We start from the raw sequence: 57,671 nt of genomic DNA, 5'->3' as shown, positions 1-57,671 counted from the left end.
TGTCTATATGCATTTACAATAGTTCCTACATAATCTGCAGATTTCATACGCCCTTCTAATTTAAGTGAAAAGACTCCTGCCTTTTCTATTTTGTCCAGACCTTTATTAACTGCTAGATCATGAGTTGATAATAAAAATCCATTCCCTACATTGTAGTTTTTATATTTTAATTTGTATTGCTTACGACAAGGCTGTGCACATGCTCCTCTGTTTCCGCTACGTCCGCTGTTATATGATGATATATAACAATTTCCACTAAAGGAGTAACAAAGAGCACCATGTCCAAATACTTCAAATTCTATATTTATATTGGATTCTTTTAATTTTGAAGAGATTTCAGAGATTTTATCCACACTTAGCTCACGTGGGAAAACTATTCTAGAGATTCCATTTTCAACAGCCCATAAAATACAATCATAATCACTTAATGTCATTTGTGTAGAGGCATGAACTTCAAGTTTAGGTATAAGGCTTTTAATTAATTCAATTATTCCTAAATCCTGTACAATAACTGCATCAACACCTATTTTATATAAATTAAATAAGTATTTTACAATGTCTACAACTTCAAAGTTGTTTATTAAAGTGTTTACAGTTACATGTATTTTCACTCCATTTAAATGAGCATACTCTACACTTTTTTCTATTTCTTCAAGAGAAAAGTTTTTAGCAAATGCTCTTGCTCCAAATCTTTCTCCAGATATATAAACAGCATCTGCTCCAGCATTCACTGCTGTAACTAGTATGTCATAGTCTCCAGCAGGTGCTAATAATTCAGCTAATGTCATTAATTAATCTCCTATAATTTTAACTGTATTTTTATGATAAATTTGTTTTATTCTTAAATATTTTGTTTTTTATTTTTAAATTTTTTATTTTTAAATATTTTAATTTAATAATTTAACTATCAATAATTATGTTAATTTTATTATATACATATTTTTAATATTATATGGAATTGTTATATTGTTCTTTATAAGGGTTTATGAAAACTTTTTAAAAATTCTTAAAATTACATAAAATTATATATTTTAAAAATAAATTTTTATTTATGTATATTGTATTAGAAGGAATAGATGGTGCTGGAAAATCAACTCAAATTAATCTCTTAAAAGAATGGTTAGAGAGTAATGGTTTAAATGTTGAAACAATTGTTGAGCCAACTGACTTAGAAGTAGGGAAACTTATTCGTAAACTCTTAACTCGTTCTGATGCTACAACTGACACTATGCAAAAAACATTAGGACTTTTATTTGCTGCAGATAGGTTAATCTTGATGGATAAAATTGAAAAATTAGAAAGTGAAAATAGGGTTGTTATTAGTGATAGATCTTTTTATTCAAGTTTAGTTTATCAAAAGCCACAAAATTGGATTAAAGAGATAAATAAATATGCTAAAATTCCAGATTTAGTCCTGCTTTTAGATTTAGATGTTAAAAAATCTGTTGAAAGATGTGAAGGAACTGATGAATTTGAAAATGAAGAGTTTTTAACTGGAGTAAAACAGAATTACTTAGACTTAGCAAGATCTAATGAAAATTTTAAAATAATTGATGCAAATAATGGTCCAAATAAGGTATCTTCCGATATTAAAAAAACAGTAGCTCCATTATTTGATATCTGTAAAGACTGTATTTCATAGTATTGAAATAGAAAAGTATTTAGATATTTTTTTAGAAAAATAGAAAGAATTTAAAGAATAATTAAAATAAAAAGATAGTTAATAATAATTATCTATCTAGTTCATCTAATCTTTCTTTCATTACTTGAACGATGTATTCTTGTACTTTTTCAAGTTCTTCCTTTGTTCCTTGAAGTTTAGGCCCATATTCAGTTTGCTTAAGTTCAACATCAAACTTTTCAAAAACATGAGCAAGCATTTGTTCTCCAATTCCATTGCTAAGTTTCATTTCATATACCTGTTCTTCTTCCATTCTATCCCTCTTTTTAATATTTATTTTAAAATTAAATAATTCTCATTAATTTTATATTATTACTATAATATTTGTCACGATATTGTTATGATATTATTATAACATTATTGGCTATTATATTACAATTGTTTTTATTGGTCTGAATTCATAAAGTCTCTTACTGGTTTTAAGAATTCAATTAAGAATTTAGTTATTGCATTTTTCAAATCCATTGGATGTAAGTTACCTTCACCATAGATTTCGTATAATTCATCTTTAGTTAATTCTAAGTTTCCACCAAATTTTTCAGGTCTTTCTATAACTAAAGTATCTTGTTGTGTGAAAACGAAATAATCTGCAATTTCTAAAATAGGATTTCCTTCTAGCTCTCCTTGTGGACAGTAGCTTTTTCTAATTTTTTCTTTAATAGTTTTTTCATCATCATCAACAGCGATGTAATTTCCTTTACTAGAGGACATTTTTTCATCACCATCAAGTCCATGAATTAAAGGAGTGTGAATACAAACAGGTGATTCTTTTCCTATTCTTGGCAAGTTTTCTCTTGCTAACATTTGTATTTTTCTCTGCTCCATACCACCTAAAGCAACATCAACCTCTAAGGCAGACATATCTACAGTTTGCATAAGTGGGTAAACTACACTAGCTACTTTTGGGTTATCATCATGTCTACTAACTTGATCCATACTTCTTTTTGCTCTTTTTAAGGTAGTCAATGTAGCTAATTGGTAAACATCATTAGTGTAATCACTTCCAGTTTGAAAAGAGGAACCTAGAATATATTCGGTGTCTTCAGCTAATCCTAATCCTTGGAAGCACTTTTTATTGTATTTAGCAGTTTCAGCTATTTCTTCTACAGTTCCTTTTCCATTTAAGAAAGCATGATAATCTGCAAGTAAAATTTTGATTTTAAATCCTAAATTCTGTAATTGTTTAAGTTTCATTATTGTTACTGCATGACCTAAATGAATTTTTCCAGAAGGTTCATATCCAGTATAAGCTATAGGATTTTCTTTATTGAGCTTTTCTTTTAATTCATCTATATCAATGATTTCTAAAGTTCCTTCTTGAATTAATTCAATTTTTTCTTCTATGTTCATATAATCACACTTTTACTTTTGTAATTAATTTTGATGATTTTTAATAATCGCACTTTTACTTTTGTAATTAATTTTGATGATTTTAAAATTATGATAGTTTCTTATTATATTTTTCTAATTAGCATTTGAAAATATTTTAGTCATATTTTAAATATTTTAGCCTTATTTTTAATATTTTTTAACTATTTAAAATATTTTAGGCCTATTTTAAATATTTTTTAACTATTTAAAATATTTTAAACAATAAAAATTTTACCTTCAATTTTTATTACATCGATTTCTTCACCAATATTATAGTTTTCTAGTTTTTTATTCATTTCTAAATCTATTGGGCTATAATCATCGGGATCAAGAATTTGAATGGACTTTGGAGATTTAGCTGTAATAATGGCCTTTTGAAGGCCGTTTAAATCTTCCATTTTTTCAATAGAATCATATTCTCTCCATTTTAAAGCTATTTCATCTCCAGTATCTAAATTAATAACTTGTATTCTATTTCCATCGATATCATTAATTTGATATATCTTTTCATTATATTTTACAAAATCTCCCTTTAAGAATTTAGGAAGTCTTATAGATATCCAGATTCTATATAATCCTTTTCCGGTTGATTTATCTTCACTAATGAGTCTTGGAGATTCTTTAGTAGTTCCTCCAAATTCCCCTTTAAGATGTTCTACAATTTTTTTAGAAGATTTTAATGAACCGATATAATAATCATTTCCTTCTTTAAGTTTAGAAACTTGTGGAATATAAGCTAATTTATCTTTTTTAAATTGTTTTTCAAGGGTTCTATGAATTATTTCCTCTGACTTTTCAATTTCTTCTTCTTTAAGTTCCCTATCATCTGCACGTAATTGAATTACTGCTTCGTAGTATCCTGCATTTCTTTTGCTACAATCAGGACAAACGGAATAATTAATTTTTACATTTGGGCTGTGTGTTTCAATAACATCTTCACCTAAAACACTTGCAACTGCTTCAACATAACATTCTGCAATTGTTCCTCTCATTTGCTCAATTTCAAGTTCAATCTCTTCATTTTCTGCTAAATCAGCAATAGTTATATTTCGCTCTAATGCTCTATAGATGATTTCGTCTTCTATGAGGTATTCATCTTTCCATTTTCCCTCTTCTAATTTAGCATTACAGTGTTTACAGATAGTTACAGTGATATTTTCTGGGATTTCTATAAGTTGAAATTTTTTTAAAAAACAGTTTTTGCAGATTCCATCTATCATTTCAACATCTGTTGCACCACATTCTGGACAAAACATTTAAAACACTCTAAGTTAAAATAAAAAAATATTTATAGTAATATATACTTGAAAGCAAGAATTTTAAAAAATTTAAAAAAATAAAGAAAAGAGAGATTATAATGGTTTAAGGGGAGCTTTTGCACCGCATGCTGCACATTTTAAGATAAATATTCTATCTTCTCTTATGATACTAGTATCCGGTCTGTTACATTCCTGACAGATAACATATTTTTCGATATATTCATCAATTCTTTCATTGATTAAAAAATGATTAAATTTACCTTGTAAAATTGCTCTTACTCCTTCTAAGTTACCTGCAGTACCTAATTCTCTTAATAAGTATTTTAATACATGTTGAGGGTCTCTATTTAAGGAGTCTGCTACATCTTTGAAATTTTGAATAAATGTTCTGTTTCCTTGAATAACAGAGTATGCCTTTACAGGTTCAAATCTTTTTGTCTCAAATACCTCAGGTGGTAATTGATCGATAGCTCTGTTTAATAAATTTTCATAATCTTCCATTTTTTCACCTCTTGGAGTAATAAAATTAATTTGTAATAATGTATAATCAAATAAAATTTATGAATAGTTTTTGTTAAAAAATAGTATTTGAATTATATTAATATAAATTATATTTTTTATCATTTATTAATGTATTTATTAATATAATCCGCAAACTAAAAAATATAATTAGCAAACTAAAAAACTTAATGTATTTATTAATAGGATTAGTAAACTAAAAAAAATTTAATGTATTTATCAATATTAAACTAAAAAATAAACTAAAGTCCTTTAAAGTATTTTAAAAATAAAAAGGAATGCTTGAAATTAATCAAACTAAAATTTATTTGATTTAATTAATTTTCAAGTCTTTTTACAAGGCCATTACGTGGCTCGTATATAAGTCCTTTGCTTTTAAGTTGCTTTAAAATAGAATCAACTTTCTCTTCACTCATATCATAGTTTTCAGCAAGGTGTTCTTTTAAAACATTAATCGGAACTTTATCAAATTCTTCTTCTAATGCTCCGATTTCTAACATAACTTTATTAATTCTATCTCTGTCTGATGTTGGAGTTCTTCCTTCTACTTTATCGATGTCTATTTTACCGGTTTCTGGATCTAATCCAACTTTTTCTAAACATTTTCTTTGTAAAGTAATAGCTCTATGTGCATCAGAAGCTTCTACTTTATCTTTTAATTGAAGCTTTGCACTAGCTTCAGCTAAACGAATAATTGCTTCTAATTGTCTTGCTGTAATTGGTACAGGGGTATCTTCTTCTACTCCACCACTTCTTACAGAAACATAAAACTCTTCTAAAACCTTAGTAGCTTCATCAGTTAGAACAGGATTAATATTCTTACGTGCATAAGCAATATATTTTCTAAGTAATTCTGGTTCTATTTCATAATCTACATTTGAAGATTGGTGTATTCTAAGAATATGCTGAGCTAAAGCCCTATCTTTTTCTACATTTGGCCTATCTTCAATTACAAATGTTAAATCAAAACGAGAAAGTATAGGTGAAGGTAAGTCAATTTGGTCTGCTACAGTTTTATATCTGTCAAATCTACCAAATTTAGGGTTTGCTGCTGCAAGAACAGAACATCTGGTATTTAATGTTGCCATAATTCCAGCTTTAGCAATACTTACAGTTTGCTGTTCTAAAGCTTCGTGAAGTGCAGATCTATCTTCTGAGCGCATTTTATCCAATTCATCAACACATACATTACCTTGGTCCCCAAGTACTAATGCACCTGCTTCAAGAGACCAACCTCCAAGTTCATCCCTAACTGCCGCTGCAGTTAAACCTGCACCAGATGTACCTTTACCACTGGTGTAAACACTTCTTGGAGCTAATTTAGAAACATATTTAAGTATTTGGGATTTACCAATACCTGGGTCTCCAACAATTAGGATATGAATATCTCCTCTTAAACGAGTTTGATCTTCTAGTTCCTTAACTGCTCCTCCGAAAAGTTGTAGTGCAATAGCTTCCTTTACTTCCCTATAACCTTTAATTGATGGTGCAGTTGAATTGATAATTTTATCGTGTATATGAGGGTCTTTAGATAATTCTAAGATTTTTGCCTCATCTTCTTCACTAAGCTGCAATTCTTCAAATTCTTGTTCAAGAGCTTCAATGTGATTTACATAGATGTAATTTTTGAATTTTCCACTTCTTTCTTCTCTAAATGTTTTTAATGTTCCTGTGATTCTAACCTTATCACCAGGATTTAATTCATCTACTAAATCATCTTCTAAAACCATAAGCATTTGTTTTGGTTCAGTTCCTCCAGATAAATTTTCTAAAGGTTCTTGCATTCTTGCACTTTGTGTATCAATATATTTAGATTCCTCTTGAAGTAATCTAAAAGACCTTCCTCCACATTCACTACATAGTGAAGGTTCCATAATATGATTTCCAGAGGTTTGTTCTACTTCATGTAATCTCATACAACCTCTACATTCAAATACTCCAGTTTCAATCCTTGGGCGAATCTCATCAGTTTTTCTCACAATTCCATCAGCAGATACAAAGTTACCTATGTATTTACTTAATAAATCACTTAATGGGACATTGTTTGTGAGATTTTCAAATCTGATGTTTAATTCAGCATCTTTCATTAATGGGTCAATGTTTTTAATAGCCTTTTGTGAAGCTGCAATAACCTCATCTGGTTTTTCGATTAATAAATCTGCCAAATCAGGATCAAACATCTCTAAGTCTTCATAATTGACTTTAAGCGACCTTTCATCAGGATATTTTTCTAGAATTTCAAATACATCATCTTTGTAAATTGTTGAGAAGAATTCTTCAAATTTAGCAAGTGATGTTTTTGTTTTGTTAGTGGAATTCATTGTATTATATTTTGTAATCTAATATTATAAAAGTTTAATTAATTTTTGAATTTCTCAATATAATCCTTTTGAAAAATTGTTTTTATATTGTTATGATTTTTCAATTCAATAAATTTTTTAAATTGCTTATTTTTTTATATTTAATTTATTTTTTACTATTTAATTGAAAATTTTAAATATATGTAATTTTAAAAGTAATAACTAGAGTTTATTTTTTTAAATAATGTTATGGTGAATTTATGAGAAAATCAAGATTGAATCTATTTAAATCAACTTCTATGTTAATTTCTGTTTTAGGAGTTATAATGATTGTCGCTACTGTTGCTGCAGTTGCTTATGTTGGTTTTAGCTTAGTTTCTTCTAATTTAACTGGAGGAATATCTTCCGGTACTCAATATGATCAATTAGCTGAATTAAAATCTAATTATTCTAATTTAGAAGCTCAATTTAATAATACAGGTAATAAAATTTATGCTATGGACAATATTACTTTAGAAAGAGAATTTGTCAATGCCCAAGTAGAACTTATAAGGTTTCAAAATGATTTAAGTGATGTAGATAGTGCATTATCGATGGGAAAACCTGCTAAGGAAGTTGATAAAAGATTAAAACAAGCAAGAGAAGATTTAAAAATAGCTCAAGAAGCTTATAACAGTTTATCAGTTAAATAATACTTTTTATTTAACTTACTTTTTTTATTTTTATACATTATTTTTCTACTTATTGCTTTTTTAAATCAATTTTATTTATTATACAGTTTTGAATCAGTTTTATATATTAATTTTTTTAAAAATTAACTATTTTTTCTTTTTTGGACCTTTCCTATAACCTAAACCTACAATATACATTTCTTTACTTTTTTGTCTTGATGATGGTGGTTTAGTAGATTTTACTTTTCTAAAATCATATTTTATACTATCTAAAAGATTTTTGTATTCAGACCCTTGAAAGGCTTTAATTACTAAATTTCCTTCAGTTTCAAGAAGATTATCTGCAATTTTAAAGACGGTTTCAACAAGATCAACAGATCTTAACTGGTCCAAGTCTTTAACTCCAGTTAATGAAGGTGCAGCATCTGAGATTAAAACTTTAACCTTACCATTAGTTAATTCCATAATTTTCTCTTGAACAATTTCTTTTGTAAAGTCTCCTCTAATACCATAATAGTTAGCTTCATGGAAGGGCTTGATTCTGTTTAAATCTACCCCTACAACTATTCCCTCTTCACCTACTTTTTCTAAAGCAACTTGAGACCATCCGCCTGGAGCAGCACCTAAATCTAGTACAGTATCTCCTTCTTTAATGATTTTATATTTTTTATCAAGTTGTTTAAGTTTATATGATGCTCTTGAACGATATTCTTCACTTTTAGCTCTTTTATAATAGGGATCCTTTTTCTTTTCTACCTGCCATTTACTTCCCATTTTAACCCTCCAAAAATTTGTTTAAATGACTTATTATTTAAATAATTAGATTTAAATTTAATTAATTGTCTTTTTCATTCACTTTAATTATCTTTTTTAGCTTTTTTCGAGAAATTTAATGCAGAACAAACTGGCCTTCCAGTTTGAACAAATTCTATACTAATATCATCACCATTTATTTCCATTAATGCAACAGATGGATCAGATAATCGTGGATTTGTCGGGCTTCCTGGATTTACTAAAATAACATCTTTAATCTTTTCAAGTTGTGCTATATGTGAATGTCCACTTACGAGAATGTCTACTCCTAATTCTAATGCAGAGTAATATAAATTTTGTGTATCTCCCCTTGGATAAACTTCTCCATGAATAATCCCAATTTTATGCCCTTCTACCTCAATAATCTTAGAGGCAGGTAAATCCATCTCACCAACAACCCTATCCATATTTCCTTCAACTGCAACTACTGGAGCTATAGATTCTAATTCATCAATAACACTTTTACTTGTTATATCTCCTGCATGAAGAATTAAATCTACATCTTTAAAAGTTTCTAAAACTTTTTGGGGAAGCTTGACTCTTCTATCTGGAATATGGGTATCTGATATTAATCCAATTAACATATTTTCACGTTGTTTTTAATAAATTAATTTTTTTTAAATTTTTTAATATTATTTATCACTTTTAATATAACAATAATATTTCTGTTTTATATGAACTATATAGTTTATTAGAAAATTAATCAATTTTCTTATTTTTCTGGTTTTTTTTAAAAAATTTATTTTTAGATTTTTAAAAAAGCCCATTATTTTTCTGGTTTTTTTTTTTAAAAAAATTTTTTAGATTTTTAAAAAAGCCTCATTTTTCATAATTTGAAAATATATTTTTTGTTTTTAATATGCTATATATGAAAGTTAATAATAAAACTTTATAAGTTTATAAGAATATAATATATTTATTGATAAAATTATTTTTAGTTTTATGATTTTGTTTCAACATTATTTTTAGTTTTATGATTTTGTTTTGACAAATTATTTCATTCAGGAGATTAAAAATGGGAAAAGTTAGTAAAAATAAAATATTGGAGATTTTAGAAGGGTATGATAAAGAAAATATTACTATTGCTACCTTAGGTAGCCACACTTCTTTACATATTCTTAATGGTGCTAAAAAAGAAGGATTTAGAACTGCTATTGTCTGTGAAAAAGGTAGAGAAATACCTTATGAACGTTTTAAAGTTGCAGATGAATTCATTATGGTTGATGAATTTAAAGATATTGTAAATGAAGATGTTCAGCAAAAGCTAAGAGACATGAATGCAATTGTTATTCCTCATGGGTCTTTTGTTGCATATGCAGGTTTGGATAATGTTGAAGATAAATTCAATGTTCCTATGTTTGGTAACAGAGACATCTTAAGATGGGAAGCTGAAAGAGACTTAGAAAGACAATTACTTGTAAATGGTAAAATTAGAATCCCCGTGAAATATGATGATCCATCAAAAATTGACCGTGCTGTAATGGTTAAATTCCCTGGAGCAAGAGGTGGAAGAGGATACTTTGTAGCTTCATCTCCTGAAGAATTTAATGATAAAATTGATGCAATGAAAGAACGTGGATGGATTGAAGATGAAGATGTAGCACAAGCTCACATAGAAGAATATGTATCTGGTTGTAATTACTGTATCCACTACTTCTACTCTGCATTAAATGATGAAGTGGAACTTATGGGTATGGATAGTAGGTATGAATCTAGTATTGATGGATTTGTAAGAATGCCTGCTAAAGACCAATTATCTATTGATATTAGTCCATCTTATGTTGTAACTGGTAACCATCCAGTTGTTATGAGGGAATCATTACTTCCACAGGCATTTGAAATTGGTGATAAATTAGTTAAAAGTGCTGCAGAACTTGTAAAACCAGGTTTAAATGGTCCATTCTGTATCCAAACTCTTGTAAATGATAACCTTGAAGTTGTTGTATTTGAAACAAGTGCAAGAACTGATGGCGGTACTAACACTTTCATGGAAGGTTCTTCTTACAGCTACCTTAAATATGGTGAAGGTATGAGTATGGGAAGAAGAGTTGCACGTGAAATTAAAATGGCATTAGAAAATGGTGGATTTGAAAAGATTATTACATAAATTTAATATTTCTTCTCTTTTAATTTTTTTAGTTTTTATACTTTTATTATTTCTTCTCTTTTAATTTTTTTAGTTTTTATACTTTTATTATTTCTTTTCTTTTAATTTTTTTAGTTTTTATACTTTTATTATTTCTTTTCTTTTAATTTTTTTTAGTTTTTATACTTTTTTTATTAATTGTATTGGGATTAGTTTGGTATTGTTGAAACTAATTATTTATTTAAAAATAGTTCTAATAGTTTAATAAATTTAATTAAAGATCTTAAAAAAGAGAAAAGTATTAGAATTCCTTTGAATTCTAATTAAAATTTGTTTTATTTGTTCTATTTCTTTTTTCTACTTGGTAAGAAAAGGTTGCGGATATTAGTTTTAACACTGCCGCTGTCTTCGAATTTTTTCCTTTTTGCTTTGTTTATAGGAATATTTTTAGTTCCTTTAACATTACTTGCCTCTTCGTATTCTTCTTTAGTTTTTGCTCTATCTTTATAGAGGTAAGATCCAAAGAATGCCATTATTCCACCAAGACTGAGTATGGTGATTGTGATGATTAAATCCCCCATTTCTGATGCTCCATAAGGGCCTAAAAGCCCTCCAAATGCTAAATAAAGCAATGGTGTTGCACCAACAATACCTAAAAGGATGGCTTTAACTTTGGTTTTTGCACTATAACCTATATAAATAGGTCCAATTGCTGCAAATGCCATTAAAATGTCTATATTATGTTGATATGCCATAAGTGGGAAAAATGCATATGCTGCTGCACCAAATATCAATGATTTTAAATCTATATATGGTAAATTAGTATTTTTATTCTTAGTTACTTTAGCTCTTTTTCCTTTCTCTGCATCTACCATTAAATCACCTAAAACTTTAAAATTATATTTCTTATCTCAAAATTATTTTATTAAATTTTATCTTATTAAATTTTTATTTTTCATATAATTTAAAGTTTAATATTTTTTAATTAAATAATATTTTGAATTATATTTTGATAAAATAATTTAAAAAAACTAAAAATAGGAAAAAATAAATTTTTAGTTTTTTTGTTTAGTTAAAGCTCCACCTACAGCACCAGTTATTCCCATAACAATCATATATTTAATTATTTCATAAATAACTGCAAATAAACTTGTAATTCCTGATATGGTAAATCCACTAAGTCCTCCAAGTACGCCCATTAAAGCAGTTCCACTGATGGTAATGAGTATTATGAATAAAATTGCTGATACTATTGTTCCAAATGCTCCTGCAAGTGCTGCATTCCACATTCCTCCAACTATTCCTTCTTGGGAAATATATCCTACTATAAATCCAACTATCAAAAGACCATAGAATTCATAGCGTCCGAAGAATAGATAAACAACTAATGTTAATAAAAATCCTAAGAAAACTGAACTCATTTTAGCCATAATATCACCTAAAATTATTTATTCAGTTTTTTCATTAGATTCATCAATTTGCATTTCTTTACTAGAGCCTTCTAAAATTCTAACCCCTTTAGAGTCTTCTTTAAACAACTCAGCAATTCCTCCAACAGATCCTAAAATTCCAGAAACTTCGGTTGGTAGGAATATCTTAGTAGCATTTCCGTCAGCTACTTTTTCAAGAGCCTCTAAATATTTAATAGCAATTAAATCATTAGTTGGATTTCCAGTATGGATTGCATTATAAGTTATTTCAGTAGCCTTTGCTTTACCTTCAGCAACAGCTATTTCTTTATATTTATCTGCATTTGCAACTTGTTTAATGGCTTCTGCTTCTGCTTCTGCTGCAAGAATTGTAGACTGTTTATCTCCCTCAGCTTTTTTAATTTTAGATTCTTTATAACCTTCAGATTCTAAAATGGTAGCTCTTTTAAATCTTTCAGCTTTCATTTGTTTACTCATTGCTTCAACAATATCCTTTGGAGGTTCAATTCTTTGAATTTCTACTCTAACTACTTTTGTTCCCCATTTATCTGTTGCTACATCAAGAACTTCACGTAATTCTGCATTGATCATTTCTCTTGAAGTTAAAGTTTGGTCTAATTCTAAATCACCAATTATATTTCTTAAATTGGTTTGAGCAAGTTTAGTGATTGCTTGATAGAAGTTTACAACATTATAAACAGCATTAAATGCATCTATAACTTCATAAAAGATTACACAATCCACAATTACAACGGTATTGTCTTTTGTAATTACTTCTTGAGGAGGAACATCAACTACCTGTTCCCTTAAATCTACTTTTCTTAAAGTTTCTATAAATGGAATAATTATGTTTAAACCACTTTCAACAGTTCTATTATATTTTCCTAACCTTTCTACAACCCCTTTTTCATAAGGTCTTAATATTTGCAAGGTTTTTAATGCAATTATTATAAGGATTATTATGATTAAAATTAATAAAATAATGTTCATTTTTTCACCTTCTAAATGGATTTAACTATTTAATCATCTTATTTAATAGTATTTCTATTAAATTTAGTTTTATTGGATATTTTTATTTTATTGTTCTGCTTTTTAGATTTTTATTGATTTTATTTAATTATTTGACTTTTTAACTTTTAACTTAACCCCCTCTATTTCTAGAATTTCAACTTCTTCTTTAGATATTTTTTCATCGGATATAGCTTTCCAAACTTCTCCATTTACAATAATAGTTCCAATTTTATGTGAATCAATATCTTCTGTTACTTTAGCTTTTAATCCAACTAATCTTTCTGTATTTGATTTTTTATCAATAGTATTTTTATTTAATTCTTTGTATAATGGCCTTGAGATTAAGATAAAAATTAATGTGATTAAAATAAATGCGATAATTTGGACTGTTATGCTAAATTGAAGATAATTTAATATTGCAGCAACTATTGATCCTATTCCTATTGATAATAAATAGAATCCTCCAGTTAATAATTCTCCAATTAACAATATAATTGCTAATATTATCCAAAATTCAAAATACATTTATTACCCTCCTTAATATTTTTTATTACTAAGGAAATAAAGATATATTTTTATAGTATTTAAAACTTTTTCTTTTTTTAAAATTCACTATATTAAACTATAGATATTTTTAATTTATTTTAAATACTTTATAATCTTTTTTAACTTTTAAAACTTATTTTTCATTTTTTAATCTGATAATAACTGTTTTCACTAGTGCCTGATTTAAAGAATTTTTTATTAATAACTGTTTTCACTAGTGCCTGATTTAAAGAGTTTTTTTAATAATAATCATTTTCCATTTGCTCCTTTATTTTTTCTATAACTGCCCTGTGCATTCTTTTAGTGAATTCTCTTTTATCGTTTTGTTTTAAAACTTCAAGATATCCTTGTGATACGAGATTAAATGCAAAAGGACTTGGAATTATTGTATTTATGGTTTTTATCTCCATTTCTCCACTATGGATCCATGAGATAACTCTTTTAGCATTTTCAATATCCATATAATCTTCTGTAGCTTCTCTTCTAGATTCTTTAAGTATTGGGAAACTATCATCCATTTCTTGAATGTATTTAAGTAATATTTTACCTCTGACTTGTTGGCGACCTACAGACTTTTCATGACCTTTGTATCTTCTTAAAGTCATAAGGGACCTTCCGGCACAATGCCTGAATCTACTTGCTAAAGTTTCTGTTTTATCAAGTGACTTAATTAAAATCTTCTCAAAGTTAGTTGGATTTAATCTTTTCAATGCTTCTAATGATCCTATTTTTCCATCAGAGCTTAAATAAAAACCATTATCTGTAATTGAAATCGTTATATTTTTTTTATTTCTATCGCTTGCTAGATAAGCTAGAGCTCTTGCAATTGCATCATTTGTTTTTCTTCCAAATAAACTATGGAATACAACGAATTTTCTTCCTCCAAATCCTGTATAATATTCAACAAGCAACTTTTGTTTATGGGGGATTTGAGCATATAAAAATTGTTCATTAAAGTATTCATAAATGGAATTTGCTGCAAATTCATCTATATAAAGGTATTCATGTAAAAATTCCATAATTTCCTCTTTTGATCTTCTATATTGGAATTTGCTTTCTAAGATATACCTAAACCTTTGAATATCAACTGCAAGGTCGAATGCAAGGGGCAATTGCTCTGAATACCAGGATGGAATGGATGGAGGTCCAGATGCTGGTGAGACATTTATTGTCATTCCCTTTCCATAATTAAATTTATAGGTTCTTCCACCAAGAACAAAACTATCCCCTTTTTTCAGCTTTTCCATAAATTCTTCTTCAACTTTACCAATAACTTCCCCATCACACTTTACAATAACTGCAGAATGGTCAGGAATTGTTCCAATATTTGTTGAATAGAGCATTCTTGCTAACTTGCCTCTTTTTCCAAATGTATTTTCTTTATAATCAATCCAGATTTTAGCATAAACATAACGTTCTTCAAGTTCCGCATATTCTCCTGCTAAATAGCTTAATACATCTTCGTAGTCATCTCTACTTAAGTCTTTATAGCAATAACTTTTTCTAATTACATCATAGGCATAATCAATATCCCATGGATTTTCAATTCCCATTCCATAGATATGCTGTGATAGTACATCTAAACAGTCTTTAGGTATTCTTATATTGTCAATTTTACCTTCTTTTGCGTTTTTAAGCAGTACTGAACATTCAACAAGTTCATCTCTATCAGTAACGATTATCCTGCCTTTTGATTTTTCATGTAACCTATGTCCGCTTCTACCAATTCTCTGTAAGGCTCTTGAAACAGATTTAGGGGAATTAATCAAAATAACAAGGTCAATATAACCGATATCTATACCTAGCTCAAGTGAAGTAGATGATACAACAGCCTTTAACTGGCCATTTTTTAATTTTTGTTCTGTTTCTAACCTAGATTCTTTTGATAAAGATGAATGGTGAGCCATAATATTTGTGTTGTTAAAATGCTCTCCATAAAGTTTTTTTAGATTATAAACATATTGCTCAGTTGCACTACGTGTATTTGTAAATATTAAGCTTGTTTTATGTTCCATTACCAAATCATCAATTAATGCATAAGTAGCCATTCTTGTATCCTCATCATCAGCTATTACAATATCATCAACTGGAGATATAACTTCAATATCTAATTCTTTTAAATAATTTATATCAACAAGAGTACAATCTCTTTCAATCCCATATTCATAGCCTACAAGAAACCTCGCCACCTCTTCAAGAGGACTAACGGTAGCAGATAATCCTATTCTAACATATCCTCCAATTAAATGCTGCAATCGTTCTAAAGATAAACTTAAATGGACTCCCCTTTTATTTTCAGCTAATGAGTGGATTTCATCAACTATTAAGTATTTTACATGTGATAACTTTTCTCTAAACTTGGGAGCAACAAGTAAAATTGATAATGTTTCAGGAGTTGTAATTAGGATATGGGGTGGATTTTTTAGCATTTTTGTTTTTTGATACTGGCTTGTATCTCCAGTTCTAACTGCTTTTCTAATACCTAATGGTTTTTTAGCTATTTTTTCTATTTCTCTAAGAGGTTGATCTAGATTTCTTTCAATATCATTATCCAATGCCTTAAGTGGAGATATGTAGATACAATATACTTTATCTTCAAGTTCTCCTCTATCTGCTAAAGCTGTTAATTCGTTTATAATTGATAAAAATGCTGTCAGAGTCTTACCAGAGCCTGTGGGTGATGAAACAAGTATATTATTTCCTTTTTGTATTTCTAGAATAGCTTGTTTTTGTGCAGGTGTAAAGTCATCAAAGTTATTCTCAAACCATTCTTTAACAAAGGGGTGGAGATTTTTGTAAATTTCCTTTTTTGAATAACTTTTAGTTTGTTTTTTTATCATAATATCAAATTTCTAGATTATTTGGTGATTTTATTTTTATATTTTACAATTGTTTTACTTAATTATTTATGTAATTTATTTATTTTATAGTTTAGTTTTATTTTATTCAAATTAATTTAAATATTAGTTTTAACTTAAATATTATTAAATTAAAGATTATATTAATAGCTTTAAATTTAGAGTTTAATAAAAATTTAATTTTTTTAATAAAAATTTAGGATTATTTGGATTTTTATATTTTATTTAATGAGGATTTAGTATGGTTGAAAAATTATCAATTGAAGAAGCTGTTGAAGCATTGAAAGATGAAGATGCATCTAATAGGAAATTAGCTATTAAAAGTTTAGAAAGAGTAAATGATGAGAGGATTGTTGAACCTTTAATTGAAGCTACTAAAGATGATAATGCTCAAGTAAGATTTGGAGCTGCAGAGATACTTGGTGATATTGGTGATTCTGCAGTAGACAAATTAATTGAAGAATTCAATAAAGAATCCGGATCTAATAAACGTTTTTTAACAGTTGCACTTCAAAAAACTGGCAGTGAAAAAGCTATTGATTCATTTGCTGAGGCATTATCAGATGAGGACTTTGGTGTTCGTAAAGTAGCTGTTAGAGCTCTTGGAGAACTTAGAGCAAAAGATAAAATTGATGCTATTGCAGAATGTATTAATGATGAAGATGGTGGAGTTAGAACTGCAGCTATTTTTGCACTGGGAGATATTGCTAGTGAAGAATCTATTAAAATAATTAAAGATGCAAGGCGTAGAGAAAAAGATAAGGACTTTAAAAAGTACTGTAATAAAGCTATTAAAAAAGCTGAAAAGATTATTAAGTCAGGTGGAAAAATAAAGATTTCTAAAGGGCAACCAATGAGCACTATTAAAGAAATGGAAAAAACTGATATTGAAGCAGCTATTAAAGCTTATGAAGTTCATGTAAAAGAGGGCAGTACTAGTGATGCTCCTTATAAACGTTTAGCAACCTTATATCGCAAAACAAATGATTATGATAATGAAGTAAGAATTTTAAAAATAGCTATTGAGACATTATCTAAAGAAAAACCAGAAAAAGAAGCTTGGTTCAAGAAGAGATTAGATAAAATGATTTAATTTTATCTGATTTATTTTTTATTTTTCTTTTATTCTATTTTATTTTATTTTATTTTATTTTAAATAATTGAATTTGCTTATTTTTTATCTAATTTATTTTTTATTTTAGTTTACTTGTAATAGTTGAATTTGTTTATTCATTATCTTATTTTTTATAATTTTCATGAAATTGTATATTATTACATGAACTAATTTTTATTTTTTATTTTTCTTTTATTTCGTATAAATCAGTTCGTCTATTTTTTAAAACTGGAATTTCTTCTCTAATTTTTTCTATTTCATCTAAATCTACTTTAACAATTCTTAAATCTTCATCATAATCTAGTTCTTCGATTACATTTCCCCATGGGTTAACAGCTATTGAATGTCCGAAAGAATTATAATTTGCATCTTTATCTAAAGCAGGAGCTACTCCAATTGTATATACTTGATTATCTAATGCTCTTGATTTGAATAATGTTTCCCAATGTGCAGGACCTGTTGTTAAATTAAATGCTCCTGGGAAAATTAATATCTCTGCACCATTAAGTGCCATTATTCTAGATAATTCTAGAAAACGTATGTCATAGCAAATTCCAATTCCAATTCTAGCAAAATCTGTTTTTATTATTGTAAATTCGCATCCTGCACTTAAAGTATCAGACTCTTTAAAATAAATTTTATCTTTAACATCAATATCAAATAGATGCATTTTTCTATGTTTTCCTAAGAACTTTCCATTATTGTCTATAAACACTGATGTATTGTAAATAGCTTTGCTGTTATTGAGATTATTTATTTCAAGTTCAGGTATAGATCCTGCTAAAACATGAATACTTTCTTCTTTTGCAAGTTTAGCTATTTCTTTTAATGATTCACTATTTTCTATTTCTTCAGCATATTCAATGAATTTTTCATTTTCATAAGGACAGTTAAACATCTCTGGAAGAACAGCTAAATCTGCTCCTTGTTTTTTAGATTCTTTAATCATTTGAATTGCTTTTTTTATATTTTTTTCTTTATTATCAACTACATTCATTTGACAAAGAGCAATCTTAATTATATTCATATTTTTATACCTCTATAGTTAATTTAGAGTTTTAATTTAAAAAAAGTTTTTATTTAGATATAAGATTAAACATCTTAAAAATAGAATAAAAAAGATATGGGAAAATTAGTGTTTTAGTATAAAGTTAAAAAAAGATAGAAGGAAATTATTATTTTAATATAAAGTTAAAAAAAAGAAAATAATAGTTTGGTATAAATTTAAAAAAATAAATTAATAGATTAGTTTAAGCTATTTCAGCACCATCTACTCCTTCACGGTTAGTTGTTGGGAAACTAATACTATTAATCATGTTTTGAATTTCAGTTGTATTTAAAGCAGTTATATTGCTATTAGATGATTTTCCATTGTTAATAACAAAGCTATAGTATACACCATCACGTAAAGTACAGATATATCTTGAATATCCTTGATCTGCAGTACTTATTGTCATTTCTAAAGATGGAACACCACCGACATCAACGTTTTTATACTCTACAAGTTCTCCATTTAATGAGTGTGCAGTTGTATTAACATCACTTAATATTTTTTCATATGTGATATCGTCGCTTTGAATTGTAGTAAATCCAATTAATGTATTGTCTTTAGTTTTAAATGCAATATCGCTGGAATTACTATTTTGATTAGTATTATTATACATAGACCAATTTCCAGAATAATCAAAACTAATTATGCCATCAGTATAATTTTTTACCTCATCTGTTGTTTGGTTTTGGATTCCATTAAGTCCAATTCCTGCGATTAAAAGAATAATTATTATGATTATTGCAGCAATTCCAATTTTTCTAAGATTTAAGCTTGAACCACTTGTTTTTTCTGATTTTTTAATTATTTTTGGCTTAACTTTATCTTTTTTAGGAACTTCTTGCTTTTTACTATCTTTTTTAGGAGTTTCTTTTTTAATTTTCTTAGTTTTTTCTTCAGTTTTTTGAGTGCTGAATTTTTTAGCAGGATCTTTTATTCCAGTATCCTTATGTTTAAAACCTTCAGTTGCAGTTCTACTAAAAGAAAGCTTTGAAGTTTTTTGAGTTTCTATAGCACTTTCTTTTGCTTTTTTCTCTTTAGTAGTATTGCTAAATTTAGTTAAATCGAAGCTACCTAATTTTTTAGATAATCTTTTACCAAAGCTACTTGATTTACCAGAGAAAATTGATTCTTCTCTATCTTTCACTACTGCTTTTTGTTTAGTTATTCCATCTAATTTAGGGGGTCTAGAGTTTGCTTCGGATTTTGGAGGCAGTTTAGCACCACAGTTTCCACAAATTGGTGCACTGTCATAACTTGAATTTCCACACTCTTGACAATATTTTACCAAATTTTAACCTCCTACTTTTACAATATTTCATAATTAATTTTAATAATTACTTTTAAAAATTAATTCATTAATATTAATCTTTTTATTTAATCTTATATTTAAATACTTTTAAATTTTATTAACTATTTTCTTTTTTCTAATCTTTTCATTTGGTTTTTTATTTTTAACCTTATTTTTAAAATTTTAGATATTTATCAAAATAGTTAAAGTAAACTATTTTATTAAGTAAAAAGAAAATATTATTTGTTGAAAAAGATTATTTTAAAAATATTTTATTAGATTATTCTTAGTAATATTATTCTAGTATTATTTTTCAAGTATATTGTTTTGGTAATTTTTAAAAAGATTTTAAGTGATAAAATGGTTGAAGAAAAAGAAATAAAATGTGATAATATTAATTATGCAGTTTATAAAATAGGTGAATGGGAAAATAATTATGAAATAAATATTTTAGGGACTGCTAGTGAAATTCCAGTTACTAAACCAACTTTAAATCATATGATTAAACAGATGGATAATATTAGGGCATCAGTTTTTGAGATTGGTGGGAAAGAACTTAATGGAATGATTGGTTTAGCTATGCAATTCAATCCAAGTTTTGCTTCAAGAGAGCTTGATGAGCTTATTGAATTAGAAGAGAAAGAATATAAAAATATCTTAAATGAATTGAATAGTGTTGAATTAAAAGAAACTGAGGATACAATAAACTTAGACACTGATGAGTTTGTTATTTATAAATTAGAATATGATGGACACAGCCTATCTCCAAAGCCATATAATGATTATGCAGTTAAACATCAAATGGAGGAGATAAAACGTTTAAAAGAATTAAGTGGAGAAAGATTCACTTTAGAGCTTTAATTAATTAAAGTTCTTATGGTTTTTTTATTTTCTATTTTTTATCTGGTTATTTTTTTTCTATTGGTGCTGTTTCTATTTTTTTCTTTTTTTCTTTTTGTCATGTTTCTATTTTTTAATTTTTTTACTATTTCTATTTTAATACTTTATAAAACTAAAATCCCTAGCCCTTCTAAAAGGATTTTTACTCCAAGCAAAATTAAAATTGATCCTCCAAGTATTTCAAACTTATCTCCAAAGTAATTTCCTATTTTTTTACCTAAATAAAGTCCAATTATTGTAAATATAAATGCTACAATTCCAATCATTGTTATTGGAATTAGAATATCTGTTTTTAATACTGCATAAGTTATTCCAACTGCAAATGCATCGATACTTGTAGCTATTGCAAGTAAAGTCAATTCTTTAAATGAAAACTTATCGGAATTTTCTTCTGATTCTTCCTCATTAGAGAAACTTTCTCTAATCATATTTGAACCAATAAGTAAAAGTAAAATAAATGCAATCCATGGAGCAAAGGTTGTGATAAGCCATTCTAATTGGATTCCCCCTAGCCATCCAAGAATGGGCATTAATGATTGGAATCCTCCAAAGAATATTGCATACCATAATGCTTGGATTTTAGTTATCTTCTTTAACATGAATCCTTTTGTTAGTGAAACACTAAATGCATCCATTGCCAATGCAATTGCAATTAATAAAGTTGATAGAATATCCATAATAATCAGTTTAGCTTAATTCAATTTTTAAATCAGTTCAATAATCTATTTTTTTAATTTTTATTTTATCCAAAAGAGTCTAAAGTTACTCTTTTATCTTTTTTAAGTTCTCTTGGAGGTTCTACAGATACAAATTCTATCCCCTCCTCTTCTAAAAGTTCAAGTGCATCATCACCAATTGAAGGTGCTACAAGTAAACCTCTGATTTTTTGTTTTTGCCCATTTTTAGCTTTAATTTCTGAATTTTCTTTATTTTCAAAGTCAGTTAAATATCTTCTAATTTGTTTAACTGCGGTGATTCCTGCTTTACGTGATTTTAATTCTAAAACCATTAAGTTTCCTTTGGAGTCTTTACCAAGTATATCTATAAAACCATGTTCGGTTGCATATTCTCTTACAGTTGGTCTGAATCCTTCTTCAATTATATGGGGTTTATCCCAAATCATATCTCCCATATCTTTTTCATACCCTGCTCTTTCAAGCTCTTCATAATCTTCAATTAAATTATAATTAGCATAATGGACTTTTTTAATTTCAACCTCTATTCGTTCAGGAGGGCTACGTCTATGACTTTCTAAAAATAGTATTTCATCTTTAATATAAGCTCTTGGCCTTGATTTAGGAGGTTGCCAATTAACTGGATCTACTTTATTATCTTGATGGATTAAAAAGCATCCATCAGGTTTCATCATTATTATTCTCTCTCCATAATCAAGTTCGCTTAATGAACGACCTTCATAGCTAACTCTACAACATGCAAAAAGTAATATGGTTGCTTTCTTTTTAAGGCCTTCTTCGATTAAGTCATAAGTTTCTTCATAATTAGGATTTTCTAAAATTTTATATTTCATTTTATCAATTCAGTTTTTAGTAGTAAAAGTTTATTAAAGCCTTTTAGTAGTAAAGGTTTATTAAACCTTTAATTAAATTATTATTCCACTAGTTAATATTGGATTTTATTTTTTATAAATTTAATCAATTTATTAAAAATTTATATAATCTTAATATGATAATTAACTTTATTAAAAATTTATATAATCTTAATATGATAATTAACTTTATTAAAAATTTATATGCAGGGATATGATTTTTCACTGATTTTTTCTAGGCCTATTATTTTTTAATTTTTATTTTAATCCTTTATTACTTAATTTAGTTATATAAACTTTTTTAAATGATTTAATACAAATTAATTAATAGAAAAAATATTTTATAATTTTATTAGGCGGTTAATGTAATATGCAAAAAGTAATTAATTCACATTGTCATATTTATCCTCAAAAGATTGTGGCAAGAGCTGTTGAGGGAATTGGTGATTTTTATAACCTTCCTATGTCTTTAAATGGAACTGTGGATGATTTAATCAAAGATGGTAGCAAAGTAGGAGTTGTACATTATCTTGTTCACTCAGTTGCAACAACTCATAAACAAGTTAAATCTATTAATGAATTTATTGGTGATGAGATTAAGGCTCATCCAGATATTTTCACTGGTTTTGGAACGCTTCATCCTGATAGTGAAGATATTGAAGGAGATTTAGATTATCTGATTGAATTAGGCTTAAAAGGTGTTAAAGTTCACCCAGATTTCCAACGATTTGCTTTAAACGAAGAAAGAGCATTTAAAATGGGAGAGGCTATAAGTGAAAGAGAATTGCCTATAATGGTTCATTGTGGTGATTTCAGATATAATTATTCTAACCCTAAACAATTGAAACCCTTCCTTGATGAGTTTCCAGATCTTTTAGTTATTGGGGCTCATTTTGCAGGTTGGAGTGTATGGGAGGAAGCCAGAAAAAAATTAGCAGGAACTCCTAATTTAATTGTAGATTTAAGTTCAAGTTTGTATGCTTTATCTCCAGAGGCTGCAAAGGATTTAATTCATGCATATGGTGTAGATAAAGTATTATGGGCTACTGATTTTCCGATGTGGGAATCTGAAAGTGAGATGGAAATGTTTAATAAAATTGATTTAAGTGATGAAGAGAGAAATTTAATTCTTTATAAAAATGCCTCAAAGCTTTTAGGTTTAAAAGAATAATTTATTTTCTGACTGTTTAATTTAAAAATTATTTATGGCCATTTATTTTTAAGGATGTTTAAAATGTTTGATGTAGAAAGTATTGAAGCAGAGTATTTTACTTTAGATGAATTTAAATTTAAAAACGGTGAAGTTTTAAAAGATGCTGAAGTGGAGTATATAAGTTTTGGAACTCCCCACTATGATGATAATGGACTAATTTCTAATGCATTAATTTATTTCCATGGTTCTAGTGGTAATTGTTATTCTGTTAGGCGTATATCTGAAGATATGGGGCCTGGAGAAATATTTGACACAGATAAATTCTTTTTTATTTCAGTAAGTGCTCTTGGTTGTCCAAATTCATCAAGTCCCTCTACAAGTGGGCTAATGAATAAGTTTCCAGAATATCTTGTAGAAGATATGGTAAACTTTCAAAAACAGTTTTTAGAAGAAAAGTTTGGAATCACCTATGTGAAAGGCCTTATTGGAAACTCTATGGGGGGATTTGAAGTATTAACTTGGGGATGCATATATCCTGATTCTGTTGACTTTATCATTTCTCTTGTAAGTAGTTTTAAAGTAGGTGGGCATAATTATGCTTTATCTAAAATAATGAACAATATTTTAGAGTCAGATCCAGATTATAATGGTGGAGCTTATGATTTGCCTATTTCCAACTCATTAAAGAGAAGTCTAAAACTTTCTTCAGATGCAATCTATTGTTACGGCCTTTCAAGAGAAGAATATCGCAATAATATGACTAATGAAGAAATTAGACAAGCTATGGATGAATTTGCAGAGGAAATTTTAGAAGAAGATGTAAATGATTTGATTTATATGAATAATTCTTCCTTAGATTATGATTTAACAGAGAAGCTAAAGGATATTACTGCAAAGGTATTGATAATAGCTATTAATCAAGACCAATACTTCCCACCAAATTTAGATGCAATTCCAATGAGTAAAATGATTAAAAATAATAAATTACTTATTTTTGATTCTTGTATGGGTCATGTAGGTTCAAATGAATTGTATAAAATAAAACATGATTTAGAAGAGTTTATTAAAGAGTTTAGAGATGACTAATATTTCAATTTCAATTGTTTAAATTAGTTTTTTCATATCTCAATATATATTTATTTTTTATTTTATTTTATCTATTATATGGGTTATTTACTTATAGTTCTTGTTTCTTATAGGGAAGAGATAGAATTTTATGAAAGGTGTGGCTTTGAAAAAGCAGATGATGCAAGTCCAATTTTTATAACAGATTTTATGGACTTAATCTTTTAAAACCACTTACTTAGTTTTAGAACAATATTTTAATTTAATTTTTTTATATTTTTAGATAGTTTTAGAACAATATTTTAATTTATTTTTTTATATTTTTAGATAGTTTTAGAAAGTATTAAAATTTAAAAAATCATATTATAATTAAGGGATTAATATGTTAAGTGTTAAAGTTGAAGATTATGGTGTAACTGATGATGAAATGCACTATGTAACTTATAGGGTATCTGGTTTAAGTGATGGAGAGTTGGAATTTTTAACAAATAATCTAGAGGGAGAAACTATTTTAGAAGATGATTCTTTACTCCTTAATATTTTTTATTCTAAAAAATTCTTCCCATTTGCCTCAGATGATGCACATTTTAAACTTGAAGACTTTGTAAAAAGAGAAGAAATCGAAATGACTTATTTTATAGCAAGTTTCTTAGAAGACATGAAATAAGCTTTTAAAAATTTAATATTAATTAATTTTTTAAAAAAAGATCTTTATTTTGTTTATAGATTTTTATAAAAAGAGATTTTTATTTCGGTTTATATATTTTTATAAAAAAGATGGATAAAAAAGAAATTCTCTTTTTATCCTAATTTACTATTTTAATATTTTTTTGGAATGCTTTTAGTTTAGGTGCTTTAAGTATTCTTTTATTAATTTAACTATTTTTATTTAGATACCTCAAGCATTCTCTCTACTGCATTAATTGATTTTTCAGCTATTTCTTCTGGAACAGTAATAGCTGGCTTCTCATTTTTAAGACAGTCTCTTAGTTTTTCAAGTGTATGAAGTTTCATTGTTTTACAAATTGCCCCTTCAAGTAATGGATAGTAAGTTTTATCAGGAAACTCAGATTTAAGCCTTGTAATTAAATCTACTTCGGTTCCAATAACAAATTCATCATTTGGACTATCTTTTATATGAGATAACATTCCACCAGTACTTAAAACGTAATCTGCTAGTTCTTGCACATCTTTATTAGATTCGGGGTGAATTATAATATCTGCATTTGGATATTTTTTCCTTGCATCTTCTATGTCCTCCTTGTGGAATAATTTGTGTACATAGCAGTGTCCATCACCTGGAATTGGAATGATCTTTTTATTAGTAAATGGCTGTACAAATTCTCCAAGATTGTTATCTGGCCCAAAAAGAATTGTATCTTCCTCTATACTTTCAACAACCTTTTTAGCATTTCCTGATGTACAAAGGATATCTGCTTCTGCTTTTGCTTCACCAAGACTATTTACATATAAACAAACTGCAGCATCAGGATACTTTTCTTTAGCTTCTTTTACTTGTTTTCCAGTAAGCATATGTGCCATAGGACATTCTGCTTCTAAATCTGGAATTAAAACCTTTTTATCGGGGTTTAATATATATGCAGTTTCTGCCATAAAGTCTACGCCACAGAAGACAATAATTTCTTTATCATCTACTTCCTTAGCTTTTATACATAATTCTAATGAGTCTCCAAGAAAATCAGCCATTTCTTGAATTTCTTTGGGTTGGTAGTTATGTGCGAGGATGATTGCATTTTTTTCCTCTTTTAATTGAATAATTTCTTTCTGTAATTCACTTGTCATTTTTTTAACCCTTTTAGTTTTTTGCTAGAGTATAGTTAATATGATATTATTTAAAATTTTATAATTTTTAATTATTTTCTTTAATTTTGTTATATTTTGTATTATATTAATATTAAGTTTTTTTATATAAAAAATTAACGATTGTTATACGATTGTTATTTTTATATCACTTTACTATTTTTTATTATATTCATCAAATAATTTATTGATATTTTCTAAAATCGTTATTTTTCCACAGACTATGTATTTGTATTTATTTACCCAGTAGTTTAGTTCTACTAGAGATCCCTTTTCATTAAATTCCTTTGCAAAAATTTTACTTTCCTTCTCTTTATTTATCCAATTGTATGAATACATTGTATCATCAAGATTCTTTTTAAACTCTCCTATACTCATTCCATTAGGTAAAGTTACAAGTAGTCTTAATTTATATTCCTCAGCTGGGGGATAAATTTTATAAGGATTTGTAGACAAGAGAGAATTAGGAATATTTATTTCATAATTTTCTTGGGTTATCATGGTTGTATTTCTAAATCCAATCTTTTTTATTGTTCCTTTAAATCCATTAACTTCAATTACTTCTCCAATTTGAATTTTTTTATCACTAATTACAAAAATTCCTGAAATAAAGTTGGAAACAATATCTTTAGAAGCAAAACCTATTGCAACACCTACAACTCCCAAACTAATTATAATACTTTCTAAATTAATTCCAAGTACATGTAATATCCATGCAATAGCTAGGATAATAACGGTGTATTTTAGTAAATCTTTAAGTAAATAATGGGCAGTGAGATTCAAGTCAAATTTATGTTCTATTTTACTAAGAATTTTGTCTCCTAATCTTATTACAATAAGTCCCCCAATTATAATTAGTAAAATATATACTATATTTTCAATATTAAAAAGATTTACTAATATTTCTAATATCTTATAGTTATAATCCAACATTTTATTCACCTATTCATCATTTAAATTTAGATATTTTTAAATTAACTAATTTTAATCTTGTTTGCAGTTAGAAATATTTATGATGATTGGTTATTATGCTTGTTCTTCATTTAAGCTTAATAATTTTCTAAATCTTATTTTAGCTTTATCTTTTTCTATCTTAATTTCCATAAAATCATCTGCAACAGCAGTATTTTCAAATATTTCTTTTGCTTCGTTTTTTATATTTAAATCTGTTGTATATCGACTACTTATATGTGTCAATACTAATAATTTAACATTTGCTAATTTAGCTATTTCTGCAGCTTCTTTTGAAGTGGAATGGCAATGTTCAATAGCTTTATCTTTATCTTTATCCTCATAAGTTGCTTCATGAATTAAAACATCACTATCACAAGCAAGTTCAACCATCTTCTCACAGGGCCTTGTATCTCCAGAGTATGTAATTTTTTTGCCAATTCTAGGTTCTCCTAATACCTGCTCAGGTTTTATTATTTTTCCATTAATTTCTACTTCTTCCCCATTATGGAGCTTTCCAAAGGAAGGGCCTACTGGAACTCCAAGTTCAATAGCTTTTTCCCTTAAGAAACGAGGTTTTTTCTTTTCATAGATGGAATATGCAATATTATCAACATTATGTTCTGCAATAATTGACCTGATGATATATTCATCAGTTTCTATAACTATTCCCTCTCCAATTTCATGAATATTAATATTAAAATCAATTTTGAAAAATCCATAGTTAGAAACCACATTAATTAATTTTTCTAGTCCTTTTGGCCCATAGATATTTAAATCCTCAGTTCTTCCCCTAAAACCCATCGATTGAATAAGGCCTGCTAAACCTAGAATATGATCTCCATGGTAATGGCTTAAAAATATTTTATCTATTTTCATTGGACTTATTTTAGCATAAGTTAATTGCCTTTGTGTTCCTTCACCACAATCGAAGAGCATTGTATCTTTAAAATATTTTAAAATAATTCCTGCATGATTTCTATATTTTGAAGGTACAGCAGATGAAGTTCCTAAAAATGTAATTTCCATAAAATCCCTTTAAGTTTTGATAATAATAAATCAATTTCTTTTATTTTTTATTATTTAACAAATATATATTTTGTCAATTTAAATATATAAAATATATTAATACTATCAATACATATATTATCTTAATTAAAATAATACTATCAATACATATATTATCTTAATTAAAATAATACTATCAATACATATATTATCTTAATTAAAATAATGCTATCGATACATATATTATTTTAATTAAAAGTTTGGTGTAAAAATGGATGAAATTATAGAATACATGCTTAGAGAAGATAAAGGTTTTGGAGATATTACTTCAAATGCTTTAATTCCAGAAAATAAAATATTTTATGCTAAATTAATCTCTAAAGATGATGGAATCCTTGCAGGAATTGAAATAATAAAAGAAATGTTTTTAGAATATGGTATAAAGATCATTTCTTCAAAAAATGATGGAGATAAAATTGTTAAAGGAGATATTCTTTTAGAAATTGAAGGAAATGCTCGTAAAATACTTCTTTTAGAGCGAACAGCACTTAATTTACTTATGAGAATGTCAGGTGTAGCTACTCTAACAAATCGTATTGTAACTAAAGTAAATAATATCAATCCTAAAATAAGGGTTGCTGGAACTCGTAAAACCGCTCCTGCACTTCAAACATTTGATAAATTAGCTATTACAATTGGTGGTGGAGATAGCCATAGATTTGCTTTAGATGATATGGTTTTAATTAAAGATAATCATATTGCTGTTGTTGGGTCTGTAAAAAATGCTCTTGAGCTTGCTAAAGAGAACATTAGCTTTTCTAAAAAAATAGAAATTGAAGTAGAATCAACTGAAGATGCAATCATTGCATCAGAAAATGGTGCAGATATTGTTATGTTTGATAATATGTCTCCAGATGATGCTCAAAGAACGTTAAATGCTTTAGAAGAAAAAGGTTTAAGAGAAAATGTTCTTATCGAGATTTCTGGTGGAATAAGAGAAGAAAACATTTTAGATTATGCTAATTTAGATGTTGATATCATATCTTTAGGATTTATAACCCATCAAGCAGGTAGCTTAAACTTTAGTTTAGATATGGATTAAAGGAAGTTTATTATCTTTCTATATGAATCTTTTATATGGTGATAGGAAAAGAGGATAGAAAAGTTTATAAGCTTTATTGTTTAATTTAAATATATCTTTTAATATTGGTGAAACTATGACAAACCTTGAAAAAAATATAGAAGAAAAACTCACTGAAGTATTTAAAAGCGAACTTGAAAAAGAAGATTTTGAATTAAATTATCTTATAACAGATGATGTAATTACTTTTTTCTTCGGTATTTCAGAAGGAAAAGAACTTTCCCTTGATGCAATTGAAAAGATTTCAAGTATAATCGATGGAAGATTTGAAGGTTCTAATATTGTAAATCAGGAATACAGATATAAATTCAATTTAGATCCTTGTGCAGATTAATCAATTTTTTTATCTTTCAGTCAAGCTTTTTAGCCTCTAGCTAAAAACCTTGACTAAAAATTTTTTCAATTAATAATAGGCTTAAAACTTTAGTCAAAATCATTTTTTCTGTTTTTATTAGGTTTTTATTTTAATTCTATTTTACTATTTCTGTTTTTATTAGGTTTTTATTTTAATTCTATTTTACTATTTCTGTTTTTATTAGGTTTTTATTTTAATTCTATTTTACTATTTCCATTTTTTGCAACAATTTTAATTAACTTTCAATTCGTTAATTTTAATATTTCTATAAAATTTATAATTTTTTAAAAAGGATTTTTCTTATTTTTATATCTATTAAAATTATTGACTTTTGCTATAATAATTCCTATACTTTAGAATATAACTCTATGAAAAATTAGTCATAAAATTAAAATTATGCGATACCTTTATATATTTCTTTAAACAAATGTATTACTATATCTAGATAAGTAAATGAATATTTTGGATTTTAAATCAATTTTTATTAAAAAATAATTTAAATTTTTAATCTAAATTTATATTTCACTTACTTTTCATGATTTATAGAAAATTTAAATAAATTTTATTAATATTAAAATTTTTATTATTTTCATCATAATTTTTATTATAATTTTATTATATTTTTTTATAATCTTTTTATAATTTTTTGAAATGATAAATTTTTATGAACTAATTATTGCATTAGTAAGTTAATAAATCAGTTAATAATTATTAATAAAATTTAAATTATTTATTATGGAGTCGTTTTTTATGGCTGAAGAAGAAATTTATCAAGAAGAAATCGAGGATATCGAAGATAAAGAAGAAGATTTACCTTTTGCTAAGGCAGAAGTTGTTCGTTTAATGAAACAAAACCTCGATAGTGACAAAATGATTAGGGAAAGAGTTAAAGTTGAAATGAACAAATTCTTAGGAGATATCCTTAAACAAGTTTGTCAACAACTTAATGAATACCCATACACCACTATTGAGTACGAAATGCTTAAAGAGTCAACCTATCCATATACTAATATTAAAAGAATCAACCAAGAAAAAGAAAGAATTTTATTACACTTAAATGCTATTAAAGCAGATTGTGATGCATTAGCTATGGATGTTCAAAAAACTCTTAAATTAAAAGATGTTGTAGATGAAGATGAATTTACTCCATTATCTATGACAACACAAGAAGAAGATGAAGAAATAGAAGAATAATTCTTCTATTTGTTTTTTTTTTTAAAACAAACTATTTTTTATAGTTATTTTTTTTAATAATTTTTATAAACTATTTTTTAATATTTTTTATAAACTATTTTTTTATAATTTTTATAAACTATTTTTTTATAATTTTTATAAACTATTTTTTTATAATTTTTATAAGTTATTTTTTAATATTTTTTATAAACTATTTTTTTATAATTTTATTTCTATTTTTTAGCCTATTTTTAATATTAATTTTCATCAATTACAGTGAAACCTGTTTTTAAATGTTTTAACTCTTCATCTGTTAGAGGTTCTGTTTTTGCATGAATGTCCATAATTTTACTTTGTCCAAAGGGGTCTTCTATAAGTAAAAGAGTTTCTAATTCTCCATTTAAAACTTTGTTTAAATCATTAAGTACTTTTTTACCATTTTCTTGAGATAAATCATCTTGGAAGATATTCATTGCTCTTTCAGTTGTAGCAATAAACCTTAGAAGAACTCCTTCAACATTTGAAATATATCCTTCAGATTTTGGACCAGGTTCAACTTTAATTCCAATTTCAGGTAAAGAAACAGTGGCAGATTGTGATCTCACTATTCTTGAGTCTAAAGATTTCTCTGTAATTGTTAAACTATGTTTAGCAGGGTCTTTTTGTTCAGTTGCTAAAATATCATTATGTCTAAATCCGCATTTTTCACATTGTATTGTAGATTCTACGATTTCTCCAAAATAAGCTATTTCATGAGTTTGGGTGGTATAAGTTGCAGTATTTTTTCCTCCACATACTGGACAGTCAATTTTCATTTCAGCTCCTTTTCCAGAGCTTACATCATCTAAATTCATATTATTCTCCTTAAATTATATTTTATATAGTAGGCCTTCTTTATCTAAATCTTCTTTTATTTTTTCAATTGTATCTTGATTGATAGCACATATTAAATTTGATCTATAATCGGTTAACTTATAGAGTTCTTCAAGTTCTTTTTTCTTTTCTTCATGTTTAGTAATATTTGTAACGAATTTATTAAATTCACTTATTTCACTTACATTAATTTGCCTAACTAAAGGTTCTTTAAATCCTTTGATTGGATATGAGATATTTTTCATACTTGCTCCATATTTATCAATAATTATATCTCCTACAATGGATAGTTCATCTACACTATTTTTTAAATGTATTATTTCACAGGTTTCATTAATGTATGACAACATTTTTTTAACAGTTTTATCAATATTTGAAGTTCCTATAGTTTTAACATCATATTTTTGAGCTTGTTCAATAAGGTGGTCATGGATGATTCTATTTTCTTTAAAATAGTCTAATTGTTTTCCACCTCTTCTAATTTCCATTGCTCTTTTAACAAATCTATTTTTATGATCTTCTTCATCTGAGCTAAGTATAAAGAAATAAACTGAAGCTTTATCTTTAAACTTTTCTAAATCAATTAAACCAGGTATTAAATGAACACCTTCAAGAATGATATCATCATGGTCTTTAATAGCTCTATCTATTACCCTTTCTACAGCTGGAAGTACAAATGATGCATGTTCTTCAAAACCAGCATTTATCAGCTCTGCTTGAGACTTATAGTTTTCCTGATTTCTAAGATGGGTGTATGCATTATATGATGAACTATGTAGTGCAGGAGCATATTCTTTACCGATAATTCCTCTAACTACTTCTCTTATAAAATCAGTTTCAACTAAATGTTTTATATTAAGTGTTTTTGCAAGCTCAGCTGCAACTGTTGATTTACCTATTCCAGAAGCACTTCCAATAAGAATTACATAAGGTTTCATTTCAATTCCTCCATATTTTAGTTCTTAATATTTTATTATCTTTATTATATCTATTATCCTAATTATATTTGTTATCTTAATTCACTATTTTTCTTTTAATATTATATCTATTTTTTATTTTTTCTATATTTATATTATTTTAAATAGTTTTCATTGATTGAAGTTTCACTTAATTTATTTCTGCTATTGATTTATATTATTTTATTCATATAAAACCAATTTTAAAGATTTTTATGCTAATGTTTATTAATAATAATAAATATATAATTACAATAAGATAAATTGTATAATGTTGGATATTGTATTTCTTTCCAATTCATATTTTTCTAATAGATACAATATTTAAAAAAATTTATAATTATCTAATATATTAACTTATTTAAATATTGGCTTCTAAGTCAATATTTTATTTATTTTTAATTTACATAATTTTATTAAAAGGAGTGATTACTTGTATTCTATAAGTTCTGTTGAAGATCTTCAGGAATTAAATCCTTATATTATTATTGGATGTGGAGGTGGAGGAGAGAAATTCTCTAACCTTGAAGGGATTGAAACAGTAGGATTCTTTGATGATAATCGTGAAAAACAAGGAAAATCTTTCTGTGGTCTTGAAGTAGCATCAAATTTATCAGATTTATTTGAATCTACTGAAGCAAATACTGTAGCTATTATGTTACCAATTGGTGCTGAAGGTGCAGCTTTAAAATATTCTGTAGAAGCTTTAGCAAATGGTAAAAATGTAGTTGTTTCATTTAGATCTTTATCTTTATCTGAAAATGAAGCTTTATTAAAATTAGCTAAACAAAATAATGTTTTTATTAAAGAAATTAGTCCAAGATTAGATGTTGTTCGTAAAATATGTGGTGTAGCACCTGAAAAATGTTGTGAGGTTTTACCTAAGATTTTTTATGAACCTAAAGCGTCTGTTATTTTTATTGGTGGAACTTCCCAAGAATGTGGTAAAAGAACCACCACTAAATCTTTAGGAATTGAAGCGGCGAAAAGAGGTTTAAAAGCTTCTATTATTTCTACTGATGAAATGGGCTTAGAACAACCTACTGCATTTAATTTTAGAGCAGGTAGCTTATCTGCAATGGACATTCCTTCAGCTATTTTAAGTTCTATAAAATATGTTGAAGAAAATGAAGAAGCAGATATTATATTTGTTGAAGGACAATCTAGTTTAACTGAAGATGGAAACCCTCATCCGAGAGGATTATCTGCATGTATATTAATAGGTGCAGATCCGGATGCAGTTATTGTAGGCCATAGGCCGAATCACCCATATCGTCAGCCTAGAGGTATTGACTATGAGGTGAAAGCTATCGAAGCTGTAGTACCTACTACCAAAGTTGTTGGCTTATCTATAAATCTTAGAAATGCTGATGAAGGCATGACTTTAGAAAGCTTTGAAGAGGAATATGGTTTACCTGCAGCAGATATGTACTCTGGTGGAGCAGGTAAATTGCTAGATGCAATCTTAGAATATCTAGATAAAAATTAATTGTTTTTTTATTTTTTTAAAGATTATTTTTATTTATTTTTTTTAAAGAATCTTATTTTTATTTATTTTTTTTAAAGAATCTTATTTTTATTTATTTTTTTTAAATACTATTTTTTAAAATCTTTATTTTTATAATTTCTATATTTTATTAATTTTTGTAAAGTTTACTCTTTTTTACTCTTTTTTCTTAAATCCTATTTTTTTATTGGTATTTGTTAGATTTTTTCTATTGAACAAACCAATAAAATAGGCTTTATAATATTAAACATTCTTATTTTATAGAACAGAGTGTCTTGAACGGTTAATTTTATATATAATCAAGAACTAAACTATTAACAACAATAGCCTTTACTGGGTTTTTTATATATAGTTCTTGCACTAATTATTATATAATTGTCATTTTTTTAAATATCTAATATATTCTTAGAAGATAGAGAGGGATAGAAAAATGGTAAAAATGGGATAAAATTATTTAACAATAAGAAATTCGCAATAAATGAGCTAATAAGATAGAAGATTATTATTTTTCACTAATCTCCAATTCATAAATCTAAAAATTTCATAAGAAAGGAGGAAGATAAAATTGTCAAAGTATCAGAAAAATTTGATAATTAAAGAAGCAGGGGAGATAAAAAGTTTTATGGAAAAAAATAAGAAGATTCCTAAAACTTGTGACATTAATGGTGCGGTTTTATCTCCTTATAGTCTATCTTACTTGATGGCAAAGATTATCCAGGATAAATTTAAAAGTTCGAGTTATAATCTTGCTAATCTAATAAAATACGACAATGATAAGTTCATTGACACTATAAGTGAGGATGTATTAAAAGATGATTACTTGGTGATGATTAGTAATTTTCTTAATTTTTGTGAACTAAATCACCGAGTTCCTAATTATATTACCACTCAAAAAAAATAAGATTAAGGTTAGTTTTGAACTGTTCATGTACTGCTTATCTAAAATTATCATATTCTACAAAGAAAATAATAGCTTAGCTAATTATTGTAATTTTAATAAAAGTTTCACAACAAACAATAAAAAGGCCACTACAAATACTAAAAATGTTATTAAAACATCTGTATCTGCATCAACTAATAAAAAGACCAACAACTCAAAGGTTTTTAATAGCAGACCTCATCCAACTAAACAGGGTTGTGGTGGAATGGGACAAGACACAAGTTATTACTGTGGAGTTAGTGCATTGCAAAAATGTCTCTACAAATTTGGTATTTCTGATTTTTCACAAAAAACACTTGCAGAATGGGCAGGCACTACAACTTCAGGTACTTCACATCAAGGAATTCGTACTGCTGTAGCAATGGTCAATAAGAAAAAAGGAATCAAGATAAAAATAACTGAGAAATATTTCTCAGAAATAGGATGGGAAGGAGTGGGAAAAATATTAGCAAACCCTAACAAGGACATTATCTTTCATAACTGCTACCGTCTCAAATATGGCCATTATGAAGTAGTAAATCAAGTCAATCTTGCCAATAATGTGGAAAAAGTATTAAACAGTCTTGGAAATAAATGCACTAGTTCATGTTATTGTGGTTATGTAGAAAATCGTGCTGCTAATGAATTCCAAAAATACATGTCTGCTATAAGTCAAAAAAGCCTAATTATTTTAACAAAAGAGTGATTATAATGGATTTAGCAAATGAAAAATTTTTAAAAAGAGTAAATTTATCTAATCAACAAAAGCAATTAAATAAGATGTTTGAAGAAGAAGGATTAACAGATGAAATATTGGAAAAACAGATTCAATTAAACAGGGAAAGACATGAATTTGATATTAATGATCCAACCGAAACATTATATGTTGATAGAGAAGGAAATCTATTTGTACAATAAAATAAAATTTTTTATATAGTTTTTTTATATAATCTTTTATTTTATAATTTTTTTATATAGTTTTTTATATAATATTTTATTATTATAATTTTTTTATATAAATCTTTTTTATTAGAGTAAGTTTTATTAATTATATTTAATATATATTTATTTACCTTTTTTTAACAATTTTTCATGTTAAAAATTTTAATAAAATTTACTTTAGGGATAATTTTATATTTATTAAAAATCATATACTTTAATTAATAAAAGTTTTAATTATTAAACTTTTAAATTAATATTGCAGAATTTTTTTAAAATTATTTAAATTCTTTTAAATTTAGTTAAAATTTTATTAAAAATTAAGTAAATTTTTATTTAATCAATTTATTCTTATTAAACTAAGGGAAGAGTCAAAATGAGTTTTACTGATAATTTAAAGAAAAGCCTAGGTTTTGAAGAAGATAACTTTGCTAGTGCATATGGAATTGGTGATTATGGAGAAGAATTTGAAGATGAATTCACTTCTATTTCTCCAGAACAAACTTTTTATGAAATTATTTTAATTAAACCGAAATCAGTTGATGATTTAGATTATGTTTTTGACCAAATTGTTGAAGAGAACAATCCTGTCATTCTTGATTTAAAATTCATTGAAAAACAAGGAGAAAAACAATTTAGACAAGCAGGAGAAATCTTAAAACTTTTAAGACAACAATATGGTGCAGAAGCAATCTTACTTTCACAAACTGAAGAGAAAAATTTAGTTATTGTAACTCCATCAAGAGTTAAACTAGTTAGAAAAGAATAAGTAGCTTGATATGCTTATTTTATAGGATTTTCCTATATCTCTTTTCTTTTTCTATTTTTTTATTTTTAAGTTTTATATTATTTCATGCTTTTTTTAGATTTATTTTATTAGTTATTTTTTTATTATTTCATGCTTTTTTTAAATTTATTTTATTAGTTATTTTTTGTTTTTTAATATTAATAATATGAATCTATTAGCTTTAAGGATTATTTATGATAATCTGCTACTTTAATTATTGAAGTTTTAATTAACTAATGATTAATTTTTTATTTATATCTTAAAAAACTTTTTAGCATTCTTAAATGCTAGTTTATTTATCTCTTTTTCATCATATCCCAATCTTTTCAAGGTTCTAATGGTTCTTGGGACAGATAATGGATCAGATGGTTTATTACTAATATCACTATTTAATAAGAATTTATCAAATCCATATTTGTCTAATATTTCAATTGCCTCTTCAACTTCCATTTTTTGAGGTTGAACAGTTAAACCAATAGTAAATTCTTCATCAATTAGCTCTTCAACTGTGTTTAAATTAATATGGTCAATAACAACGAGCTTAGGATTAATATTTTCTAGAACAATTTCTTTAATCTCAGATAAAACTTTTAATTTGTTTTTTCTAGGTGTATGAATAATTACTTTTGATTTTGTATTTTCTGCTAATTCTAATTGTTTTTTAAAGACTTTTTTTTCTAAATCACTATTTTCATCTAAACCTATCTCTCCAATAGCTACAATCTCTTTATTTTCAATCCATTTCTCTAATTGTTCAAATATAATTTCATTATTTTTTAAAGAATTTGTAGGATGAATACCTAATGCAACTTTTAAATCAAGCCCATATTCTTTAGCTCTTTTTGGATCAAAGTTTAATATCCTATTTAGATGGTTTAAAAGAATTTCAGGATTATTATTAATTTTATATGGATAGTAAGAGCAAGTTATTGCTGTATCTATTCCACTAATAAACATTTTTTCAAAATCTTCACTAGTTCTTGAATCAGCATGTATATGTGTATCAATCATTGTATCTTCGAAGTTAATATCTTATAAATTTTATAAATTTTTAAAAATTTGTATAAATTCTTTTTATCATAAGAACTCTAGGGTTCATATAACTAAAAATTGTTAAATAGTATTATATTCTACCTTATATTTAAAACTAAGTTTTTAGAAACCTTAAATATTATAAAAAAGAATAAAGGAAGATACACAATTCTCATGATATTTATTAATTTATAAATAAAAAAATAGAAAATTAATTAATTTAGTTAAGTATAACTTTAAAAATAAATGGGAAATTAATCTAATTTTAATAAATTAATCTCATCAAATTTATTAAAAATATTGTCTAATGATACAACATAATCCAAATCATAATTATCTGCTATAACAACAGCTGAACAATCAATAAAGCTTGCTTTATATGTATTATTATTATATTTTTTGAATACTGAAAACACTCTATTATTGTATGTTTCAATTTCATATTCATTTAAAATATTAAAATTATCATTTAAAAAATGATATGCTTTTTTAGTTAATTCAATGCTTTTTGTTTTCATCATTACAACGGTTGTTATTTCTTGTATTATTCCATTACTAATATAACAATCATTCTCAAATAATATTTCTTTGTTTTTTTCGATTATTGGCCTGTTAGTATCATTTCTTTTGAATATTGGAATAATAAAAGAACTATCTATAAATAATTTAGCCATCATAAACCAACTCATCTATATTCCACTCTTCACCATCATCATCAATCATTCCAAATACATCATCAAAGGTTACTTTTTGCCTAGGAGTTAAGATTATTTCATTATCTTTTATATCCCATTCAAATATGGTGTTTTTATCTATTTTAAAGTTTTTAAACTCTTTTTTTATTATTTTAGGCAAATGTAATTCATCGTTACCATATAGTTTACTGCTTGCAAGGCTCATAAAAATCACATCTTTTAACTTTAATATGATTATTTTTATATAATCCGAATTATATAATATTATCGGATTTTTGTATTTTTATTTCTTAAGCTTTAACTCTTCTTCTAGCTCTAGTCTAAGACCTACAAGAACCAGTTATAGTATCAATTATATCATCTTCTCACAGTTCTTCACTAGAAAATATACTAAATAATCAATCAACTTATTGTTTCAATGAGCAGGAAGCATCTTAATTTTTTATCCCCTGCAAGATCTTCAAGGTCAAAAGCTCTAACTTTCTTACTAACCTTTAACTTATCTGCACAAATATTATAACCTCTTAAATCTTCTTCTCTAGAGAACTTTTTAATTAATAACTTAGAACCACTACATGCTTCTTTTTTAACCATAACACAAGTAGTTTTTTCATCTTTTTTATATAATCTTTTAAAAGTCTTAAGAAACTTAAACTACTAAATTTTCCTGTAACAAGATTTAGGACATACAATTGTTTATCATAATTTAATGCTTTAAGGGAACAGAAAGCAAGATACCAAGAAAAAGGAGGTTAAAAATAAAAAGATGATTAATAGTTTTAATAGAATATAAAAATTATGGTTTAGGTAGCTATTGTAATTGTGGAACTAGAGATAGAAAATCCAAGTTTACACAAGAATACAACACTATAGAAAAAGAAATGAAAAGATTAAGATTAAAAAGATAATTCTAATTTTACTATTTTTTAATTTTAATCAAAATTTATATATTTTAATATTGATAAATTTATATTTAATAAAAAAATTATTTTTGGTGTTTAAATGAAAAAATTTATCTTTTTGATAACTTTTATTTTAATTTTATTTGTTTCATTATCATCTGTAAATGCAGGTCTTTTTTGGGATACAACAATGGAATGTCAACAATTTTCAATAACTCTTCCAGAGGGGTTTAGTGAATCTGAGGGTTGGGGAAGTAATGATGAGCATACAAATGAAATTTATGCCGGTACTGGGATTCCTAGTGGTGATGAAGTACATAGGTGGTTAGTAATCCAAGAATTAGGAACTACAAAAAATTATACTGATTTCTATGATTTTGGGGATAGGCTCGATAATAAAGTTGTAGTTGATAATTATACTAATGGTAGTTTGTTAGTTGAAAAATGTTACAGTATAACATCTAAAAGATTTAATGGTATTGAAAATTATACTTATGCTGAGTTTGATAAAGATGGTTATCATTATGGAATGTTAATAAGTTATGAATCTGACTTAGATGATTTAAAACTTTCTACTGATGTTGAATTAGTTAAAAATGTAATGAATTCTGTAAATCATAAAAAGTAATATTTTTCTTTATTTTTCTATTTTTGTATTATTTTTCATTTATGTATATTTTAAATCTTATTTTATTCTTATTTTTTAATTTAAAGGTTTTATTATGCTTAAACAAATATTTTTTATATTAAGAGGGTCCGCCAAAAATATATTTTTTTTAAAATTTCTTTCTTTATTTTGTAAATAAATAGATTTTATAACTTTTTAAAATAATTTTAACCTTGTAGAAACCATGTAAAATTTAGATTAATATAGAATTTTTTTCACTTATTTTATTTAAACAATCATTTTAGACTCTTTATTTTTATTTTTAGTATTAATTCAAATATTTTAAAAGAGGGTTTCTACAAGACTATAATTTTTGTACTTTTGGTGGACACTCTTTATTTATTAATTTTTTTATTTTTTTATTTTCCTCATTAATTAAATATTTATACTATATTCATTTTGTTTAAGTGCTTTCACTTTTAATAAGATTATAAAATTTAATGACCTAATATCAATATTTATATCGTTTCGTTATTCATATTCAAAATTTTCTCATATATTTATATATATGTTTAAAAAAATTATTAAATGGAGTTAACCATATTTAAAAATTTTAATAATTTTTTATATGTTATTAAGTTCCTAATATTTTAAATTTTAGTTATTAAATCGCTAATGAAATCATTTTAAGAATTTTTTAATTCTTAAAAATTATATTTTTTTATTTAAAAGTTTTTTATATCAATTTTCATTGATTTGATAGCTAATTGTTTAATAGGTGGTTATATGTATTACTTGTCTAAAGTAAATAAAGAATTAAAATTTCTAAGTAACTCAGAAATTAGATTAAAAATATTAGTTGATTTAGGTGAGGGTCCCAAGAAAGTTAGAGATATTGCCAGATATTCGTTATTAAGTTATAGTTCTATCTCAAGCAATATGCATAGATTATCTCATGAAGGTTTTGTTGAAAAAATTCACAACAGTTTTCAATTGACTAATTTGGGAGTGATTTATATTTCTATATTAATGGATTTTTATGATATTATATCAGCTGTAAATGACTATTCTGATTTTTGGCTAGAGCATGATATCAATTCACTCTCTGTAAATGACTTAAATAAATTATCTTCATTAGAAGGTTCTGAATTAATTAGGTGTAATTCTACTGATATTTATAAGACTCATAAAGAATTTAAGAGAATTTTTAAAGACTCTAAAAATTTAAAGGTTATTTTTCCCTATTTGCATCCTGAGTATCCTAAGTTAATAAGGAGATTAATTTTAAAGGGGATTAATGTTGAGTTGATAGTACCTAAGAACATTTTAGAAAATTTTGTAAAAGATATTGGCAAGGATGTTGTTAAAAAGGGTATTGAAGAAGGTAATTTTTCTATGAAATATTTAGATGAACACATTAAAATTGCTTTGTCAGTTTCTCATAATTTTGTTTCAATAGGATTGTTTAAGATAGATGGAACCTATGATCAAAACAGATTGCTGTTGTCCGATAAGGAAAAAGCAATTAATTGGGGATTAGCTGTTTTCAAATCTTTTGATGATTATGCTGTTCTTTTTGATTTTGTCTGATTTTAAATTTTTTATTAAATTTATAGGTGGTTTGATGATTAAAAAAGAAAGTAGTGCTGAAAAATATGATAACTTTATAAATGTTCGTTTTTTATTAGTTTCAGAAATGAGACCAAGATTACTTTTAATGCTATTGGGCTCAAATAATAATTTAAATACTCTTAGAAAAGAATTAGGTAAACCTTCTGCTTCTGTTTTACATGGTTTAAATGAATTGGAATCACTTAACTTAATTAAAAAGAATTTTAAAAATTATTCTTTATCTTCTAAAGGTGTTTTATATGCTTTAGCTTTAAAAAAACTTTTTAGAGATTTGTATATTTTCAAAACACATGTTGATTTTTGGAAAAGTCATTCAATTGAATCAATACCTGTGGAGTATTTTAAAAGTTCTTATTTATTAAAAGATTCAGTTTTTGTTGAATCTGATGAAGAAGATTTATCAAGGTCTTTAAATAAAACTCTTAAATTATTAAGTTCTTGTGAAGATATGAAAATAATTTTACCTATATTTTTAGAGGACCATTTAGAAATAATTTTAGAGAATTTAGAAAGGGATAATAGTTTGATATTAATAACAACTGATGAGGTTTTAAAGTCTTTAAAAGAATCAAATTATTATGAAAAACTGCATAAATTTTCTAAAAACAATCAATTAACTATTAGAAAAGTTGAATATGAGTTAAAAATATTTTTAACAGTTTGTGATAATGCGATGGCTTTAAATTTATTTTTTATTGATGGTCTTTTTGATAATTCTTGTGTTATTTTTAATGAAAAAGCTGAAGGTGTAGATTGGGCTAATCAATTGTTTAAGTTTTATTTAAAAAGGTCTAATAAAATCCTTTAAGTTTTATTTAAAAAGGTCTAATAAGATCCTTTAAGTTTTATTTAAAAAGGTCTAATAAAATTCTTTAAGTTTTATTTAAAAAAGTCTAATAAAATAGTTTGAACATGATTTTTAAAATGAAAATATTGAAAATAATGTTTTTTAAAAAATAGTTAAATAAATAAGAATTTAAAGAAATTTATTGAAGTTTTGCTCCAATAACTTCTTTTAAATCTTCTATTTTTACTCTTTCTTGTTTTTCGGTGTCTCTATCTCTTACTGTTACAGTATTATCTTCTTTTGTATCAAAGTCTACTGTAATAGCTATTGGCACACCTACTTCATCAGCACGAGCATATCTTTTTCCAATAGTTCCTGAATTATCATTATCTACAGTAAAGCCAGCTTCACGTAAATTATGGGTAATTTCTGCAGCTATTTCTCCAAGACCTTCTTTATTCATTAATGGGAAGACACTTACTTGGATTGGTGCAATTTCTTTTGCAAATTTAAAGTATTCCTTTTCAAATCCATCTTCTTCGGTTTTAAATGAATGTAATAAAGTACAGTAAAGAATACGATCAATACCAAATGAAGGCTCAATTATATGGGGGATGATTCTTTCACCTTTTACTTCTTCTTCAATGTATTCAAATATTAAATGTTCTTTAAGTATTTCAAAGCTCTTATCTAGTTCAAGGATGAATTTTCCCTCATTTTCAATTTTTTCTTTAAGTTCAATCACTTCTTCTTCACTTAAGTTTTCAATATAAGTTTTGATTTTTGGTGAATCTCCTTTAAATGCCGGTCCAAATAATTTTAAATTAGGCTTTACAATTGTTTTTACCAAGGTTTTAGCTTTATCATATTCCATGTAAATACTTAATTCTTCATTACTGAACTCAGTATGTGCACTTAAGTCATAATCTCCCCTATCTGCAATACCAATGATTTCTACCCAACCATATTGGTCAGTTAAGCATTCCACATCCCAACAATCAAGGGCATAGTGTGCCATTTCTCCAGGTAAATGTTGTCTAAATCTTAAAACTTCATCGGGAATTCCTAATTCTTTTAAAAATTTTCTTGCAAGATATAATTGATAAATCAAAGTTTCAGAAGAAACAACTCCTTTATCTAAAGCTTCTTGAGCGGTAAGTTCTAATGTTTCTTTATTGTTTAATTGAACATCCTGTGAAGATAAGTATAATTTTTCATTAGCTATTTGGCTAAATTTAGGGTGGGTTTTATCTTTAGGGTCTAAGAATATTTCAGCTTCTGCCTGGGTAAATTCTCTAAGGCGGATAACTCCTTGTCTTGGTGAGATTTCGTTTCTGTATGCTTTACCTAATTGTACTGTACCGAAGGGGAGTTTATTTTTAAAGAATCTTGATAAACGCTTGAATAAAATGAAGATTCCTTGAGCAGTTTCAGGTCTCATATATCCTACTTTATCTCCTTTTGCCCCGATTTCAGTTTTAAACATTAAGTTATAATTCCAAATATTAGCTAAATCTCCACCACAGTTTGGACATTTAATATTATTTTCTTCAACAATCTCATCCATTTGCTCGTTTTCTAAACTTTCCACATCTTCACCAATAGCTTCTTCAATAATATGGTCTGCTCTAAATACTTCACCACAAGCAAGACATTTTGTCATTGGATCAGTAAAGTTATCAACGTGTCCAGATGCTTTTAACACTTCTTTAGGCATTACGGTAGGTCCTTCGATTTCATGGAAACCCTCTCCTGCAATGTATTGCTTTCTCCATTTTTGCATGATATTATTTTTTAAACTTGCTCCAAGTGGCCCATAATCAGTAAATCCAGATACTCCTGAGTAAATTTCAAAAGAAGGCCATAAAAAACCTCTTTTACGTGCAATATTAGTCATTTTTTCATGATTCATTAATATTTCTCCATAAGTATGATTGTTTTTTTAAAAAGAATTTTTAAAGTATTTTAATTAATAGAATAGCTATTTTGGGATTTAAGTAGATTTATCCATGCTTTATTTTTTAAGTTCATAATCGAATTTAATTCTGCTACTTTCAGGTCTTTTCTGACCCATATATTTACTATTTCTTTCTGGATGGCCATAAGGTAGCTTGGATGGTGAAGTCATAGTTTCAAATACGATTTGACATACCCTTTGACCGGGGTATAATGCTACAGGCATTGCACCAATATTTGAAATTTCGAGGGTAATTCTACCTTCAAAACCAGGGTCTATATAACCTGCTGTAACATGCATAGTTACTCCAAGTCTTCCCATTGAAGAACGGCCTTCCACTCTTGCTACAATATCATCAGGAACCTTTACATATTCATGTGTTGTAGCTAATGCAAATTCGTTAGGGTGAATTATAAATGCTTCTCCTTCTGGAACAACAGTAGATTCCATATAAGATGCAAGGTCTTCTTGGTCTTTAGGGTCAATGTAAGGTTTCCTAATTACTTTAAAAACTTTAAATTCATCACCTAATCTCATATCAACGGATGACGGTTGGATTTGTTTTTCATCTTCTAAAGGAGTGATTACTATTTTTTCTTCTTCCAAATACTTTTTAATGTCTCTATCACTTAAAATAGCCATATTTAAGCCTCTATTAATTTAATTAATTGATAAAATTGAATTTTTCATTTATAAAATAATTATATTTTTAATTATATTTTATTATAATTTTTTTAAATAAAAATAATTATTAAAAATCTAACATTATTAGATATCTTTTTTAATATATATTAAGTTTTTATAAAAATAGATTTTTCAGGCATTAATTTTTAATATTTTTTAAAATAAGTTTCTTCTTTTTTGATTATTTTTTTAATATTTAAAATGAGTTTCTTCTTTTTTGATTATTTTTTTTAATATTTAAAATGAGTTTCTTCTTTTTTGATTATTTTTTTTAATATTTAAAATAAGTTTTGATTATTTAAAATTATTTTTTTAATATTTAAAATGAGTTTTGATTATTTAATTATTTTTTATAATCAACTAATTCTCCAATTCTGTTTATAATAGAATCGAGGGATTTTTGTGTATAACTTAATTCAAATACATCAAATTCACATATTTGAACACAGTGTCCACAGCCTAAACATTTCTTTTGATTAATGCTTATTTTTCCATTTTCTAAACTAATTGCTCCACCAAAGCAGACATCATCATCTAAACATTTTTTACACATTTTACATTTGTCCATATTTGTATGTACTTCTACACCTTCCAGTCTCATTACTTTATCACTAATATCATTATCTAAGTCTGGAACTACTTTCCATAAACAACAGCAAGGACAGCAGTGGCAAATAGTTAATAATTCTTCTTTAGGACTTACATTCATCCAAACAGTATCGATTTTATTTCTACCGATTACATGACTTAAACCTTCAGCATCTGCCCAATCGACATGTTTTAAAGCTTCTTCTGCACTTGCTCTTCTACCATATCTTGAAGCTATTTTTCTAGAGGCAGGACCTAAAAAGATACAACCTAATTCCTGAGGATAATCTTGACAGTTAGCAGAGCTTCTACAAAGACATTTATTCATAATGACAATATCCTTAGCTTCTTTTATGACTTTTTTAAGAATTTCACTTGGTACAAATTCAGAGTCATCTTTTTGAAAACTTTGGTTAACTTCAATATTGGTAGTAATTGCAGAACTTTGAGCTTTAATTTGGGTATTTAAATCTGTATTTTTAGTTTTGTTTGTAGTTTGAGTTTTAATTTGGGTATTTAAATCTGTATTTTTAGTTTTGTTTATAGTATTTTTATTAGGGAGGATGAATATTTCATCTCCTTCAAAAAATAGTTTAGTTATAATTTTTTTAGCTATTTTAGATTTTTTTGTTAATCTTGAAAGGAAAAATCTTCTGTGGAAAGTGTGCTTAACTAAAAATGTAGTGATGTCTTCATAGTATCCCTTTCTCATAATATCTCCTTTTATTGTACAGTACTTTTGTTATAGAATACTTATTTTACGGTATATTATTAAATAAAATGATTTACAAGTTTATCTAAAAAGCCTTTAATTTCAGCTTAATTTTATATTTATTGTATTTCATTAGTTAAAGTCATCTTTTTAAAATTTCAGATTAATCCTTGTCTATTTTCATATTTAAACGTCTTAAAATACCTTTAAATGTATGTGCTTCTCTTCCAGTAATAAATGCTCTATTAACAATATTTTTAAATACTTTCAGACCATTTCTTTTTTTATGATCTGGTATAGGTAATGTATTAATTAACTTTTCCATATCTTTAATCAAATATTCCTTTTCAAGTGCAGTACTTTCTTCTAATCCTTCAACAGGATAGTTATTTATATTCTTAAATATTTCATAAAGAATAACTGCAGCTGCATGAGAAATATTCATAATGGGATAACTTGGGTCAGTTGGGATACTAACTGTAATGTCACACATTTCAATTTCGGCATTTCTAAGGCCATTTCCTTCTCTTCCAAATAAAATAGCTATTTTATCATTATAATTCATTGATTTTGCTAGTTCTTCAGGTTTTATTGGGATTCTTGAAAGGTTATAACTTCCACCGGGAGTTCCTGTAGAACCAACAATAAAATCAATATTTTTATCTTTTAGAAATTCTTCAACAGTATTATAAATTTCTGCATTTTCAACAGTAGCTCTTGCATGCATAGCTTGATAATAAGCTTCATCTTTAAGAGTGCATGGATTTATGAGAACAAGGTTTCTTAATCCAAAGTTTCCCATAGTTCTTGCTAAAAAACCAACATTTCCTGGAGATTCACATTCTACAAATACAACATAGATGTTTTCTTTAAGGCGCTTAGTTTCTTCATCTTCAACTATTTCCTTAACTTTACCTCTAATTGTATTACCCTTGTTTTTATCTTTGTTTTTCATGTTATCTCTAGAAGTTGCTTTAATTTATAATATTTTTATGGATTTTATCTTTATTTATTATTAATTCTCATTGATTTTATTCATCATAAGCCATTTTAAGTAATTGAATGAGATTTAAGGTTTTTACATTCTCTAAACCAATTTCATTTAAACCATCTTGGATATTGATTTGACAGAATGGACAGATTGTAGTAACATAATCTGCTCCAGTTACTCTAACCATTTCCGCTTTGTCCTTTGCAAGTTCCAATGCAATTTCTGGTTTTCCAGATTTGACTCCTCCACCTGCACCACAGCATTGGCAAGGAAGCTCAAGTTCTTCAAATTCCACTCCCGGAATCATTTCAATGATTTCCCGTGGTTGGTCTTTAATATTCTGCCCTCTTGCTAAGTGACAAGGGTCATGCCAAGTAACTTTAGTATTAAGCTCTTTCATTTTGCTTGTATCAAGTTTATCTACTAAAAATTCGCTGATGTCTTCTACATTAAGTTTGGAGCCATATTTTGGATGGTCATTTTTTAAAGTAGCTCCACAGCCTGCACAGATAGTAATTACTTTATCATAATCCTTAAATACCTCTTTATTTCTATCTACAAGCTCTTGAACCACATCAACTTGCCCGGTTCTAAGAAGTGGAGAACCACAGCATACTTGACCTTCTGGAATGTCTATTTCAATATTATTAGCTTTTAAGACATCAAGTAATGCATATCCTACTTCTTGAGCTCTGTAATCAACCATACAACCGGTGAATAGCGCTACTTTTTCTTTATCTTCATTTTCATCTGTGTAATATTTACCTTCTTCTTCCCATTTTTTATGGACACTTTCAATAAATGGCTCTTTAGGTTTACTAACAGACCTTCCACTAGATACAACATTATTTTTAAATAATTTATGGGCATCAAGAGGTCCTAAATCTCTAGCATATGCCATAGCTCTCAGTTTTTCTATTGCATCTCCAAAGCTGTTGATATTTTTAGGACAAATTGAACCGCATTTACCACAACTTGTACAAGTATACATCCCACTGTCGAGAGCTTCTATTAATCTATCGTATTCGTCTCTTGGATCAAAATCAAATTTAGAAATGTATCTTAAATAATATGGTCCAAGGAAGTCTTCTTTAAAGTGTTTTACTACAGGACAAGTAGATAAACAGGTATAACATTCAATACAACTTCTAACCTTTTTAGTATCTTTAATATCTTCAGGTTTAAGGTTTTCATGAGAAGCTTTATTATCACAATCTAAGCTTAATTGCAATTCTTTAATTTTAGCATCTGCTGAGCTTCTATCTACAACTAAATCTTTAATAACTGGGAAATCTAATGGTTCAATCAATCTATTATTTTTAATTTCTTCTCTACAAGCAAGTGCACCATTTCCATTAATTTTAACACCACATGAACCACATTGCCCAGCTTTACATGAACTTCTAAAGCTAATATCTGCATTATATTTTCTGTTTATTTCTTCTAATGCATCTAATACTTTCATACCAGGATATTCTTCAATTTCATAAGATTCAATGTGAGGTTCTTCATCAGTTTCCTTATTGAATCGTTTAACATTAACGGTTATCATAGCAATCCCTATTTAAAATTATTAAATTAAAATTTCATTTTAAAGTTTATTGTTTAAATCGTTTTTATAAATTTCCTTTAATTTATTTTAAAGTTTATTGTTTAAATCCTTTTTATAAATCATCTTTTTATTTTTTTAAAATATTAATTACTCTATTATATTATATAAATCTATAGTCTTATAACACCTTATATATTTTTATTTGTTTTATTATAAATTTTAGTATTTTAATCTAGTTAAGTTACTAATAATTGAATTTTTCTTTTTTTAAATTTTTATTTTAATTAAACTTTAAAAAATTTTAAAAAATGCTATGTATTAAATATATAAAGAAACTAATAGTTAATTATTATAATTTATAGAAATTTTATAAAAAATTTTTAATCATTATATTATATTTACAATTGTTATGATGAAAAACTAGAGATTAAATAGAGATATGCTTTTTAGGATAGTCTTTTAAAGGAGAAATCAATAGTTTTAGTAAAATAGCTAAATAAAAGTATTTAATCTCAAGTATGGTGAATTTATATGGCTTATGATCAATTAGTAACTAGCAAAAAGGGAGATAAACTTTTCTTACTTGGTAATGAAGCTGCTGTAAGGGGAGCTATTGAAGCTGGAGTATCAGTTGCAGCTACTTATCCTGGAACTCCTTCTTCTGAAATTGGAAATATATTATCAGTTGTTGCTAAAAATGCAGAGATGTATTTTGAATTTTCTGCAAATGAAAAGGTAGCTATGGAGGTAGCAGCTACTGCAGCTGCAAGCGGTATTAGATCATTTACTTTCATGAAACATGTAGGTTTAAATGTAGCTGCTGATTCATTTATGACTACTGCTTATTCTGGACTTAAAGGAGGAATGATTGTTCTTGTTGCAGATGACCCTTCTTTATTCTCCTCTCAAAATGAACAAGATACAAGGAATTATTCAAGACTTTCTTCTATTCCAATTTTAGAACCATCCTCTCCTCAGGAAATAAAAGATATGATGGTTTATGGTTTTGATTTATCTGAAACATTTGGTATTCCTGTTATACTTAGAACAAGCACTCGTGTATCTCACATGAGAGGAATAGTGGAATGTGGTGAAATATCCAAACCTAAATCTACTACAAAAGAAATAACTTCAGATAAGCACTGGCTAAAAGGATACTTTGTTAAAAATCCAAGAGAATTTGTACCTGTACCTGCAAATGCACTTGAAATGCATGAAAGGCTTGTTGCAAAAATAGAAAAAATAGAAGAAATTGCTAATGAAAGCCCAATGAATGAAGTTTATTCATTTGAAAGTGGGGTGCTTCAGGGCAAATATGGTGTAATTTCATCTGGAGGTGCTTTTAATTATGCCTATGATGTGATAAGTCAAGAAAACTTAGGTATGGATATTCTTAAACTAGCATTATCTTATCCAACTCCAAAAGATCTAATTTATGATTTCTGTAAAAACTTAGAGGGAGTATTTATTGTAGAGGAAGTGGATCCTGTACTTGAACGGGATGTTCTTGCAGTTCTTGGAGAATATAATTTAGATTGTCCAGTTTATGGTAAATTTGATGGAACTTTCCCAATGATTCATGAGTTTAATCTAGATATTGTAAAAGAATCTTTTAATAAAGTTATTTCTGATTTAAAAGATGATAGGGAATTTAAAGAAGATTATAAATCAGAAAATGCTGAAGATTTTGAAGGAAATTTAATAGAAATTCTAGAGAAAATGGAATTTACAGATGGATTAAATGAATTGCTTGAAAATATTCCAACAAGAGCTCCAACATTATGTGCAGGTTGTTCCCATCGATCTGCTTACTTTGCAGCTGTAAAAGCATACCAAGAATTAGGATATTTATCAGAGGATATGATCTTTGCATCTGATATTGGATGTTATACATTAGGAATTAGCCCTCCATATGAAACTGCAGATTATCTGCTTTCTATGGGTTCATCTGTTGGTGATGGTTGCGGATTCTCTGTTGCAACAGACCAACATGTTATGAGCTTTATTGGGGATTCTACGTTTTTCCACAGTGGATTGTCTCCACTTGTAAATGCGGTTCATAATAAAAATAAATTTGTATTAACTATTTTAGATAATCGGATTACTGCAATGACTGGTGGCCAACCAAACCCTGGTATTCCAGTTGATGGAATGGGTGATGAAGCACCAGCGATACCAATTGAAGATATTGTAGAGGCTATTGGAGTAAAATTCTTAAAAATAGTAAATCCTCATAATATTAAAAAGACTGTAGATATTTATAAAGAAGCTTTAGAATATGATGGAGTTGCTGTAGTTATTGCAAGATATCCATGTACTTTAATTAAAGGTCAAAAGAAAAAGGCACCTATGGTCATTAAAGATAACTGTGTAAAATGTTTAGAATGTGTAAAAACACTTGCATGTCCAGCTATTTCTTACCTTAATGATAAAGTAATTATTGATGAAGCACTTTGTAAATCATGTGCTGTTTGTATACAAGTTTGTCCAAATAAAGCGATTGGAGTAAAAAAAGGTGATTAGGATGTCTGAACTTAATTTAAATACTAATAATGATTCTAAGGAGGATGTAAATTATAGCATTTATATTTCTGGTGTAGGTGGTCAGGGAATTATTAAGACATCTGTAATCATTGGTGAAGCTGCAATGCTTGAAGGCTATGATGTTGTTATGAGTGAAATTCATGGTATGAGTCAAAGGGGAGGATCTGTATCTACTGAACTTAAAATAGGCAATTTTAAATCATCTATTGTGGAAGAATCTAAGGCAGATTTAATCCTTGCTTTTGAACCTATTGAAGTTTTAAGAGGTTTAAATAAAGCAAATAAAGACACTACCTTAATATTCAATACTTTTCCTATTGTACCTTCCACCATTACTCAAACTGGAGAAACTTATCCTGAAATTGAGGATATTGCAATTAATTTAAAAGATAATTTTGATTCTGTTTATCCTTTAGAGGCTAATGGTTTAGCAAAAGATGCAGGCAGTGTTCTATCTTTAAATATGGTGCTTCTAGGTGCATCTATTGCAAATGATAGTTTCCCACTTTCAAAAGAAACTGTAATAACTGCAATGAAACATAATTTAGCTCCTAAATTTCATGAAATGAATTTAAAAGCTATTGAAAATGGTTATAATGCAATTAAAGATTCTTTATAATCTTTAATTTATTTTATTTTTTAGATATTTTTTTACTTATTTTAATTTATTTTATTTTTTAGATATTTTTTTACTTATTTTAACTTATTTTATTTTTTAGATATTTTTTTACTTATTTTAACTTATTTTATTTTTTAGATATTTTTTTTATTTATTTTAATGTATTATTTTAGAAATTTTATCTATTTTTAATTAAATTTTTTAATAAGATAGATTTCATGTAAAAATATCTAATTTTCATGTAATTTTATGCCGCAGATTTTACAAATTTTATCTTCTTTTTTAACCTTATTGCCACATTGTGGGCAGTATTTAATATGTATTTGTGGTCTAGTTGCTTTAACTTTTTGATTAAGAAAAATATCTTCTTTAATCCTTCTATTTTGAATAAGGCAAGCTTTATCCCATTCATGTTCCATTAATGTTTTTTTAACAAAATAAGCTTCAACTATAGTATCGTATTTACCGTAATGCTCTTCTCCTCTTTTTACACAGAACTTATGTTCTTTATGGTCAAAGATGATTTCTCCTTCTCGTTCTTTTTTGTTAAATTTCATTCCTTTAATTTGTCCTCTTGGACGATTTTCTGGGAAAGGAGGAAGGGCCATGTTTTCATATTTGTTAGGTAAATCACATTCTACAAGTAAATCATAATCAAATTTACAATAAAATAAGCAGTCTCTTTCATAGAGTGCATCAGATAGTTTACTAAATTCTCCATAATCTTTATTATTATATTTGATACGATATTTTTTACCAGATTTTACTATATTCCTATAAAAATATCTTATATTAATAGCTTCTATCTTAACACCCCTATTTAAGCCAATTTAGATGTGATTTATATAATTATAAATTATTTATAAATATTTTAAAATTTTTTTTTAAAATATATATTTTTATAATTTTTTTAAAATAATTTTTATAATTTTTTTAAAATAATTTTTATAATTTTTAAAAAATAATTTTTATAATTTTTTAAAAAATAAGGTAAATATACTATGTTTTAATGATATATTAAATTTTGTAATAAATTTTTTTTTATTTTTTTTTAGATATTTTTATTCTTATCATATAATTTTTACATATAATTTTTTTAGTTATTTCATCTTCATTATTTGCATCTTATTATATTATTTTTGCATCTTGTTAATTTGGATAATTATTCATTTATATAATAATAAACTAAGTAATATTATCTAGAAACAAATTGAATAATTTTAGAGTAAATATTTGATGAAAGTTTAATAAAAAAAAAAATTTTATGGTGTGATTTTATGTCTGAAAGTGAAATGTATAGTAGAGCAGAAAAAATAGTAGATGAGAAGATTGGTTTTTACCATCATTTATATAGTTATATTTTTGTTAATCTAATGCTAGCTATTTTAAATATTCTTTTTTCACCTCATAATTGGTGGTTTATGTGGGTTTCATTTTTTTGGGGTTTCGGTTTAGTATCTCATTTCCTTAAAACATTTGTTTTCTATGAAAAATTTGATGAAAAATTAAGAGACAGTATGATTGAAAAAGAAATTGAAAAAATGAGAAGAAAATAATATTTCCTTAAAACTTATTTAAATAAATATATATTTCTTTATTTATTGGATTGTTATTTATGAAGGTAGAGTTATTTGTTTCAAAAGATCTTGAAGAACCTTATGCTAAAATCTATACAGATGTTTTAACAGATAATATTCAAAAGGCTATGGCTCTTCTTGAAGATAATGAAAATGCAAGAGAAAATGAAGAGAGAATTAATGAAAATAATTCTATTTTAGCAGTTAAAAAAGGGCAAAATATAGTTCTTTTAGATTTTGAAGATATTTTTATGATTAGAGTTGAGGATAAACAAACTAAAGTTTTTACAGAAGATATGGATTATTTAGTTAAAAAACCTCTTTATCAAATTGAAGAAAATTTAGATTCAAACTTTGTAAGAGTTTCAAAATCTACAATTGTTAATTTAAGAAAAATAAAAAGAGTAGCTCCTTCTTTAAAAGGAATGATGTTTATTGAACTGAAAAATGGTTTAAAAGATAATATTTCAAGAAAATATTTACATGATTTTAAAAATGCTTTAAATTTATAGTTTTATTTCATCAATTAAAAATTAATTGTAAATATATTAATTAAAAATTAATTGTAAGTATATTAATTAAAAATTAATTATAAATATTATTTTTATTAAAGGTGGTTTTATGAAAATTGAATTAATTAAATCATTAGCTTTAGGGGCATTTGTTGGATGCTTTATTGTAATGTTTGTAATGGCTATGCTATCCTATTCAAAGGGTCCAGAAAACATATTATTCACTGGTGTAGATATAATTAATGCATTCTTCGGATCTATTGTTGTTGGATGGGCATTTTCTTTAAGTGGTTTAATTTATAAAAAAGAGGATATTGCACTTCCACTTAAAGTTATATTCCAAATGCTAATTGGTATGGGTGTTTTATTTGCTGTAGGTGCTTATTTAAAATGGATGCCAATTAATTTAGGTATTGGTCCAATAATTATTTGGATTGTAATAGCTATTATCTTTGCTATAATATTTTGGTTAGGTTTTTATATCTACTTCCTCTTTGTAGCAAGAGATTTAAATAAAAAAATAGAATTATCTGATGATTCAGAATAATTCTACTAAATTCTTTTTTATTTATTTTAATTTATTTTTTTTCTTTTTATTGGTTCTTCTTTACTTGTCTTTTTTTATGAATTATTTTTTAGTAACTCCAGTTAATGTTCCATCAACAATACTATCAAAATCAACTTTATCTAACCATCCTGCTTTAGTAAACATATCCATATAACATACTCCAATGATTTTCCCATCCTCTTTTAGGATTTCTTTAATTAAAGCATTTAACTCATCTATGTCTACATTGGATTTAGGCATGGCAAGTCCACCTAGTAAAACAACTGCATCAGACTTGTGAGGATTAGAGACTTTCTCATTAAGTTGCATACCAAATGGTTTAAATTCAAATTGATGACTGGTGTTAATATCCGTTAAACTAATAAAATGAGATTCTTTATCTCTTATAGCATAAGAGAATAAAGCTGCAAAGGGAGTACAAACACCAGGAGTACCTAAGAAAGTAACTTTTTCTAAATCTTTAACTTCTTCTTTAAATGCTAGAATGTTTCCATTTAAGCCTTTAAATTCACTAATTGTTTCCATTTTTTCACATCCTTAATAATTATTATATTATACTAATAGTTATTCTATTAGTCTTAAAATCATTCTTTAATTTATCTATGTTTCAATTAGTTTTAATTCATTTTAAATATTCATTTTAAATAAAAATATATAAAACTTATTTTTTCTATAATCATTTTAAATAAAAATATATAAAACTTATTTTAAATCTAATATTGATGAAGACTATAACTAATGGATTAATTCTAAAAGGTATTGATTTAAATCCAGCAAAAGAAAATATTGTCATAGATGATGAAAATAACATCATAGAAATATCTAAAGATGTTTTAGAGGGAGAAATCATTGATGCATCTGGTAAAATTATTTCTCCAAGGTTTATAAATGCCCACAGCCATATTGGAGATTCTATAATTAAAGATGAATGGGATGGCCTTTCACTTGATGAAGTTGTAAAACCACCTAATGGAATCAAACATATTGCCCTTGAATCTGCAAGTGATGATGAGCTAATTGATTCTATGAGAGAATCAATGTGGGATATGTATAATCTTGGAATAAGTCATTTCATTGATTATCGTGAAGGTGGTCTTGAAGGTGTAAAACTTCTTAAAAAAGCATCAGAAGGTATTCCAATCACTCCAATAGTTCTTGCAAGAGATAGCTCTTTTTATGGTGAAGATGCAAATTATCATCAAGTTAAAGTAGCTAGTCGAAAACTTTTAAAACATGCTGATGGTATTGGTTTAAGCGGCTTTGGTGAAATTGATACAACTGTAGCAGAGATCATTTGTGAAAAATGTGAGGCATCAGGTAAAATTTCTTCTATCCATGTAGCTGAAAATGAAAACAACCAATTTATATCCCTTGAAAAAACAAATAAAACAGAGCCTCAAAGAGCATTTGATGCAGGTTTTAACCAAGTTGTTCATATGACAAATCCAAAGGAAGATGATATTAGTAAACTTTCTAAGTCTAACAGCTCTCTTACTATTTGTCCCCGTTCAAATGCTGCATTAGCTGTTGGTATTATTCCACTTTTTGATATATTAAAAACTGGAGTTAAACCTTTAATTGGTAGTGATAATGTTATGATAAATAGGCCTAATCTATTTAGAGAAATGGAGTTTACATTAAAAATAATAAAGGGACTTTCTAAAAATTACATAGCACCAATTGAAATATTAAAAATGGCAACAACTAACCTATGTCTCAATACTTCTCTTTCATCTAAAATTCATAAATCATATATTGCTGAGGGTCAAAAAGCAGAATTTATGATTGTAAATCAAAAGTCAAATAATCCATATTTAAGTTTGATTAATAGAACAGAAGCAAATGATATTGTTGATATAATTTAATTTGGTGGAATTGAGTGGTATTGCTGATATAATTTAATAGAATTATAAAAGTCATTTTATTAAACATAAGTTTTATATTTACATAACATAAAGTATATTATTAAATATTTATAAAAATAATATTAAGCTTAAACTTTAATTTTTTTATTTAAAAGATTATTTAACAAAGAATTTTTTCAAGTGAAAATATGGTGGAACAATTATATAAAAAGATTTTATTGCCAACAGATGGCTCTAAATACTCTGATCAATCTGAAAAACATGCATTGGCTATTGCAGATGTAAATGATGCTGAAATTATTGCTTTAAGTGTTATTGAAAATTCGTTTTTTATAAATCTTCCAGATTCTGAAACTGTCTCTGAAGTGAATAATTTACTTAAAAAAGAAACAGAAAAAAACCTTAATAAAGTAGAAAGACTTCGTGATGAAGAATGCTTAGATGTGAAAATCACAAAAAAGGTTGCAGAAGGATCTCCTGCAAGAGTTATTTTAGAAACTATTGAAGAAGAAGATATTGATCTTGTTGTTATTGGAAGTTCTGGAAAAACTGGAATTGATAAATTCTTAATGGGCAGTGTAGCAGAGAAAGTTGTAAAATCAGCTAAATGTTGTGTTCTGGTTGTACATTAATTTTTTTTAAATTTTATTTTTTTTCATATTTTTTTTTTTTTTTTTTTTTTTTTTTTTTTTTTTTTTTTTTTTTTTTTTTTTTTTTTTTTTTTTTTTTTTTTTTTTTTTTTTTTTTTTTTTTTT

Annotated in this window: 60 protein-coding genes (1 of these 60 running past the window's edge); 27 read left to right on the top strand and 33 right to left on the bottom strand. The window is 26.5% G+C overall.

Annotated elements, in window-relative coordinates:
- Nucleotides 1–788, bottom strand: partial view of a U32 family peptidase gene (locus BM020_RS03410; RefSeq protein ID WP_074798208.1) — the beginning only. It extends 1,804 nt beyond the left edge of the window; only the first 788 of its 2,592 coding nucleotides appear in the window; the start codon lies at nucleotides 786–788; its stop codon lies off the left edge, out of view.
- Between the two features lie 263 nt (nucleotides 789–1,051).
- On the opposite strand from BM020_RS03410, the gene tmk reads away from it, so the two are divergent.
- Nucleotides 1,052–1,642, top strand: coding sequence for a dTMP kinase (gene tmk / locus BM020_RS03405; protein WP_067145531.1), 591 nt, complete (start codon nucleotides 1,052–1,054; stop codon nucleotides 1,640–1,642).
- An 88-nt stretch (nucleotides 1,643–1,730) separates the two neighbouring features.
- Here the strand turns inward: tmk and BM020_RS03400 are convergent, their stop codons facing one another.
- The 5 genes from BM020_RS03400 to mcm all read right to left on the bottom strand — a co-directional run bounded on the left by BM020_RS03400 (nucleotide 1,731) and on the right by mcm (nucleotide 7,151).
- On the bottom strand, nucleotides 1,731–1,934 hold the full coding sequence (locus tag BM020_RS03400; protein WP_067145533.1) for a hypothetical protein: 204 nt from the start codon (nucleotides 1,932–1,934) through the stop codon (nucleotides 1,731–1,733).
- A gap of 131 nt (nucleotides 1,935–2,065) precedes the next feature.
- A complete protein-coding gene (locus tag BM020_RS03395; protein WP_074798206.1) occupies nucleotides 2,066–3,031 on the bottom strand; it encodes a tyrosine--tRNA ligase in 966 nt (321 codons plus the stop codon).
- A gap of 236 nt (nucleotides 3,032–3,267) precedes the next feature.
- Nucleotides 3,268–4,308, bottom strand: coding sequence for a 60S ribosomal export protein NMD3 (locus tag BM020_RS03390; RefSeq protein WP_074798204.1), 1,041 nt, complete (start codon nucleotides 4,306–4,308; stop codon nucleotides 3,268–3,270).
- Nucleotides 4,309–4,404: 96 nt separating this feature from the next.
- Nucleotides 4,405–4,812: a translation initiation factor IF-2 subunit beta gene (locus BM020_RS03385; protein ID WP_067145539.1), complete on the bottom strand. Its 408-nt coding sequence runs from the start codon at nucleotides 4,810–4,812 to the stop codon at nucleotides 4,405–4,407.
- A 335-nt stretch (nucleotides 4,813–5,147) separates the two neighbouring features.
- Nucleotides 5,148–7,151 (bottom strand): minichromosome maintenance protein MCM, encoded by a 2,004-nt coding sequence (mcm, locus tag BM020_RS03380; RefSeq protein WP_067145540.1) that lies wholly within the window; start codon nucleotides 7,149–7,151, stop codon nucleotides 5,148–5,150.
- Nucleotides 7,152–7,390: 239 nt separating this feature from the next.
- On the opposite strand from mcm, the gene BM020_RS03375 reads away from it, so the two are divergent.
- Nucleotides 7,391–7,822, top strand: coding sequence for a hypothetical protein (locus BM020_RS03375; protein WP_067145541.1), 432 nt, complete (start codon nucleotides 7,391–7,393; stop codon nucleotides 7,820–7,822).
- A gap of 126 nt (nucleotides 7,823–7,948) precedes the next feature.
- On the opposite strand, the gene BM020_RS03370 is transcribed toward BM020_RS03375, so the two are convergent.
- Both BM020_RS03370 and BM020_RS03365 read right to left on the bottom strand, forming a co-directional pair.
- Nucleotides 7,949–8,575, bottom strand: coding sequence for an RlmE family RNA methyltransferase (locus BM020_RS03370; protein ID WP_067145542.1), 627 nt, complete (start codon nucleotides 8,573–8,575; stop codon nucleotides 7,949–7,951).
- An 83-nt stretch (nucleotides 8,576–8,658) separates the two neighbouring features.
- Nucleotides 8,659–9,198, bottom strand: a complete 540-nt coding sequence (locus tag BM020_RS03365) for a YfcE family phosphodiesterase (RefSeq protein ID WP_067145545.1) — start codon at nucleotides 9,196–9,198, stop codon at nucleotides 8,659–8,661.
- Nucleotides 9,199–9,629: 431 nt separating this feature from the next.
- Here BM020_RS03365 and BM020_RS03360 point away from each other — a divergent pair, with 431 nt between their 5' ends.
- Nucleotides 9,630–10,721, top strand: a complete 1,092-nt coding sequence (locus tag BM020_RS03360) for a formate--phosphoribosylaminoimidazolecarboxamide ligase (RefSeq protein WP_067145547.1) — start codon at nucleotides 9,630–9,632, stop codon at nucleotides 10,719–10,721.
- Between the two features lie 323 nt (nucleotides 10,722–11,044).
- On the opposite strand, the gene BM020_RS03355 is transcribed toward BM020_RS03360, so the two are convergent.
- From BM020_RS03355 to BM020_RS03335, 5 genes are all read right to left on the bottom strand, one after another.
- On the bottom strand, nucleotides 11,045–11,575 hold the full coding sequence (locus tag BM020_RS03355; protein WP_067145549.1) for a UbiA family prenyltransferase: 531 nt from the start codon (nucleotides 11,573–11,575) through the stop codon (nucleotides 11,045–11,047).
- Between the two features lie 180 nt (nucleotides 11,576–11,755).
- Nucleotides 11,756–12,130, bottom strand: coding sequence for a DUF5518 domain-containing protein (locus tag BM020_RS03350; RefSeq protein ID WP_074798202.1), 375 nt, complete (start codon nucleotides 12,128–12,130; stop codon nucleotides 11,756–11,758).
- Nucleotides 12,131–12,148: 18 nt separating this feature from the next.
- Nucleotides 12,149–13,120 carry an SPFH domain-containing protein gene (locus BM020_RS03345; RefSeq protein ID WP_074798200.1) on the bottom strand — a complete coding sequence of 324 codons (972 nt, stop codon included), beginning with the start codon at nucleotides 13,118–13,120 and terminating at the stop codon, nucleotides 12,149–12,151.
- A gap of 123 nt (nucleotides 13,121–13,243) precedes the next feature.
- Nucleotides 13,244–13,666, bottom strand: coding sequence for an NfeD family protein (locus tag BM020_RS03340; protein WP_074798198.1), 423 nt, complete (start codon nucleotides 13,664–13,666; stop codon nucleotides 13,244–13,246).
- A gap of 260 nt (nucleotides 13,667–13,926) precedes the next feature.
- Entirely contained in the window at nucleotides 13,927–16,527 is a 2,601-nt protein-coding gene (locus tag BM020_RS03335) for an ATP-dependent helicase (protein ID WP_074798196.1), read from the bottom strand.
- Nucleotides 16,528–16,786: 259 nt separating this feature from the next.
- Here BM020_RS03335 and BM020_RS03330 point away from each other — a divergent pair, with 259 nt between their 5' ends.
- Nucleotides 16,787–17,638 carry a HEAT repeat domain-containing protein gene (locus tag BM020_RS03330; protein ID WP_074798194.1) on the top strand — a complete coding sequence of 284 codons (852 nt, stop codon included), beginning with the start codon at nucleotides 16,787–16,789 and terminating at the stop codon, nucleotides 17,636–17,638.
- Nucleotides 17,639–17,840: 202 nt separating this feature from the next.
- On the opposite strand, the gene BM020_RS03325 is transcribed toward BM020_RS03330, so the two are convergent.
- On the bottom strand, nucleotides 17,841–18,686 hold the full coding sequence (locus BM020_RS03325; RefSeq protein ID WP_067145561.1) for a carbon-nitrogen hydrolase family protein: 846 nt from the start codon (nucleotides 18,684–18,686) through the stop codon (nucleotides 17,841–17,843).
- Between the two features lie 223 nt (nucleotides 18,687–18,909).
- Nucleotides 18,910–19,998: a zinc ribbon domain-containing protein gene (locus tag BM020_RS03320; RefSeq protein WP_067145563.1), complete on the bottom strand. Its 1,089-nt coding sequence runs from the start codon at nucleotides 19,996–19,998 to the stop codon at nucleotides 18,910–18,912.
- Between the two features lie 360 nt (nucleotides 19,999–20,358).
- On the opposite strand from BM020_RS03320, the gene BM020_RS03315 reads away from it, so the two are divergent.
- The gene (locus BM020_RS03315) at nucleotides 20,359–20,859 is read left to right on the top strand and encodes a hypothetical protein (protein WP_074798192.1); all 501 of its coding nucleotides are present in this window, start codon (nucleotides 20,359–20,361) and stop codon (nucleotides 20,857–20,859) included.
- A gap of 143 nt (nucleotides 20,860–21,002) precedes the next feature.
- Here the strand turns inward: BM020_RS03315 and BM020_RS03310 are convergent, their stop codons facing one another.
- The gene (locus BM020_RS03310) at nucleotides 21,003–21,575 is read right to left on the bottom strand and encodes a manganese efflux pump MntP (protein WP_074798190.1); all 573 of its coding nucleotides are present in this window, start codon (nucleotides 21,573–21,575) and stop codon (nucleotides 21,003–21,005) included.
- Between the two features lie 65 nt (nucleotides 21,576–21,640).
- A complete protein-coding gene (gene nucS / locus BM020_RS03305; protein WP_067145569.1) occupies nucleotides 21,641–22,426 on the bottom strand; it encodes an endonuclease NucS in 786 nt (261 codons plus the stop codon).
- Between the two features lie 388 nt (nucleotides 22,427–22,814).
- Here nucS and BM020_RS03300 point away from each other — a divergent pair, with 388 nt between their 5' ends.
- The 4 genes from BM020_RS03300 (at nucleotide 22,815) to BM020_RS03290 (ending at nucleotide 25,329) form a co-directional block, all read left to right on the top strand.
- Nucleotides 22,815–23,615 (top strand): amidohydrolase family protein, encoded by an 801-nt coding sequence (locus tag BM020_RS03300; protein ID WP_067145571.1) that lies wholly within the window; start codon nucleotides 22,815–22,817, stop codon nucleotides 23,613–23,615.
- Between the two features lie 63 nt (nucleotides 23,616–23,678).
- A complete protein-coding gene (locus BM020_RS03295) occupies nucleotides 23,679–24,683 on the top strand; it encodes an alpha/beta fold hydrolase (protein WP_083405365.1) in 1,005 nt (334 codons plus the stop codon).
- 78 nt (nucleotides 24,684–24,761) lie between these two features.
- Nucleotides 24,762–24,890 carry a hypothetical protein gene (locus tag BM020_RS09880; protein ID WP_256379537.1) on the top strand — a complete coding sequence of 43 codons (129 nt, stop codon included), beginning with the start codon at nucleotides 24,762–24,764 and terminating at the stop codon, nucleotides 24,888–24,890.
- Nucleotides 24,891–25,044: 154 nt separating this feature from the next.
- Entirely contained in the window at nucleotides 25,045–25,329 is a 285-nt protein-coding gene (locus tag BM020_RS03290) for a DUF5750 family protein (protein ID WP_067145575.1), read from the top strand.
- 218 nt (nucleotides 25,330–25,547) lie between these two features.
- Here BM020_RS03290 and nadA read toward each other — a convergent pair whose 3' ends face one another.
- The 3 genes from nadA to rnz form a co-directional block, all read right to left on the bottom strand.
- Nucleotides 25,548–26,465, bottom strand: a complete 918-nt coding sequence (gene nadA / locus BM020_RS03285; RefSeq protein ID WP_067145577.1) for a quinolinate synthase NadA — start codon at nucleotides 26,463–26,465, stop codon at nucleotides 25,548–25,550.
- A gap of 174 nt (nucleotides 26,466–26,639) precedes the next feature.
- The gene (locus BM020_RS03280) at nucleotides 26,640–27,416 is read right to left on the bottom strand and encodes a mechanosensitive ion channel family protein (RefSeq protein WP_067145579.1); all 777 of its coding nucleotides are present in this window, start codon (nucleotides 27,414–27,416) and stop codon (nucleotides 26,640–26,642) included.
- 93 nt (nucleotides 27,417–27,509) lie between these two features.
- Nucleotides 27,510–28,463 (bottom strand): ribonuclease Z, encoded by a 954-nt coding sequence (gene rnz, locus BM020_RS03275; protein WP_067145581.1) that lies wholly within the window; start codon nucleotides 28,461–28,463, stop codon nucleotides 27,510–27,512.
- Nucleotides 28,464–28,713: 250 nt separating this feature from the next.
- Here rnz and nadC point away from each other — a divergent pair, with 250 nt between their 5' ends.
- From nadC to BM020_RS03260, 3 genes are all read left to right on the top strand, one after another.
- Complete coding sequence (gene nadC, locus BM020_RS03270) at nucleotides 28,714–29,544, top strand: carboxylating nicotinate-nucleotide diphosphorylase (RefSeq protein WP_074798186.1); 831 nt, start codon at nucleotides 28,714–28,716, stop codon at nucleotides 29,542–29,544.
- Between the two features lie 115 nt (nucleotides 29,545–29,659).
- Nucleotides 29,660–29,917: a hypothetical protein gene (locus tag BM020_RS03265; RefSeq protein ID WP_067145585.1), complete on the top strand. Its 258-nt coding sequence runs from the start codon at nucleotides 29,660–29,662 to the stop codon at nucleotides 29,915–29,917.
- Nucleotides 29,918–30,688: 771 nt separating this feature from the next.
- Nucleotides 30,689–31,132, top strand: a complete 444-nt coding sequence (locus BM020_RS03260; protein WP_074798184.1) for a hypothetical protein — start codon at nucleotides 30,689–30,691, stop codon at nucleotides 31,130–31,132.
- Between the two features lie 236 nt (nucleotides 31,133–31,368).
- Here the strand turns inward: BM020_RS03260 and BM020_RS03250 are convergent, their stop codons facing one another.
- Nucleotides 31,369–31,965: a ZPR1 zinc finger domain-containing protein gene (locus BM020_RS03250; RefSeq protein WP_067145589.1), complete on the bottom strand. Its 597-nt coding sequence runs from the start codon at nucleotides 31,963–31,965 to the stop codon at nucleotides 31,369–31,371.
- 15 nt (nucleotides 31,966–31,980) lie between these two features.
- Nucleotides 31,981–32,922 carry a 3H domain-containing protein gene (locus BM020_RS03245; protein ID WP_067145591.1) on the bottom strand — a complete coding sequence of 314 codons (942 nt, stop codon included), beginning with the start codon at nucleotides 32,920–32,922 and terminating at the stop codon, nucleotides 31,981–31,983.
- 451 nt (nucleotides 32,923–33,373) lie between these two features.
- On the opposite strand from BM020_RS03245, the gene BM020_RS03240 reads away from it, so the two are divergent.
- From BM020_RS03240 to BM020_RS03220, 5 genes are all read left to right on the top strand, one after another.
- On the top strand, nucleotides 33,374–34,429 hold the full coding sequence (locus tag BM020_RS03240) for an N-acetyltransferase DgcN family protein (protein ID WP_074798182.1): 1,056 nt from the start codon (nucleotides 33,374–33,376) through the stop codon (nucleotides 34,427–34,429).
- A 583-nt stretch (nucleotides 34,430–35,012) separates the two neighbouring features.
- Nucleotides 35,013–35,348, top strand: coding sequence for a hypothetical protein (locus BM020_RS03235; protein ID WP_074798180.1), 336 nt, complete (start codon nucleotides 35,013–35,015; stop codon nucleotides 35,346–35,348).
- Nucleotides 35,349–35,373: 25 nt separating this feature from the next.
- Nucleotides 35,374–36,072, top strand: a complete 699-nt coding sequence (locus BM020_RS03230) for a hypothetical protein (protein WP_074798179.1) — start codon at nucleotides 35,374–35,376, stop codon at nucleotides 36,070–36,072.
- A gap of 5 nt (nucleotides 36,073–36,077) precedes the next feature.
- Nucleotides 36,078–36,284: a hypothetical protein gene (locus BM020_RS03225; RefSeq protein ID WP_074798177.1), complete on the top strand. Its 207-nt coding sequence runs from the start codon at nucleotides 36,078–36,080 to the stop codon at nucleotides 36,282–36,284.
- A gap of 397 nt (nucleotides 36,285–36,681) precedes the next feature.
- The gene (locus tag BM020_RS03220) at nucleotides 36,682–37,074 is read left to right on the top strand and encodes a cell division protein SepF (protein ID WP_067145601.1); all 393 of its coding nucleotides are present in this window, start codon (nucleotides 36,682–36,684) and stop codon (nucleotides 37,072–37,074) included.
- 270 nt (nucleotides 37,075–37,344) lie between these two features.
- On the opposite strand, the gene BM020_RS03215 is transcribed toward BM020_RS03220, so the two are convergent.
- From BM020_RS03215 to BM020_RS03200, 4 genes are all read right to left on the bottom strand, one after another.
- The gene (locus tag BM020_RS03215; RefSeq protein WP_067145603.1) at nucleotides 37,345–38,103 is read right to left on the bottom strand and encodes a TatD family hydrolase; all 759 of its coding nucleotides are present in this window, start codon (nucleotides 38,101–38,103) and stop codon (nucleotides 37,345–37,347) included.
- 275 nt (nucleotides 38,104–38,378) lie between these two features.
- The gene (locus BM020_RS03210) at nucleotides 38,379–38,813 is read right to left on the bottom strand and encodes a PIN domain-containing protein (RefSeq protein ID WP_083405364.1); all 435 of its coding nucleotides are present in this window, start codon (nucleotides 38,811–38,813) and stop codon (nucleotides 38,379–38,381) included.
- On the bottom strand, nucleotides 38,791–39,024 hold the full coding sequence (locus tag BM020_RS03205) for a hypothetical protein (RefSeq protein ID WP_067145606.1): 234 nt from the start codon (nucleotides 39,022–39,024) through the stop codon (nucleotides 38,791–38,793). Before BM020_RS03205 ends, BM020_RS03210 begins: the two co-directional genes overlap by 23 nt.
- 197 nt (nucleotides 39,025–39,221) lie before the next feature.
- On the bottom strand, nucleotides 39,222–39,413 hold the full coding sequence (locus BM020_RS03200; RefSeq protein WP_074798174.1) for a hypothetical protein: 192 nt from the start codon (nucleotides 39,411–39,413) through the stop codon (nucleotides 39,222–39,224).
- Between the two features lie 408 nt (nucleotides 39,414–39,821).
- Here BM020_RS03200 and BM020_RS03195 point away from each other — a divergent pair, with 408 nt between their 5' ends.
- The 3 genes from BM020_RS03195 to BM020_RS03185 all read left to right on the top strand — a co-directional run bounded on the left by BM020_RS03195 (nucleotide 39,822) and on the right by BM020_RS03185 (nucleotide 42,768).
- Complete coding sequence (locus BM020_RS03195) at nucleotides 39,822–40,349, top strand: hypothetical protein (protein ID WP_074798172.1); 528 nt, start codon at nucleotides 39,822–39,824, stop codon at nucleotides 40,347–40,349.
- A 765-nt stretch (nucleotides 40,350–41,114) separates the two neighbouring features.
- The gene (locus BM020_RS03190; RefSeq protein WP_074798170.1) at nucleotides 41,115–41,918 is read left to right on the top strand and encodes a helix-turn-helix transcriptional regulator; all 804 of its coding nucleotides are present in this window, start codon (nucleotides 41,115–41,117) and stop codon (nucleotides 41,916–41,918) included.
- Nucleotides 41,919–41,952: 34 nt separating this feature from the next.
- Nucleotides 41,953–42,768, top strand: coding sequence for a helix-turn-helix transcriptional regulator (locus BM020_RS03185; protein ID WP_074798168.1), 816 nt, complete (start codon nucleotides 41,953–41,955; stop codon nucleotides 42,766–42,768).
- 178 nt (nucleotides 42,769–42,946) lie between these two features.
- Here the strand turns inward: BM020_RS03185 and glyS are convergent, their stop codons facing one another.
- The 5 genes from glyS to tfrB all read right to left on the bottom strand — a co-directional run bounded on the left by glyS (nucleotide 42,947) and on the right by tfrB (nucleotide 49,231).
- The gene (gene glyS, locus BM020_RS03180; protein ID WP_074798166.1) at nucleotides 42,947–44,659 is read right to left on the bottom strand and encodes a glycine--tRNA ligase; all 1,713 of its coding nucleotides are present in this window, start codon (nucleotides 44,657–44,659) and stop codon (nucleotides 42,947–42,949) included.
- Nucleotides 44,660–44,761: 102 nt separating this feature from the next.
- A complete protein-coding gene (dcd, locus tag BM020_RS03175; RefSeq protein WP_067145613.1) occupies nucleotides 44,762–45,346 on the bottom strand; it encodes a dCTP deaminase in 585 nt (194 codons plus the stop codon).
- Nucleotides 45,347–45,731: 385 nt separating this feature from the next.
- The gene (locus BM020_RS03170; protein WP_067145615.1) at nucleotides 45,732–46,688 is read right to left on the bottom strand and encodes an indolepyruvate ferredoxin oxidoreductase subunit alpha; all 957 of its coding nucleotides are present in this window, start codon (nucleotides 46,686–46,688) and stop codon (nucleotides 45,732–45,734) included.
- A 163-nt stretch (nucleotides 46,689–46,851) separates the two neighbouring features.
- Nucleotides 46,852–47,643 carry a TrmJ/YjtD family RNA methyltransferase gene (locus BM020_RS03165; protein WP_074798164.1) on the bottom strand — a complete coding sequence of 264 codons (792 nt, stop codon included), beginning with the start codon at nucleotides 47,641–47,643 and terminating at the stop codon, nucleotides 46,852–46,854.
- A 76-nt stretch (nucleotides 47,644–47,719) separates the two neighbouring features.
- Nucleotides 47,720–49,231 (bottom strand): fumarate reductase (CoM/CoB) subunit TfrB, encoded by a 1,512-nt coding sequence (gene tfrB / locus BM020_RS03160; protein ID WP_074798163.1) that lies wholly within the window; start codon nucleotides 49,229–49,231, stop codon nucleotides 47,720–47,722.
- 531 nt (nucleotides 49,232–49,762) lie between these two features.
- On the opposite strand from tfrB, the gene iorA reads away from it, so the two are divergent.
- Together iorA and BM020_RS03150 are read left to right on the top strand one after the other, a co-directional pair.
- Complete coding sequence (gene iorA / locus BM020_RS03155; protein WP_074798161.1) at nucleotides 49,763–51,754, top strand: indolepyruvate ferredoxin oxidoreductase subunit alpha; 1,992 nt, start codon at nucleotides 49,763–49,765, stop codon at nucleotides 51,752–51,754.
- Between the two features lies 1 nt (nucleotide 51,755).
- Nucleotides 51,756–52,394 (top strand): indolepyruvate oxidoreductase subunit beta, encoded by a 639-nt coding sequence (locus BM020_RS03150; RefSeq protein ID WP_067145623.1) that lies wholly within the window; start codon nucleotides 51,756–51,758, stop codon nucleotides 52,392–52,394.
- Nucleotides 52,395–52,624: 230 nt separating this feature from the next.
- On the opposite strand, the gene BM020_RS03145 is transcribed toward BM020_RS03150, so the two are convergent.
- Nucleotides 52,625–53,002, bottom strand: a complete 378-nt coding sequence (locus tag BM020_RS03145) for a zinc ribbon domain-containing protein (RefSeq protein WP_234970508.1) — start codon at nucleotides 53,000–53,002, stop codon at nucleotides 52,625–52,627.
- A 669-nt stretch (nucleotides 53,003–53,671) separates the two neighbouring features.
- Between BM020_RS03145 and BM020_RS03140 the strand changes: the two genes are divergently transcribed.
- From BM020_RS03140 to BM020_RS03130, 3 genes are all read left to right on the top strand, one after another.
- Nucleotides 53,672–53,950 (top strand): 2TM domain-containing protein, encoded by a 279-nt coding sequence (locus BM020_RS03140; RefSeq protein WP_074798159.1) that lies wholly within the window; start codon nucleotides 53,672–53,674, stop codon nucleotides 53,948–53,950.
- Nucleotides 53,951–54,009: 59 nt separating this feature from the next.
- The gene (locus BM020_RS03135; protein WP_074798157.1) at nucleotides 54,010–54,483 is read left to right on the top strand and encodes a LytTR family DNA-binding domain-containing protein; all 474 of its coding nucleotides are present in this window, start codon (nucleotides 54,010–54,012) and stop codon (nucleotides 54,481–54,483) included.
- 109 nt (nucleotides 54,484–54,592) lie between these two features.
- Nucleotides 54,593–55,030, top strand: a complete 438-nt coding sequence (locus tag BM020_RS03130; RefSeq protein WP_067145629.1) for a DUF3021 domain-containing protein — start codon at nucleotides 54,593–54,595, stop codon at nucleotides 55,028–55,030.
- An 81-nt stretch (nucleotides 55,031–55,111) separates the two neighbouring features.
- Here the strand turns inward: BM020_RS03130 and BM020_RS03125 are convergent, their stop codons facing one another.
- On the bottom strand, nucleotides 55,112–55,576 hold the full coding sequence (locus tag BM020_RS03125) for a DUF2124 domain-containing protein (protein ID WP_067145631.1): 465 nt from the start codon (nucleotides 55,574–55,576) through the stop codon (nucleotides 55,112–55,114).
- A 197-nt stretch (nucleotides 55,577–55,773) separates the two neighbouring features.
- On the opposite strand from BM020_RS03125, the gene BM020_RS03120 reads away from it, so the two are divergent.
- Both BM020_RS03120 and BM020_RS03115 read left to right on the top strand, forming a co-directional pair.
- Nucleotides 55,774–56,916 (top strand): amidohydrolase family protein, encoded by a 1,143-nt coding sequence (locus tag BM020_RS03120; RefSeq protein ID WP_074798155.1) that lies wholly within the window; start codon nucleotides 55,774–55,776, stop codon nucleotides 56,914–56,916.
- 188 nt (nucleotides 56,917–57,104) lie between these two features.
- A complete protein-coding gene (locus BM020_RS03115) occupies nucleotides 57,105–57,548 on the top strand; it encodes a universal stress protein (protein WP_074798153.1) in 444 nt (147 codons plus the stop codon).
- Nucleotides 57,549–57,671 lie beyond the last annotated feature (123 nt).

Origin of the sequence: Methanobrevibacter olleyae (assembly GCF_900114585.1) — an archaeon.
GTDB classification, from domain to species: domain Archaea; phylum Methanobacteriota; class Methanobacteria; order Methanobacteriales; family Methanobacteriaceae; genus Methanobrevibacter; species Methanobrevibacter olleyae.
The sequence above is the reverse complement of the archived record's forward strand: the minus strand, read 5'-3'. Positions and strand labels throughout refer to the sequence as shown.

Coding starts and splice junctions, on each gene's coding strand:
- BM020_RS03220 (WP_067145601.1), top strand. CDS start 36,682: ATGAGTTTTACTGATAATTTAAAGAAAAGCCTAGGTTTTGAAGAAGAT.
- BM020_RS03215 (WP_067145603.1), bottom strand. CDS start 38,103: ATGATTGATACACATATACATGCTGATTCAAGAACTAGTGAAGATTTT.
- BM020_RS03300 (WP_067145571.1), top strand. CDS start 22,815: ATGCAAAAAGTAATTAATTCACATTGTCATATTTATCCTCAAAAGATT.
- BM020_RS03310 (WP_074798190.1), bottom strand. CDS start 21,575: ATGGATATTCTATCAACTTTATTAATTGCAATTGCATTGGCAATGGAT.
- BM020_RS03350 (WP_074798202.1), bottom strand. CDS start 12,130: ATGGCTAAAATGAGTTCAGTTTTCTTAGGATTTTTATTAACATTAGTT.
- BM020_RS03115 (WP_074798153.1), top strand. CDS start 57,105: ATGGTGGAACAATTATATAAAAAGATTTTATTGCCAACAGATGGCTCT.
- dcd (WP_067145613.1), bottom strand. CDS start 45,346: ATGGCTATTTTAAGTGATAGAGACATTAAAAAGTATTTGGAAGAAGAA.
- tfrB (WP_074798163.1), bottom strand. CDS start 49,231: ATGATAACCGTTAATGTTAAACGATTCAATAAGGAAACTGATGAAGAA.
- BM020_RS03360 (WP_067145547.1), top strand. CDS start 9,630: ATGGGAAAAGTTAGTAAAAATAAAATATTGGAGATTTTAGAAGGGTAT.
- nadC (WP_074798186.1), top strand. CDS start 28,714: ATGGATGAAATTATAGAATACATGCTTAGAGAAGATAAAGGTTTTGGA.
- iorA (WP_074798161.1), top strand. CDS start 49,763: ATGGCTTATGATCAATTAGTAACTAGCAAAAAGGGAGATAAACTTTTC.
- BM020_RS03225 (WP_074798177.1), top strand. CDS start 36,078: ATGGATTTAGCAAATGAAAAATTTTTAAAAAGAGTAAATTTATCTAAT.
- BM020_RS03390 (WP_074798204.1), bottom strand. CDS start 4,308: ATGTTTTGTCCAGAATGTGGTGCAACAGATGTTGAAATGATAGATGGA.
- BM020_RS03365 (WP_067145545.1), bottom strand. CDS start 9,198: ATGTTAATTGGATTAATATCAGATACCCATATTCCAGATAGAAGAGTC.
- glyS (WP_074798166.1), bottom strand. CDS start 44,659: ATGAATCATGAAAAAATGACTAATATTGCACGTAAAAGAGGTTTTTTA.
- nucS (WP_067145569.1), bottom strand. CDS start 22,426: ATGAAATATAAAATTTTAGAAAATCCTAATTATGAAGAAACTTATGAC.
- BM020_RS03265 (WP_067145585.1), top strand. CDS start 29,660: ATGACAAACCTTGAAAAAAATATAGAAGAAAAACTCACTGAAGTATTT.
- BM020_RS03245 (WP_067145591.1), bottom strand. CDS start 32,922: ATGAAACCTTATGTAATTCTTATTGGAAGTGCTTCTGGAATAGGTAAA.
- BM020_RS03185 (WP_074798168.1), top strand. CDS start 41,953: ATGATTAAAAAAGAAAGTAGTGCTGAAAAATATGATAACTTTATAAAT.
- BM020_RS03290 (WP_067145575.1), top strand. CDS start 25,045: ATGTTAAGTGTTAAAGTTGAAGATTATGGTGTAACTGATGATGAAATG.
- BM020_RS03230 (WP_074798179.1), top strand. CDS start 35,374: ATGTACTGCTTATCTAAAATTATCATATTCTACAAAGAAAATAATAGC.
- BM020_RS03145 (WP_234970508.1), bottom strand. CDS start 53,002: ATGGCCCTTCCTCCTTTCCCAGAAAATCGTCCAAGAGGACAAATTAAA.
- BM020_RS03205 (WP_067145606.1), bottom strand. CDS start 39,024: ATGAGCCTTGCAAGCAGTAAACTATATGGTAACGATGAATTACATTTG.
- BM020_RS03375 (WP_067145541.1), top strand. CDS start 7,391: ATGAGAAAATCAAGATTGAATCTATTTAAATCAACTTCTATGTTAATT.
- nadA (WP_067145577.1), bottom strand. CDS start 26,465: ATGACAAGTGAATTACAGAAAGAAATTATTCAATTAAAAGAGGAAAAA.
- BM020_RS09880 (WP_256379537.1), top strand. CDS start 24,762: ATGGGTTATTTACTTATAGTTCTTGTTTCTTATAGGGAAGAGATAGAA.
- BM020_RS03120 (WP_074798155.1), top strand. CDS start 55,774: ATGAAGACTATAACTAATGGATTAATTCTAAAAGGTATTGATTTAAAT.
- BM020_RS03140 (WP_074798159.1), top strand. CDS start 53,672: ATGTCTGAAAGTGAAATGTATAGTAGAGCAGAAAAAATAGTAGATGAG.
- BM020_RS03195 (WP_074798172.1), top strand. CDS start 39,822: ATGAAAAAATTTATCTTTTTGATAACTTTTATTTTAATTTTATTTGTT.
- tmk (WP_067145531.1), top strand. CDS start 1,052: ATGTATATTGTATTAGAAGGAATAGATGGTGCTGGAAAATCAACTCAA.
- BM020_RS03385 (WP_067145539.1), bottom strand. CDS start 4,812: ATGGAAGATTATGAAAATTTATTAAACAGAGCTATCGATCAATTACCA.
- BM020_RS03295 (WP_083405365.1), top strand. CDS start 23,679: ATGTTTGATGTAGAAAGTATTGAAGCAGAGTATTTTACTTTAGATGAA.
- BM020_RS03250 (WP_067145589.1), bottom strand. CDS start 31,965: ATGAATTTAGATGATGTAAGCTCTGGAAAAGGAGCTGAAATGAAAATT.
- BM020_RS03340 (WP_074798198.1), bottom strand. CDS start 13,666: ATGTATTTTGAATTTTGGATAATATTAGCAATTATATTGTTAATTGGA.
- BM020_RS03135 (WP_074798157.1), top strand. CDS start 54,010: ATGAAGGTAGAGTTATTTGTTTCAAAAGATCTTGAAGAACCTTATGCT.
- BM020_RS03125 (WP_067145631.1), bottom strand. CDS start 55,576: ATGGAAACAATTAGTGAATTTAAAGGCTTAAATGGAAACATTCTAGCA.
- BM020_RS03190 (WP_074798170.1), top strand. CDS start 41,115: ATGTATTACTTGTCTAAAGTAAATAAAGAATTAAAATTTCTAAGTAAC.
- BM020_RS03355 (WP_067145549.1), bottom strand. CDS start 11,575: ATGGTAGATGCAGAGAAAGGAAAAAGAGCTAAAGTAACTAAGAATAAA.
- BM020_RS03170 (WP_067145615.1), bottom strand. CDS start 46,688: ATGAGAAAGGGATACTATGAAGACATCACTACATTTTTAGTTAAGCAC.
- rnz (WP_067145581.1), bottom strand. CDS start 28,463: ATGGAAATTACATTTTTAGGAACTTCATCTGCTGTACCTTCAAAATAT.
- BM020_RS03345 (WP_074798200.1), bottom strand. CDS start 13,120: ATGAACATTATTTTATTAATTTTAATCATAATAATCCTTATAATAATT.
- BM020_RS03395 (WP_074798206.1), bottom strand. CDS start 3,031: ATGAACATAGAAGAAAAAATTGAATTAATTCAAGAAGGAACTTTAGAA.
- BM020_RS03130 (WP_067145629.1), top strand. CDS start 54,593: ATGAAAATTGAATTAATTAAATCATTAGCTTTAGGGGCATTTGTTGGA.
- BM020_RS03200 (WP_074798174.1), bottom strand. CDS start 39,413: ATGGTTAAAAAAGAAGCATGTAGTGGTTCTAAGTTATTAATTAAAAAG.
- BM020_RS03330 (WP_074798194.1), top strand. CDS start 16,787: ATGGTTGAAAAATTATCAATTGAAGAAGCTGTTGAAGCATTGAAAGAT.
- BM020_RS03335 (WP_074798196.1), bottom strand. CDS start 16,527: ATGATAAAAAAACAAACTAAAAGTTATTCAAAAAAGGAAATTTACAAA.
- BM020_RS03370 (WP_067145542.1), bottom strand. CDS start 8,575: ATGGGAAGTAAATGGCAGGTAGAAAAGAAAAAGGATCCCTATTATAAA.
- BM020_RS03260 (WP_074798184.1), top strand. CDS start 30,689: ATGGCTGAAGAAGAAATTTATCAAGAAGAAATCGAGGATATCGAAGAT.
- BM020_RS03210 (WP_083405364.1), bottom strand. CDS start 38,813: ATGAGTTGGTTTATGATGGCTAAATTATTTATAGATAGTTCTTTTATT.
- BM020_RS03165 (WP_074798164.1), bottom strand. CDS start 47,643: ATGAAAAACAAAGATAAAAACAAGGGTAATACAATTAGAGGTAAAGTT.
- BM020_RS03315 (WP_074798192.1), top strand. CDS start 20,359: ATGGTTGAAGAAAAAGAAATAAAATGTGATAATATTAATTATGCAGTT.
- BM020_RS03325 (WP_067145561.1), bottom strand. CDS start 18,686: ATGAATATAATTAAGATTGCTCTTTGTCAAATGAATGTAGTTGATAAT.
- BM020_RS03150 (WP_067145623.1), top strand. CDS start 51,756: ATGTCTGAACTTAATTTAAATACTAATAATGATTCTAAGGAGGATGTA.
- BM020_RS03280 (WP_067145579.1), bottom strand. CDS start 27,416: ATGTTGGATTATAACTATAAGATATTAGAAATATTAGTAAATCTTTTT.
- BM020_RS03400 (WP_067145533.1), bottom strand. CDS start 1,934: ATGGAAGAAGAACAGGTATATGAAATGAAACTTAGCAATGGAATTGGA.
- mcm (WP_067145540.1), bottom strand. CDS start 7,151: ATGAATTCCACTAACAAAACAAAAACATCACTTGCTAAATTTGAAGAA.